Source organism: Sphingomonas sp., from assembly GCF_031361285.1.
GTDB lineage: Bacteria > Pseudomonadota > Alphaproteobacteria > Sphingomonadales > Sphingomonadaceae > Sphingomicrobium.
On record NZ_JANMCO010000015.1, the window covers coordinates 1 to 54812 of the forward strand.

General features: G+C 64.1%; 60 protein-coding genes and 1 pseudogene (1 of these 61 running past the window's edge). 35 read left to right on the plus strand and 26 right to left on the minus strand.

Annotation, left to right across the window (positions count from 1 at the left end; translation table 11 throughout):
* The 5 genes and pseudogenes from RMO25_RS01465 to RMO25_RS13825 all read left to right on the plus strand — a co-directional run.
* Positions 1-457, plus strand: a pseudogene (locus RMO25_RS01465) (elongation factor 4); the annotation flags it as partial.
* Between the two features lie 120 nt (positions 458-577).
* Complete coding sequence (locus tag RMO25_RS01470; protein WP_309660827.1) at positions 578-751, plus strand: hypothetical protein; 174 nt, start codon at positions 578-580, stop codon at positions 749-751.
* Entirely contained in the window at positions 748-987 is a 240-nt protein-coding gene (locus RMO25_RS01475; protein ID WP_309660828.1) for a hypothetical protein, read from the plus strand. Before RMO25_RS01470 ends, RMO25_RS01475 begins: the two co-directional genes overlap by 4 nt.
* Positions 988-1026: 39 nt before the next feature.
* Positions 1027-1338: a hypothetical protein gene (locus RMO25_RS01480; protein ID WP_309660829.1), complete on the plus strand. Its 312-nt coding sequence runs from the start codon at positions 1027-1029 to the stop codon at positions 1336-1338.
* 202 nt (positions 1339-1540) lie between these two features.
* A complete protein-coding gene (locus tag RMO25_RS13825) occupies positions 1541-1936 on the plus strand; it encodes an HTH domain-containing protein (RefSeq protein ID WP_405051821.1) in 396 nt (131 codons plus the stop codon).
* Positions 1937-2045: 109 nt separating this feature from the next.
* Here RMO25_RS13825 and RMO25_RS01485 read toward each other — a convergent pair whose 3' ends face one another.
* Positions 2046-2240: a hypothetical protein gene (locus RMO25_RS01485; RefSeq protein ID WP_309660830.1), complete on the minus strand. Its 195-nt coding sequence runs from the start codon at positions 2238-2240 to the stop codon at positions 2046-2048.
* A 97-nt stretch (positions 2241-2337) separates the two neighbouring features.
* Complete coding sequence (locus tag RMO25_RS01490) at positions 2338-3318, minus strand: hypothetical protein (protein ID WP_309660831.1); 981 nt, start codon at positions 3316-3318, stop codon at positions 2338-2340.
* Positions 3319-3459: 141 nt separating this feature from the next.
* On the opposite strand from RMO25_RS01490, the gene RMO25_RS01495 reads away from it, so the two are divergent.
* On the plus strand, positions 3460-5844 hold the full coding sequence (locus RMO25_RS01495; protein WP_309660832.1) for a PAS domain-containing protein: 2385 nt from the start codon (positions 3460-3462) through the stop codon (positions 5842-5844).
* A gap of 18 nt (positions 5845-5862) precedes the next feature.
* On the opposite strand, the gene RMO25_RS01500 is transcribed toward RMO25_RS01495, so the two are convergent.
* From RMO25_RS01500 to RMO25_RS01525, 6 genes are all read right to left on the minus strand, one after another.
* Positions 5863-7257: an ATP-binding protein gene (locus tag RMO25_RS01500; protein ID WP_309660833.1), complete on the minus strand. Its 1395-nt coding sequence runs from the start codon at positions 7255-7257 to the stop codon at positions 5863-5865.
* 6 nt (positions 7258-7263) lie between these two features.
* Positions 7264-7950 carry a response regulator transcription factor gene (locus RMO25_RS01505; RefSeq protein WP_309660834.1) on the minus strand — a complete coding sequence of 229 codons (687 nt, stop codon included), beginning with the start codon at positions 7948-7950 and terminating at the stop codon, positions 7264-7266.
* Between the two features lie 106 nt (positions 7951-8056).
* Positions 8057-8221, minus strand: coding sequence for a hypothetical protein (locus RMO25_RS01510; RefSeq protein ID WP_309660835.1), 165 nt, complete (start codon positions 8219-8221; stop codon positions 8057-8059).
* 110 nt (positions 8222-8331) lie between these two features.
* On the minus strand, positions 8332-10668 hold the full coding sequence (locus RMO25_RS01515; protein WP_309660836.1) for an EAL domain-containing protein: 2337 nt from the start codon (positions 10666-10668) through the stop codon (positions 8332-8334).
* A 79-nt stretch (positions 10669-10747) separates the two neighbouring features.
* Positions 10748-12673 carry a M1 family metallopeptidase gene (locus tag RMO25_RS01520; protein WP_309660837.1) on the minus strand — a complete coding sequence of 642 codons (1926 nt, stop codon included), beginning with the start codon at positions 12671-12673 and terminating at the stop codon, positions 10748-10750.
* 9 nt (positions 12674-12682) lie between these two features.
* A complete protein-coding gene (locus RMO25_RS01525; RefSeq protein ID WP_309660838.1) occupies positions 12683-13273 on the minus strand; it encodes an HD domain-containing protein in 591 nt (196 codons plus the stop codon).
* A 129-nt stretch (positions 13274-13402) separates the two neighbouring features.
* Between RMO25_RS01525 and RMO25_RS01530 the strand changes: the two genes are divergently transcribed.
* From RMO25_RS01530 to RMO25_RS01570, 9 genes are all read left to right on the plus strand, one after another.
* Entirely contained in the window at positions 13403-14584 is a 1182-nt protein-coding gene (locus RMO25_RS01530) for a histidine kinase (protein WP_309660839.1), read from the plus strand.
* The gene (locus RMO25_RS01535; RefSeq protein ID WP_309660840.1) at positions 14581-15387 is read left to right on the plus strand and encodes a LytTR family DNA-binding domain-containing protein; all 807 of its coding nucleotides are present in this window, start codon (positions 14581-14583) and stop codon (positions 15385-15387) included. Before RMO25_RS01530 ends, RMO25_RS01535 begins: the two co-directional genes overlap by 4 nt.
* Positions 15387-15761 carry a VOC family protein gene (locus RMO25_RS01540; RefSeq protein WP_309660841.1) on the plus strand — a complete coding sequence of 125 codons (375 nt, stop codon included), beginning with the start codon at positions 15387-15389 and terminating at the stop codon, positions 15759-15761. The genes RMO25_RS01535 and RMO25_RS01540 overlap by 1 nt, the downstream gene beginning before the upstream one ends.
* Positions 15762-15873: 112 nt before the next feature.
* Positions 15874-16203 (plus strand): PepSY domain-containing protein, encoded by a 330-nt coding sequence (locus RMO25_RS01545; RefSeq protein WP_309660842.1) that lies wholly within the window; start codon positions 15874-15876, stop codon positions 16201-16203.
* Positions 16204-16221: 18 nt separating this feature from the next.
* Complete coding sequence (locus RMO25_RS01550; RefSeq protein WP_309660843.1) at positions 16222-16905, plus strand: response regulator transcription factor; 684 nt, start codon at positions 16222-16224, stop codon at positions 16903-16905.
* Entirely contained in the window at positions 16892-18256 is a 1365-nt protein-coding gene (locus RMO25_RS01555) for a HAMP domain-containing sensor histidine kinase (RefSeq protein WP_309660844.1), read from the plus strand. The genes RMO25_RS01550 and RMO25_RS01555 overlap by 14 nt, the downstream gene beginning before the upstream one ends.
* Positions 18257-18333: 77 nt before the next feature.
* Positions 18334-19155, plus strand: a complete 822-nt coding sequence (locus RMO25_RS01560) for a hypothetical protein (protein WP_405051817.1) — start codon at positions 18334-18336, stop codon at positions 19153-19155.
* Complete coding sequence (locus RMO25_RS01565) at positions 19152-19883, plus strand: hypothetical protein (protein WP_309660845.1); 732 nt, start codon at positions 19152-19154, stop codon at positions 19881-19883. The genes RMO25_RS01560 and RMO25_RS01565 overlap by 4 nt, the downstream gene beginning before the upstream one ends.
* 76 nt (positions 19884-19959) lie before the next feature.
* Positions 19960-21624 (plus strand): dipeptidyl-peptidase 3 family protein, encoded by a 1665-nt coding sequence (locus tag RMO25_RS01570; protein WP_309660846.1) that lies wholly within the window; start codon positions 19960-19962, stop codon positions 21622-21624.
* Between the two features lie 3 nt (positions 21625-21627).
* Here the strand turns inward: RMO25_RS01570 and RMO25_RS01575 are convergent, their stop codons facing one another.
* Complete coding sequence (locus RMO25_RS01575) at positions 21628-23403, minus strand: M14 family metallopeptidase (RefSeq protein WP_309660847.1); 1776 nt, start codon at positions 23401-23403, stop codon at positions 21628-21630.
* An 82-nt stretch (positions 23404-23485) separates the two neighbouring features.
* Between RMO25_RS01575 and RMO25_RS01580 the strand changes: the two genes are divergently transcribed.
* Positions 23486-24235: an isocitrate lyase/phosphoenolpyruvate mutase family protein gene (locus RMO25_RS01580; RefSeq protein WP_309660848.1), complete on the plus strand. Its 750-nt coding sequence runs from the start codon at positions 23486-23488 to the stop codon at positions 24233-24235.
* On the opposite strand, the gene RMO25_RS01585 is transcribed toward RMO25_RS01580, so the two are convergent.
* Together RMO25_RS01585 and RMO25_RS01590 are read right to left on the minus strand one after the other, a co-directional pair.
* Complete coding sequence (locus RMO25_RS01585; RefSeq protein ID WP_309660849.1) at positions 24232-25440, minus strand: ABC transporter permease; 1209 nt, start codon at positions 25438-25440, stop codon at positions 24232-24234. The two genes, RMO25_RS01580 and RMO25_RS01585, sit on opposite strands and share 4 nt — an antisense overlap.
* Entirely contained in the window at positions 25437-26396 is a 960-nt protein-coding gene (locus RMO25_RS01590; protein WP_309660850.1) for an ATP-binding cassette domain-containing protein, read from the minus strand. The genes RMO25_RS01585 and RMO25_RS01590 overlap by 4 nt, the downstream gene beginning before the upstream one ends.
* A 66-nt stretch (positions 26397-26462) precedes the next feature.
* Here RMO25_RS01590 and queG point away from each other — a divergent pair, with 66 nt between their 5' ends.
* The gene (gene queG / locus RMO25_RS01595; protein WP_405051818.1) at positions 26463-27536 is read left to right on the plus strand and encodes a tRNA epoxyqueuosine(34) reductase QueG; all 1074 of its coding nucleotides are present in this window, start codon (positions 26463-26465) and stop codon (positions 27534-27536) included.
* On the opposite strand, the gene RMO25_RS01600 is transcribed toward queG, so the two are convergent.
* A complete protein-coding gene (locus tag RMO25_RS01600) occupies positions 27500-27850 on the minus strand; it encodes a hypothetical protein (protein ID WP_309660851.1) in 351 nt (116 codons plus the stop codon). The genes queG and RMO25_RS01600 overlap by 37 nt on opposite strands.
* A 111-nt stretch (positions 27851-27961) precedes the next feature.
* Between RMO25_RS01600 and RMO25_RS01605 the strand changes: the two genes are divergently transcribed.
* A complete protein-coding gene (locus RMO25_RS01605) occupies positions 27962-28957 on the plus strand; it encodes an adenosine kinase (RefSeq protein ID WP_309660852.1) in 996 nt (331 codons plus the stop codon).
* Positions 28958-29007: 50 nt separating this feature from the next.
* Here RMO25_RS01605 and RMO25_RS01610 read toward each other — a convergent pair whose 3' ends face one another.
* Together RMO25_RS01610 and RMO25_RS01615 are read right to left on the minus strand one after the other, a co-directional pair.
* Positions 29008-30600, minus strand: coding sequence for an amino acid permease (locus RMO25_RS01610; protein ID WP_309660853.1), 1593 nt, complete (start codon positions 30598-30600; stop codon positions 29008-29010).
* Positions 30601-30681: 81 nt separating this feature from the next.
* Complete coding sequence (locus tag RMO25_RS01615; protein WP_309660854.1) at positions 30682-31059, minus strand: histidine triad nucleotide-binding protein; 378 nt, start codon at positions 31057-31059, stop codon at positions 30682-30684.
* A gap of 118 nt (positions 31060-31177) precedes the next feature.
* Here RMO25_RS01615 and RMO25_RS01620 point away from each other — a divergent pair, with 118 nt between their 5' ends.
* From RMO25_RS01620 to RMO25_RS01635, 4 genes are read left to right on the plus strand one after another with little or no spacing between them, the layout of a single operon-like run.
* Entirely contained in the window at positions 31178-31708 is a 531-nt protein-coding gene (locus RMO25_RS01620) for a ClpXP protease specificity-enhancing factor SspB (RefSeq protein WP_309660855.1), read from the plus strand.
* Positions 31708-33099, plus strand: coding sequence for a class II fumarate hydratase (gene fumC, locus RMO25_RS01625; RefSeq protein ID WP_309660856.1), 1392 nt, complete (start codon positions 31708-31710; stop codon positions 33097-33099). Before RMO25_RS01620 ends, fumC begins: the two co-directional genes overlap by 1 nt.
* An 11-nt stretch (positions 33100-33110) precedes the next feature.
* The gene (locus tag RMO25_RS01630; RefSeq protein WP_309660857.1) at positions 33111-33644 is read left to right on the plus strand and encodes a DUF4142 domain-containing protein; all 534 of its coding nucleotides are present in this window, start codon (positions 33111-33113) and stop codon (positions 33642-33644) included.
* Complete coding sequence (locus RMO25_RS01635; RefSeq protein WP_309660858.1) at positions 33644-34045, plus strand: hypothetical protein; 402 nt, start codon at positions 33644-33646, stop codon at positions 34043-34045. The genes RMO25_RS01630 and RMO25_RS01635 overlap by 1 nt, the downstream gene beginning before the upstream one ends.
* Before the next feature lie 43 nt (positions 34046-34088).
* On the opposite strand, the gene RMO25_RS01640 is transcribed toward RMO25_RS01635, so the two are convergent.
* Positions 34089-34595, minus strand: coding sequence for an acyloxyacyl hydrolase (locus tag RMO25_RS01640; protein ID WP_309660859.1), 507 nt, complete (start codon positions 34593-34595; stop codon positions 34089-34091).
* Between the two features lie 77 nt (positions 34596-34672).
* Positions 34673-35233 (minus strand): DUF2585 family protein, encoded by a 561-nt coding sequence (locus RMO25_RS01645; protein ID WP_309660860.1) that lies wholly within the window; start codon positions 35231-35233, stop codon positions 34673-34675.
* A 63-nt stretch (positions 35234-35296) separates the two neighbouring features.
* On the opposite strand from RMO25_RS01645, the gene RMO25_RS01650 reads away from it, so the two are divergent.
* Positions 35297-36274 carry a magnesium transporter CorA family protein gene (locus RMO25_RS01650; RefSeq protein WP_309660861.1) on the plus strand — a complete coding sequence of 326 codons (978 nt, stop codon included), beginning with the start codon at positions 35297-35299 and terminating at the stop codon, positions 36272-36274.
* A 7-nt stretch (positions 36275-36281) separates the two neighbouring features.
* On the opposite strand, the gene RMO25_RS01655 is transcribed toward RMO25_RS01650, so the two are convergent.
* The gene (locus tag RMO25_RS01655; protein WP_309660862.1) at positions 36282-36533 is read right to left on the minus strand and encodes a hypothetical protein; all 252 of its coding nucleotides are present in this window, start codon (positions 36531-36533) and stop codon (positions 36282-36284) included.
* 85 nt (positions 36534-36618) lie between these two features.
* On the opposite strand from RMO25_RS01655, the gene RMO25_RS01660 reads away from it, so the two are divergent.
* The 5 genes from RMO25_RS01660 (at position 36619) to RMO25_RS01680 (ending at position 41122) form a co-directional block, all read left to right on the plus strand.
* On the plus strand, positions 36619-37089 hold the full coding sequence (locus RMO25_RS01660) for a low affinity iron permease family protein (protein WP_309660863.1): 471 nt from the start codon (positions 36619-36621) through the stop codon (positions 37087-37089).
* Positions 37090-37171: 82 nt separating this feature from the next.
* Positions 37172-39865, plus strand: coding sequence for an aconitate hydratase AcnA (gene acnA / locus RMO25_RS01665; protein WP_309660864.1), 2694 nt, complete (start codon positions 37172-37174; stop codon positions 39863-39865).
* Positions 39865-40221 (plus strand): GFA family protein, encoded by a 357-nt coding sequence (locus tag RMO25_RS01670; protein WP_309660865.1) that lies wholly within the window; start codon positions 39865-39867, stop codon positions 40219-40221. The genes acnA and RMO25_RS01670 overlap by 1 nt, the downstream gene beginning before the upstream one ends.
* Positions 40218-40490, plus strand: coding sequence for a hypothetical protein (locus RMO25_RS01675; protein ID WP_309660866.1), 273 nt, complete (start codon positions 40218-40220; stop codon positions 40488-40490). The genes RMO25_RS01670 and RMO25_RS01675 overlap by 4 nt, the downstream gene beginning before the upstream one ends.
* Positions 40445-41122 carry a cyclase family protein gene (locus RMO25_RS01680; RefSeq protein WP_309660867.1) on the plus strand — a complete coding sequence of 226 codons (678 nt, stop codon included), beginning with the start codon at positions 40445-40447 and terminating at the stop codon, positions 41120-41122. Before RMO25_RS01675 ends, RMO25_RS01680 begins: the two co-directional genes overlap by 46 nt.
* Here RMO25_RS01680 and RMO25_RS01685 read toward each other — a convergent pair.
* Entirely contained in the window at positions 41101-41793 is a 693-nt protein-coding gene (locus RMO25_RS01685; protein WP_309660868.1) for a folate-binding protein, read from the minus strand. The two genes, RMO25_RS01680 and RMO25_RS01685, sit on opposite strands and share 22 nt — an antisense overlap.
* Before the next feature lie 28 nt (positions 41794-41821).
* On the opposite strand from RMO25_RS01685, the gene pyrC reads away from it, so the two are divergent.
* Both pyrC and RMO25_RS01695 read left to right on the plus strand, forming a co-directional pair.
* Entirely contained in the window at positions 41822-42850 is a 1029-nt protein-coding gene (gene pyrC / locus RMO25_RS01690; protein WP_309660897.1) for a dihydroorotase, read from the plus strand.
* Between the two features lie 35 nt (positions 42851-42885).
* Positions 42886-43389 carry a type VI secretion system tube protein Hcp gene (locus tag RMO25_RS01695; RefSeq protein ID WP_309660869.1) on the plus strand — a complete coding sequence of 168 codons (504 nt, stop codon included), beginning with the start codon at positions 42886-42888 and terminating at the stop codon, positions 43387-43389.
* Here RMO25_RS01695 and RMO25_RS01700 read toward each other — a convergent pair whose 3' ends face one another.
* From RMO25_RS01700 to RMO25_RS01715, 4 genes are read right to left on the minus strand one after another with little or no spacing between them, the layout of a single operon-like run.
* Positions 43390-44163 (minus strand): Crp/Fnr family transcriptional regulator, encoded by a 774-nt coding sequence (locus tag RMO25_RS01700; protein WP_309660870.1) that lies wholly within the window; start codon positions 44161-44163, stop codon positions 43390-43392.
* Between the two features lie 56 nt (positions 44164-44219).
* Positions 44220-45149 carry a Gfo/Idh/MocA family oxidoreductase gene (locus RMO25_RS01705; RefSeq protein ID WP_309660871.1) on the minus strand — a complete coding sequence of 310 codons (930 nt, stop codon included), beginning with the start codon at positions 45147-45149 and terminating at the stop codon, positions 44220-44222.
* Positions 45149-45778: a 2-dehydro-3-deoxy-6-phosphogalactonate aldolase gene (locus RMO25_RS01710; protein WP_309660872.1), complete on the minus strand. Its 630-nt coding sequence runs from the start codon at positions 45776-45778 to the stop codon at positions 45149-45151. Before RMO25_RS01710 ends, RMO25_RS01705 begins: the two co-directional genes overlap by 1 nt.
* On the minus strand, positions 45775-46653 hold the full coding sequence (locus RMO25_RS01715) for a 2-dehydro-3-deoxygalactonokinase (RefSeq protein WP_309660873.1): 879 nt from the start codon (positions 46651-46653) through the stop codon (positions 45775-45777). Before RMO25_RS01715 ends, RMO25_RS01710 begins: the two co-directional genes overlap by 4 nt.
* An 86-nt stretch (positions 46654-46739) precedes the next feature.
* On the opposite strand from RMO25_RS01715, the gene RMO25_RS01720 reads away from it, so the two are divergent.
* The 3 genes from RMO25_RS01720 (at position 46740) to dgoD (ending at position 50088) form a co-directional block, all read left to right on the plus strand.
* A complete protein-coding gene (locus tag RMO25_RS01720; RefSeq protein ID WP_309660874.1) occupies positions 46740-47615 on the plus strand; it encodes an SMP-30/gluconolactonase/LRE family protein in 876 nt (291 codons plus the stop codon).
* A gap of 66 nt (positions 47616-47681) precedes the next feature.
* On the plus strand, positions 47682-48944 hold the full coding sequence (locus RMO25_RS01725) for a family 1 glycosylhydrolase (RefSeq protein WP_309660875.1): 1263 nt from the start codon (positions 47682-47684) through the stop codon (positions 48942-48944).
* Between the two features lies 1 nt (position 48945).
* On the plus strand, positions 48946-50088 hold the full coding sequence (gene dgoD / locus RMO25_RS01730) for a galactonate dehydratase (RefSeq protein WP_309660898.1): 1143 nt from the start codon (positions 48946-48948) through the stop codon (positions 50086-50088).
* 3 nt (positions 50089-50091) lie between these two features.
* Here dgoD and RMO25_RS01735 read toward each other — a convergent pair whose 3' ends face one another.
* From RMO25_RS01735 to hppD, 4 genes are all read right to left on the minus strand, one after another.
* Positions 50092-50793, minus strand: coding sequence for a glutathione S-transferase family protein (locus tag RMO25_RS01735; protein ID WP_309660876.1), 702 nt, complete (start codon positions 50791-50793; stop codon positions 50092-50094).
* Positions 50794-50909: 116 nt separating this feature from the next.
* Complete coding sequence (gene paaD, locus RMO25_RS01740; protein ID WP_309660877.1) at positions 50910-51347, minus strand: 1,2-phenylacetyl-CoA epoxidase subunit PaaD; 438 nt, start codon at positions 51345-51347, stop codon at positions 50910-50912.
* Positions 51344-52546: a 3-oxoadipyl-CoA thiolase gene (gene pcaF / locus RMO25_RS01745; RefSeq protein WP_309660878.1), complete on the minus strand. Its 1203-nt coding sequence runs from the start codon at positions 52544-52546 to the stop codon at positions 51344-51346. The genes paaD and pcaF overlap by 4 nt, the downstream gene beginning before the upstream one ends.
* Before the next feature lie 5 nt (positions 52547-52551).
* Positions 52552-53640: a 4-hydroxyphenylpyruvate dioxygenase gene (gene hppD / locus RMO25_RS01750; RefSeq protein ID WP_309660879.1), complete on the minus strand. Its 1089-nt coding sequence runs from the start codon at positions 53638-53640 to the stop codon at positions 52552-52554.
* An 83-nt stretch (positions 53641-53723) separates the two neighbouring features.
* Between hppD and RMO25_RS01755 the strand changes: the two genes are divergently transcribed.
* Both RMO25_RS01755 and RMO25_RS01760 read left to right on the plus strand, forming a co-directional pair.
* Positions 53724-53984, plus strand: coding sequence for a 4a-hydroxytetrahydrobiopterin dehydratase (locus RMO25_RS01755; protein WP_309660880.1), 261 nt, complete (start codon positions 53724-53726; stop codon positions 53982-53984).
* 138 nt (positions 53985-54122) lie between these two features.
* Positions 54123-54812, plus strand: the beginning of a protein-coding gene (locus RMO25_RS01760) for an MBOAT family protein (RefSeq protein WP_309660881.1). The gene runs 729 nt beyond the window's last position; the window shows 690 of its 1419 coding nt (coding positions 1-690); it begins with the start codon at positions 54123-54125; the stop codon falls past the right edge of the window.

Here is a 54812-nt window from a genome sequence, read left to right on the forward strand (position 1 = left end):
CAACGAAGTCGTGTTCGACTTCTACGACCGCCTGAAATCGATCAGCCGCGGCTACGCCAGCTTCGACTATCACATGATCGGCCACCGCCCCGGCGACCTCGTCAAGATGAGCATCCTGGTCAACGGCGAGCTGGTCGACGCCCTGAGCATGATCGTCCACCGCAACACCGCCGAAGCCCGCGGCCGCGGCATGTGCGAACGCTTGAAAGAACTGATCCCCCGGCACCTCTTCAAAATCCCCATCCAGGCCGCGATCGGCGGGAAAATCATCGCGCGGGAAACGATTGCGGCGCTGCGCAAGGATGTGACGGCGAAATGCTACGGCGGCGACGCGACGCGGAAGAGAAAACTCCTCGAAAAACAGAAAGAGGGTAAGAAGCGGATGCGCGAGTATGGAAGCGTGTCGATACCCCAAGAGGCCTTCATTGCGGCGCTTAGAATGGGTGATGAAAGCTAAAGCTTGCCATATGGATCCTGCGTGCCAATGTAGGTTTCGCTCGGATCAAGCATGTTCGTTTGGCGCTCGTAAGTTCCGAAGGGGGCAGGAACGATATGCACCGGCCAGGATTGGAGCCGCATGACCGCCACTGAATTGCTCGCCAAACGCCGCGCAGCGCTGCGGGCCTACGCAAAGAAGGCCAAGGCAAACCCCTCCGGCGCGCGCGAGCGCCTGATCGCGACCCGTATTTATACCAGCAAAGGCAAGTTGCGCCGTGAATTTGGCGGCGAACCCGTCAAAGCGAAGGCTTGAGCCGCCTCGCGGCGTCGTTCGTCCTGGGCTACCACGGCTGCGATGCCGAAGTTGCCCGCAAACTCGTCAATCGCAAAGATGAGATCCGGTCGAGCGGCAAGAAATATGACTGGCTAGGACCCGGTATCTATTTCTGGGAGTCCGATCCCCATCGCGCGATGGAGTGGGCGAAACAGGCCAAGATTCGCGGCAGCATCGACACACGGGCGGTAATCGGCGCGGTGATCGACCTCTGAAACTGTCTCGATTTGCTGAACCGCGAGAATATCCAACTTGTGCTTGATGCCTACGATCTGTTCGTCGAGGATCAGAAGCGGTCGGGCCTGACGATCCCGGAGAACCGTAGCCTCGCTGGCGAGCCCGACAAGATCCTCCGTTATCTCGATCGCGCGGTCATCCAGTTCCTCCACGACATCCTTCAGGACGTCGGCGAGGCCGCATTCGACAGCGTACGTGGGCTGTTTCCGGAAGGGAACCAGCTTTATCCCGGTGCGGGCTTTCGGGACCGCAACCACATCCAGATTGCCGTGTGCAATCGCAAGTTGATTCTCGGTCTATTCTACTCGCCCGATTATCCGCCGAAGTGAGGCGGTAGCCGGATTTGGCATTTGGTGCATTCCCGGCTGCTACCGCCGCAGGATGTGTCGCGGCGACGTCATAAATTTGCTTCTCTAGGACTCTTTGCTTTCACCGCTATTAGCGGCGAGTTTCATAAGTATGCTGAAGAGGCTACCGAGTGGTTGCCGAGGCGGGAGCGTAGTGACTGGAAATGTAGACTCGTATTTGGAGATGGCAGAAGCGGTGCTCCGTCGCGCTAGGACTCCGCTTACCACTCGTCAGATCATGGACATAGCGTTCCTGTCTGATCTTGTACCTGCACATCTACACGGCTTCACACAGTACAAGACCGTGGGCGCTCGACTCAGTGAGGATATTTTGCACCTCAAGCGAAAGAGTCGGTTTTTTCGGACGAAGCCCGGTCGTTTCTTCTTACGTGAATTTATCTCTGATAGAACACTACCACTTGAATACCGAACGCCAATTGTGGCGGCTCGGCGACGGCGGCAGTTACGCAGGAAGAATGTAGCTTCTTTAGATTTTGCAGCAATTGAAAGCCTAACTGTTGCAGCAACAGGCATAGATCAACTGATCAACAAGATTGGCCCTTTGTTGGCTGGAAGCTAAGCCCCGCCAACGGAGTGAATCCGTTGCCGTTGCGCGGCTTTGCCGCAGCCGGGCGCTCCGACCACGCTTCTCCTGCTGCCCCCGGCAGCAGTGCGAGGCTCGTTCTCGATTAAGCCAAAGTGTCGGCTGCGCCGTTATTTGTCTTACCCTCGGTGCTGCGCTCCACAATCACCTCCTGCTCCTCCGGCCTCGGGTCACGCGGCAGGGCACCATTGGGGATCCACGCGCGGTCGCGCGGGCGGCAGACCGCTTCGTAAAATTCGCGGCTGTTCAGCGAAAAGATCCGCATCGGGATTTTGGTCATGTCTCGGCCCTCCTCAAAACGGTTGCTGCGCGGGAGTGAATCCCGCTTCGCCGTTGCGCGGGCTTTGCCCGCAGCCGGGCGCTTCGCAACTCTTCAGCTAAGGCGAAGCGTCGGCTTCGCCGTCTTTCGTCTTACCCTCGGTGCTCTGCTTTGCCCGCCACTCCGCCGCTTCGGCGCGCGACGCCGTTTCCCACCGGATTTGTTCTTCCGCGTCCGCCCGAAATTGCGCGTCTAGCACCCGCTGTTGCTCGTCCATGTCCATCTCGGCCCACGCGTCCGCATCGACGCTCGGCGGCGGGTCGCTTGCCCGGCCCAAATGTGGGGGCTCGGCGGTGCGGTGGGTGCCGTGGTCGGTCAGATAGCGCTCCGGGGTGTTCTCGGGGCGGATCGGCTCGCCCATCTCGCGCCATTGCTCGCGCCGCGCGTCGTCGAGCAGGCGGCTCATGAACGTGTCGGCGATTTGCAGGATGCCGTGGCCGCCGCGGCGGACATTGTGGATCTCCCGCCACGCGTCCTTGCCGGCGCCCTCGACCATCAGGTCGAGCGAAACCTCCAGGCAGGTCACCTGGCGCAGATAGAAATCCGCCTCGACCACCTGGCCGGCCAGGCGGCATTCGCGTTCCTGCCCGACCTTGGCCATATATTTGCCGATCACCCCGACGATCATCGCGTGGATGCCGGTTTCGTCCACCTCTTCGGCGTCGTCGTCTTCAGCCCAATCGTTGGCCGGCGGCGGCGGGGCCTGCCCGCGCGATGGCCGCCGCTGGATTCCCGGCACCGGGCCGAGGTGGGGCGGGCCGCCATCGAGCCCCTGGCGCCGCCGGCCGATCGCCACCGCTTGGTCCCAGGCGGCGCGGAAACTGTCGGCCGCGGGGACTTTGTAGAGCGCCTCGATGCCGGTGACATTCTTGTCCATCGCGGTGCAGGCGGCCTGCGGCGAACCCGATTGCGCGAGCAGTTCGATGAATTGCCGCTGCAGCTCGGGCGTCCAGCCGTCGGGCCGCTTGACCTTGCGCACGACGGGCTCGAAATCGAGCAGATCGCCAAGCTCGGCCGGAGTCAGTGGAGAATCGTTCATCGACGAGCTTGAACCAGATAAGTTCGAAATAGGACAGCGATTTTTTGGGGGGCAGGCAAAGGCGCGAATCCGTGGCCGCCGCGCGCTGGAGAAAAACGCTCGCTTGCAAGTTATGCCGATTGACGCACAACCGGGGGCACGATGGCCAAGCGCTTGAAAGATGGGGTTGAGAAGGCCGGGCCCCGGCTGCCGGCCGACGCCGCCGTCGCCGCTTATCCCGCCGGGCTGTCGCCCGAAATGTTCACGCCGTTCGGGATGCTCGGGCTGGCCGACGAATTGCCGGTGATGGTCGCGTTCATCGATCGCGACGTGCGCTTTCGATTCCTCAACAAGGCGCTCGCCGACTGGTTCGAGCGGCCGCGCTCGGAGATTCTTGGGCGGACGTTGGGCGAGATGATCGGCGAGCAGGCTTTTCTCGAGCGCCAACCGGCGATCCTGGCCGCGCTGGCCGGCGAGCGGCAGTCGTACCGATCCAACCTCAAGCATCCGACGCGCGGGCAGCTGACGCTGCAGGTGGAACTGGTGCCGTGGCACGATTCGTCCGCCGAGGTGCATGGCTTTATCGGCTTGATGACCGACGTCACCGAGCAACGCATTGCCGAGCGGGCGTTGCGCGAAAGCGAAGCGCGCTTCCGCCGCATCGCCGATTCGGCGCCGGTGATGATGTGGGTCACCCGCCGCGACCGCAGCCGCGATTTCGTCAACGACGCTTATGGCGAATTCCTCGGGCTGAGCCGCGAAGGCGCGCGGACCTATGACTGGACGCGGGCGATCCACCCCGACGATCTCGATCGGCTGATCGGCGAAAGCGCGGCCGGGGAAGCGACCTTGCGGCCGTTCACGATGGAGGCCCGCTATCGCCGCTGCGACGGCGAGTATCGCTGGCTGCGGAGTGTCTCGTCGCCGCGGTTCAACGCCGACGGCAGTCTCGCCGGGTTCATCGGCGCGGCGTCCGACATCACCCTAGCCAAGGAGGCCGAGCTGGAGCTGAAGCGCGAGGTCGAGGAGCGGACCGCCTTGCTGACCCGGAGCGAGGCGCAGTTCCGCGCGATCTTCGAGACGGTGCTGGAGGTTTTGGTCCTGTTGAATCCGGATGGGACGATCATCGAATTGAACCGCAAGGAAGCGGAGTGGCGGGCGGGGGATCCGCGGCAAGCGATCGGGGTGAAGATCTGGGAATCGCCGACGCTCAGAGCCTATCCGCAGCACATCCCGCTCATCAAGGATGCGGTGAAGCGGGCCGCGCGGGGCGAGAGCTTCAACCAGGAAGTGGCGATGGAGCGCGACGGCGCCCCGACCGCCTACCTCGATATTTCCATCCAGCCGGTGCGCGACGAGGGCGGCAAGCTCATTTACCTACTATTCGAAGCGCGCGACATCACCGACTTGAAAGCCGCCCAGGCCCAGTTGCGCCAAAGCCAGAAGATGGAAGCGCTCGGCCAATTGACCGGCGGCATCGCCCACGATTTCAACAATCTGCTGACCGTGGTCGTCGGCGGGCTCGATATCGTCGCCAAGCGGGCCGAGGATGCCAAGCTCAAGCGCTACGCCGAGAATGCGCTGTCGGCGGCCGAGCGCGGCGCGCGGCTGACCGGGCAATTGCTGGCCTTCAGCCGCGTCCAGCGCCTGGAAGTGCGGCCGACGCCGGTCGTCCCAATCATCGTCAACATGCGGCCGCTGCTGCGCAACGTGCTCGGCCCCGGGATCGAAAAGCGCTTCGATCTCGACGAAGACGAGCAGTCGGTGATGGCCGACCCGACCCAGCTCGAAGTCGCCGTCCTCAACCTCGCGATCAACGCTCGCGACGCGATGCCCGATGGCGGCATTCTCACGTTTCGAACGCGATCGGTGAAGATCGAGAATGACCCCGAGCTCGACGACGGCGATTACATCGCGCTGTCGATTGCCGACACCGGCCCGGGGATGAACGAGGAGGTCGCGGCACGGGCGTTCGAACCCTTCTTCACGACCAAGGATGTCGGCAAGGGTACCGGCCTTGGCCTGTCGATGGTCTATGGCATGGCCAAGCAATCGGGCGGCATCGCCCGCATCGACAGCAAGCCCGGCGTCGGGACCGCGGTGACGATGTGGTTCCGGCTGGCAGAACAGAAAACGGCAGCGGCGGATGTCGACGATCCGGCCCCCGACCAGGCCGAGTTTAACCCCCAGGATGCGTCGGTCATGGTGATCGATGACGACCCCGACGTCCGCGGCTTCATCGTCGCCAGCCTCGAGGAGCAAGGCTATCGGGTGCGCGAGGCGAGCGACGGCCGCAAGGGCCTGAAGGCGATCGCCCAGGACAAGCCCGACCTGGTGATTATCGATTTCATCATGCCCGGCCTGTCCGGCGCCGAGGTCGCCAACCGCATCCTTGCCGAGCAACCGGACCAGTCGATCCTGTTCGTGTCCGGTTACAGCGAAACCGAAGCCGTGCGACAGGTCGCGCCTGACGCGCTGGTGCTGACCAAGCCGTTTCGCGCCGAGGCGCTCGATCAGGCGGTGCGGAGCGCGTTGGCAAAGGGCTGAACTGCGGGCGCGCCGGTCTTAGCTTTTGCCGGCGTCCGGCGAGTTCGGTGCAGGTGATTCGTTTCCGTTAGCGGTTGGTAGCTCAAGGTGAACGATGAGCCCGGGATGATTGTCGTCGAGGACAAGCTTGCCGTTGTGAAGATGGGTGATGGCTTCGACCAAAGCGAGGCCAAGGCCGGCGCCTTCCGCCGAGCGGCTCGAATCCAGGCGCCCGAAACGCCGCCGTGCTTCGGTCCTTTGCAGCGCTGGAATCCCGGGTCCCCGATCGCTGACCGAGAGTCGCGAGAACGTGTCTTCCTGGGTGACGACGATGCGGATTTCGCCGCCAGCCGCGGCATAGCGAATAGCATTTTCGACCAGGTTGCTGACCGCTTGGGCAAGCAGCTGGCGGTGCCCGAAAAGGGGCAGAATGACATTGCGACGTTCGATCGTCAGGGCGATATTGGCTTCGTCCGCCAGTGGCTCGTACATTTCGGCAAGCTCACTGGCGAGTTCACCCGGATCGAACCAGTCGAACTGATTGCGGCCGGTCAGCGCTTCCGACCGGCTGATTTCGAGCACCGTCGTCAGGATCCGCATCAGCGCGTCCGCCTGCCGGATGACGTTGGCGAGCAGCTGGTCGCGTTCCTCGGGCTGTTCGGCAGCCAGCGCGGCATCGGCGGCGGCCCGCAGCCGCCCGACCGGCGAGCGCAAATCGTGCGCGAGGCTGTCGGTCAGCATCCGCAACTCCGCCATCAGGCGGCCAATGCGGTCGAGCATGTGATTGAATTGCCGGGCGAGCCCTTCGAACGCGTCCCGCGCGCCGGACAGCGGCACGCGTTGCGTCAGATCGCCGCCGCTGATCCTGTCTGCCACAGTGACGATGCCACGCACGCGGCGCCCGACATAACCAGCCAAAATGAGGCCGCAGGCAAGCCCGAGCAAGATTGACAAGAGCGCGCAGATCAAGAGCGAACGCTCGAGCGTCTGGCGCAGCGACAGACCCTCGGCAACCGTGCGACCGCTGAGTAACCAAGCCCCGCCGGGTAGGCGGTGGAGGACAATTGCTGCCTCGCGCGGGGTCGTCTCCCCGTCCATTTGCAGCAGCGCGGTGTGATAGCCTTCGGTCAGCGACCCCTTGTGGCCGACCAGCGCCGCGAGATTGCCAACCCGCGGTCGCCCCCGGGCGTCGAGTACCGCCGCAGCCGCCTGTGGATCGGCAGGGTCGATCGTATCATCGACAGCGCTCTGCAACGCGGCAATGCCACCGGAACGATAGACATCCGCAAGCACGGCGGCCTGTTCCGCAACCTGTTGGCGCAGCACCGCCACGCCCTCGTCGTGGGTGCGCCATTGGATGAAGCTGATGATGGCGAGGTTGGAGACGAGCGCCAGCAAGCCCGCCAGGAGGGCGATGCGAAGCGTCGTCAGCATGGTTGATCAGGCCGCAGCGGAAAGCATGTAACCAGCGCCGCGCACGGTATGCAGCAGTGGCCGGTCGAAGCCATCCTCGAGCTTGCGGCGGAGGCGGCTGACATGGACGTCGATGACGTTGGTGTTCGGCTCGAAATGATAATGCCAAACCTTTTCAAGCAACATGGTCCGGGTAATCACGCGGCCTTCATTGCGGACAAAATATTCGAGCAGCGAATATTCGCGAGGTTTGAGGTCGATCTTGCGCCCGCCACGCCTGACGATACGCGCCAGCAGGTCGATCTCGAGGTCGCCGACGATCATCACTGGGTCGGCGGCGACGCGCGCTTCGCTTCGCCGGAGCAGCGCGTTGACCCGGGCGAGCAGCTCGGCAAAGGAGAAAGGCTTGACCAGATAATCGTCCGAGCCACTTTCCAGGCCCTCGATCCGGTCGCCGACCGACGCCAGGGCCGACAGGATCAGCGCCGGCGAGGCAATCTTGGCGGCGCGCAGCGCCTTGAGAACCGACAAACCGTCGAGTCCCGGCAGCATGCGATCAATAATCAGAAGGTCGAAGGTGCCGTCGCTGGCCATGAACAGGCCGTCCTGGCCATTGTCGGCGCGCTCGACCGTATGACCCTCTTGCGACAGGCCCCGCACGAGATAGCCGGCGGTTTCCTCATCATCTTCGATAATCAGGATTTTGCGGCCCATGCGATCTCCCTCACCGTCTTAGGATATGGCGGTCCTGCGGAGCAATGGTGGAACCGCCCGGCGGAGAATGCGAATCCGCCGGGCGGGGAGGGAGCTCAAAAGGACGTTAGTTGGTCTTGGTGGTCGCGTCGGCGGCCGGCTTCTTCTTGGCGTGCTTGGAGACCTTGACGACCTTGGCCTTGGCAACCGGCGCCTTGGCTGGCGTGGCGGCATAAACCGGCGCGGCCAACAGCCCAAGCGCGGCGAACGAAGCGATCAGATGCGTTTTCATGAATTTCCTCCTCGTTCCGGATGGTCCCGGATGAGAAGCATCTAAAGCGAGTCACCTATCGCCCCGGTGTCCGCCGCATTAAACTTTGTCCATCTCGGGCGGGGCTGGCGCTACCCCGCCATGCGCTTGGCGCGGAGGCCGACGACCATTTGGTTGGCGCGTTCGTAGGACAGCGGGCGGCCGAACAGATAGCCCTGGATGGTGTCGCAGCCCAAGTCGCGCATACGCTCGAAATCCTCGGCGGTCTCGACGCCTTCGGCGGTGACCGACATGCGGAAGCTTTTCGCCAGTTGGACGATCGACTGGATGATGGCGACATTTTCCGGCCGGGTGCCGGCTTCGCGCACGAAGCTGCCGTCGATCTTCAATTTGTGGAACACGGCCTTGTTCAAATAACCGATCGACGAGTAACCGGTGCCGAAATCGTCGAGGGCGATGCCGACGCCGAGCGCGCGCAGGCGTTTGAGGACATCGAGCGTCGTGCCATTGTCGCCGAGGAACACGCCCTCGGTCACTTCAAGCTCGATACGGTTGCCGGGCACTTTGTGGCGAGCCAGCGCCTCGCTGACGACATTGGGCAGCGCCGGCAGGATGATCTGCTTGGGGCTGATGTTGAGCGCGACGGTAATCGGTTCAGGCCAGGTGGCGACGGCGCGGATCGCTTCCTCGATCACCCATTCGCCGATCACCGGCATCAGCCCGGCCTCCTCGGCGACGGGGATGAAGACGTTGGGCGGCACCATTCCGCGCTGCGGATGATTCCAGCGAATGAGGGCTTCGAAGCCGACCAGCTTCTGGTCCTTGGCGTTGACCAGGGGCTGGAAGTTCAAATGGAACTGGTCTGACTTAATCGCCGCGCGAAGATCGTTTTCGAGGCGGACCCGGTCCTCCTGCTCCGACTGCAGCTCGGATGAGAAATAGCGGGCGATGCCGCGGCCGGCTCCCTTGGCTTCGTAAAGCGCGAGGTCGGCCTTGAGGATCAGATCGTCGACCGTGGCGCCGTCGATCGGGCCGAAGGCGCAGCCAATCGACACGCCGATGCGAATTTCGGTTTGGTCGATCATATAGGGTTCGGCGACCGCCTTGATGATCCGGTCGGCCATGCCTTCGACATTGCGGCGGCTCTGCGCGTCGATGACGACGATCGCAAACTCGTCGCCGCCCATGCGCCCGACGTGGCCGTCGCCGCCGACCTCGTCGACCAGGCGCTTGGCGACCGCGCGCAGCACGGCGTCGCCCTTGGGGTGGCCGAAGGTGTCATTGACCGGCTTGAAGCCGTCCAGATCGAGGAACAGGATGGCGCATGGCACATTGCCGACGGTCGCGCCCCTGAGCGCCTCGCCGAGCAACTGACGAACCCGGCCGCGGTTGGGCAGGCCGGACAGCACGTCGACATTGGCGAGATGGGTCAGCCGCTCCTGCGTCTGGCGGATTTCGGTGATGTCCGACCCGACCCCGCGGAAGCCTTCGAACCGGCCGGCGGTATCGATTATCGGGTCGCCGGCGATCGAGATCCAGCGCTGGCCACGCGCGGTCTTCAATTCCATTTCCAGCGAGTTGAACGGTTGCCGTTCGAGCAATAGCCGGCCGAGTTCGGCGCTTCCCCCGAGCAGCGACGGCATGGAGTGGCCGACGAGCGCGGCGGCCGGACGGCCGAGCAGCGCGGTCATGCGCGATGAAATGTAACTGACCCGATTTTCGGCATCGACTTGCCACAGCCAGCCGACGCCGCGCTGTTCATATTCCTGCAGGAGCAGGCTGGCGCTTTCGCTTTGCGAGCCGAAATCGGCGTTGGTCTTCAATTGGTGGAACGCCCAGCGGGCGACCGCGAGCACGCCGAAAATCGCCACGCCCAGCGTGAACAGGATCGAAATCATGTGCGGAAACGGAATGCTGTGGCGACCGATCAGCAAGGCGGCGCAGATGCCGCCGGTGAACGCCGACATCCAGGCGGTGACGCACGGCGGGACGACAACCAGGCCCAGGGCGCCGATGCCGAGGCCGGCCATGATCGAGGCGGCAATCACCTGGGTACCGGGGGTCAGCCACGGGAACATGTACAGCGGCAGGCTGATCCACAGGATGGCCCGCAAGGTGACATCGCCGATCATCCGCCATTGCGGCACCTGGTGGCCCGACCGGCCGACGTGGGTAACCGCCTGGGTTCGGGCGATCTGCATGGCGATAAGATTGACCACGCCGACCGCGCCTGCCCACGGCAGCAGCCATTGCGCGGCGACTTCACCCGACAGGATGGTCACCATCATCAAGGCGGCAACGATGTTGGCGGCGGCGAAGAAGGGCGCCAGCTGGGCGCGCGAGATCAATTGGACGTCGCGCAATGGCGAGCTTTCGCCGTCGCCTTCGCGACTGGTCAAGCCAAGCGATTCGCCGCCCGGAAGGCGCGCCGAAATCATCCGCTTGTAGCGATCAGGTGCTTCGTACATCCAGCCTGCCGTTTGACGTCCACCGATCCGGGTAACCGAAGAGCGTTTAAGGGCGGTTAAGGAGCGGGAGGCATTTTCTTCATCCGCCGAGCTTGAGAACGTCGAGATCGCGGGTGACCAGCGGATGGTAAAGCGGCCGCGCCTTGGCGTAGATTCGCACAGCGATCGGGCGGCCCCACTGCTGATCCTTGGCCAGCGCTTTCAGCAACGGCTTGACGAATTTGCCGCGGCCCTGGGCAATCAGGAAACGCTCGAGCAATGGCACCGCGGGGTCGTAGCGGTTGCCTATGGCGAGATCGAGCCAGGCGAACTGGATCTCCTTATTGTACTGGTTCTCATCCAAGCCGAGGCCCCGTGCGAGTTCGTCCAAATACCCTTTACCGAGCTTGCGGGGCAGGAGGTTGAGGAAGCGGAGCCGTTCGTCGGTGGTCCACCTGTCCCAGGCCTGCGGCCGGGCAGCGGACTTTACGAAGACTGCCGTCGCACCATCCACCTCGGCGAACGCCTGGGGATCGGGTTTGACCATGTTGGCCGGAATACCCGGCTGATAGACCCATTGGTCGAGCATCAGTTTCTGTTCGAGCGCCTGGTCACCTTTGACCAGATTCTGACGCAAATCGGCGAGGAAAATCGCCGACGTCACCGGCTGGAACATGTGACGTTTGAACCAGCCCTTCAGATAGGCGTCGAAGCGGTCGCGGCCGACGGTCGCCTCGATGGTGCGCAGGAAAGCCGCGCCTTTTTCATAGGCGATATCGCTCGACACATCTTCGGGGCTGCGGCCGGTCGCGTCGAGGTGAAGCCGGGTGTCGGGGCCGGTGGGGCCGCCGTTCTCCGCGACCGCTTTGTTGAGCGCATCGACCCCGAGCGAGACCTGCTGCGCGGCGACCTTGGGGCCGTAGAGCTTTTCGACGACGCGCCGTTCGGCATAGGTGGTCATACCTTCGTTGAGCCAGAAATCGTCCCAGGTCGCGTTGGTTGCGAGATTGCCCGACCAGCTGTGCGAGAGTTCGTGCGCAATCAGGCTGACGAGACTCTTGTCGCCGGCGATGAAGGTCGGCGTCAGGAAGGTCAGGGTCGGGTTTTCCATGCCGCCCAGCGGGAAGGACGGCGGCAGCACGAGCATGTCGTAGCGGCCCCACTGATAGGGTCCGTAAAGCTTCTCCGCCGCGGAGACCATTTTCTCGCTGTCCGACAGTTCGACGGCAGCGGCATCGAGCATCGCCGGTTCGGTCCATACGCCGGTGCGCGGGCCGAGCGGCTTGAACGCCAGATCGCCGGCGGCGATCGCGATCATGTACGGCGCGACGCTGTGGTCCATGCGGAAGGCAAAGGTCCGCGTGTTCCCGTTATCGACGGGCTCGACGGCGCGCGGCGCCGACATGACCACGGTCAACGGCTTGCCGACCCTGATCTTCGCTTCCCAGGTCTGACGCACGGCGGGTGAATCCTGAGTCGGGATCCAGCTGCGGTTCTCGATCGCCTCGCCCTGGCTGAACATATAGGGGTGCTGCTTGCCGGCGGTCTGTTCAGGGGTCAGCCAGAGCAGGGCGCCCGCTTCCGGCGCGCTCTTGTAGCGGATGGCGATTCGCTGCGTATCAGGGCGAAGCGCGATCGTCAGCGGTGCGCCGAGATTCTTGTCAGTGGCGCCAACTTTATAGTCGAGCGGCTGGCCCGATCCGTCGGCAACGCTTTCGATCTCGAGGCCCTTGTCGTCGAGGACAATTTCCTTGGCCTCCGGCTTGCGCTGGATGTCGAGCGTGGCGGTGCCGCTCATGCGTTCGGTGGCGAAATCTATCCCGAGGTCGAGCGCGACATGGTAGACCCGCGCCTCGAGCGGCCGAGCATAGCTGTGCACGTCCTTCGCGTCGGGGGTGGCAAGGATCGGAGCGATGGCGGCGGTTTCGGCCGCCTTGGGTTGCGCTTGATTACCCTGATCAGTCATTTGGCAGGCGGCCAACAGCACGGTTGCAGCCGCCATCGCCGCACGGGACGCAAACTTCATTGGAGATCCTTAAGCGGATACGGTGTTTTGAGCGTAGATGGAGCGTTTTGGTGCCGCGAAGAGGCGCCGCAACATCGGTTCGAAGAATTCGAGCGGGGCGCTGTGATAGTCCGGATCGAACGCGGTCTGGTCGTACAGCTCGCAGAACCGGGCGGCATCCTCGAAGTGCGGGTGGCCGCGGAGCGCTTCGCGCATGTCGCGGTCGAGGCCGATGTAATGGAAGAAATAATAGCCTTGGAAGACCCCGTGTTGCTCGGCGATCCAGTGCAATTTGTCGTCGACGAACGGTTTCAGGATCGCGGCCGCGATGTCCGGATGGTTATAGGAGCACAAGGTGTCGCCGATGTCGTGGAGCAGGGCCATGACGACATAGTCTTCGTCCTCACCGCCGCGATGCGCGCGGGTCGCGGTCTGCAGCGAATGCTGGAGCCGGTCGACCGGAAAGCCGCCATAATCGCCGTCGAGCAGCCGTAAATGAGCAAGCACGCGATCGGGCAAGGTGGCGCTGTAGCCGAAGAATTGCGGCCCGATGACCGCCCAATCCTCGGCCGTGCCCTGGTCCATGCTGCGAAATGTCGCGCGCGGGGCGGTTTCATTCATGGCCAACTCTCCCATCTCCCAATCTCTCTCGTCATTGCGAAGAGCGCAAGCGACGCGGTAACCCAGAACGGAAGCTGGGTTGCTTCGCTCCGCTCGCAATGACGGATTAAGACCTCTATATCCAGAACGATGGCGACCGATAGCGCGGCACTGGAACGGCAACAGCGACCGGCGCGGCGCGCGAACCGGTCCGCCGCGCCCAGGATTCAGTCGCCCGCGGCGCCGATCGCCGAGGGCATCGGCCTCGACCAGCCGTTTTTCGACGACAAGAACCGCGCCTTCTGGATCCTGCAGTCGGCCGGCTGGACGGGCTATTTCATCCTGCGGTCGCTGTCGGGCTTCGCCAACAGCATGGGCTGGATGTTCGTCATCCACACGCTGTTGCTGACCGCGACCGGTTATTCGCTGACCCTGTTGCTGGCGACCTTGTTCCGCCGGTTGATCGCGATGCGCGCATTGTTGACCGTCGCACTGTCGCTGGTTGCGGTGGTGCTGGCGGCGACCGCTTTCTCGGTGATCGAGACGTGGAGCTTCGCGACCTTCCTCAAACCCGACGCCCGGCCAGTGGGGGTCGAATATCTCGGCGCCATCCTGCTCAACTTCGCGCTGCTCGCGGCGTGGGCGGCGCTCTATTACGGGATCAACTATTTCCTGTTGCTCGAGGAGCAAATCGATCAGCGCGAACGGCTGGAAAGCCAGGCCTCGACCGCGCAACTGGCGATGCTGCGCTACCAATTGAACCCGCATTTCCTGTTCAATACGCTCAACTCGATCTCGACCCTGGTGCTGTTGAAGCAGACCGAGCGCGCCAATGCGATGCTTGCCAGGCTGTCGTCGTTCCTGCGCTATACACTGATCAACGAGCCGACCGCCAAGGTGACGCTGGCGCAGGAAGTCGAAACGCTGAAGCTCTACCTCGAGATCGAGAAGATGCGCTTCGAGGACCGGCTGCGGCCGCATTTCAAGATCGAGTCGGAGACCATCGGCGCGCGGTTGCCGTCGCTATTGCTCCAGCCGCTGATTGAAAATGCGATTAAATATGCCGTCACCGCGAGTGAAAGCGGGGCCGACATCTGGCTGACCGCGCACCGCGAGGGCGACGCGGTGCGGATCGAGGTCGCCGACAATGGCGATGGCGAAAACGCCGGCTTGACCGCCAGCCCGTCGACCGGCGTCGGCCTGGCCAACATTCGCGACCGGCTGGCGCAGGCCTATGGCGCGGCCCATAGCTTTACGACGAAAAAGAACGAACGCGGGGGGTTCAGCGTTATCGTTGAAATTCCATACGAGAGCGGAGACCAGGACATATGAGCATCCGGACCATTTTGGTCGATGACGAGCCGCTTGCCACCCAAGGGTTGCAACTCCGCTTGCAGGCCCACGACGATGTCGAAGTGGTCGCCACCGCGGCCAACGGGCGCGAGGCGATCCGCGCCATCAAGACCCACAAGCCGGACCTCGTCTTCCTCGACATCCAGATGCCCGGGTTCGACGGCTTTTCGGTGATCCAGGGGATGATGGATGTCGAGCCGCCGTTGTTCGTTTTCGTCACCGCTTACGGCGACCATGCCCTGCGCGCGTTCGAGGCGCAGGCGGTCGATTATCTGATGAAGCCGGTCGAGGAAGACCGCCTGGCGGCGACGCTTGATCGGGTGCGCCAGCGGCTGACCGAAAAACGCGGCGTGGAAGAGGTCGAGCGGTTGAAGGAAGTGCTGGTCGAGCACGCGCCCGAGGCGGCGGAATCGCTGGCCGAGGAAACCGCCGGTGACGCGCCCGCCGCGAACCGCTTCGAGAAGATGATCAACATCAAGGACCAGGGGCAGATTTTCCGCGTCGATGTTGACTCGATCGAGCGGATCGACGCCGCTGGCGACTATATGTGCATCCAGACCGGCGACAATACGCTGATCCTGCGTGAGACCATGAAGGACCTCGAGAAACGCCTAGACCCGCGGCGCTTCCAGCGCGTGCACCGGTCGACCATCGTCAACCTCGACCTCGTCCGGCAGGTCAAGCCGCACACCAACGGCGAATGCTTCCTGGTGCTGGACAGTGGCGCCCAGATCAAGGTCTCGCGGTCGTACCGCGACGTCGTCGCGCGGTTCGTGCATTGATGGCGAAAGTCACCGGCCTCGGCGGCATCTTCTACAAGGTCGCGGACCCGGCGAAGACCCGCAGCTGGTACCAGGATTCTCTCGGCGTCGGCGGCGAATGGGGCGCCATGTTCCCGTTCAAAAAGGACGATCCAAACGGCTTCTCCCTGCTGTCGCCATTCACGGCGGACAGCGACTATTTCGCGCCCAGCGAACAGCCGTTCATGATCAACCTGCGGGTTGACGACCTCGACGCAATAATCGTCGAGCTGGCGACCAAGGGTATCGCTATCCTCGGGCGGCAGGACGAGGATTACGGCCGGTTCGCCTGGATCCTCGATCCCGACGGGGTCAAGGTCGAGCTGTGGCAGCAACTCGGGCCTGCTCCTGAGTAATCGCACGACCGCCCCAACGGCGGGATTGGGAAATCGTAAGGAATTGGCCATCGGGAGCGAATGTGCGCGGGCCTAACTCGTCAGTCCTCCCCCAATCCCTTAGGAGAAACTGATGACCAAGACCCACCAAGCGGCCGCGCTGCTAATCGCCGGCCTTCTCGCGACCAGCGCCGCCCAGGCGAAGCCGGCCGCTCCGGCCAAGCCGGCCGCGACGGCGAAAATCACCACGCCCAAGCCCAAGATCAGCATGGCCCAGGCCCGCAAGACCGCGCTCCGCCTCGCCCCCGGCAAGATCACGAAAAGCGAGTATGAGAAGGAAGGCGGCGGCTGGCGCTATTCGTTCGACATTCAGCAGAAGGGCCACATCCAGGAAATCGGCCTTGACGCGATGACCGGCAAAGTTGTCGAGAACAAGTCCGAAGGGAAGGTTGATCACGACTGATCCCCGACAGGAGTACCAATGAAAATCCTCCTCGCCGAGGATGACATTGAAATGGCCGAGTTCGTCGCGCGAGGTCTCGACGAACTCGGCCATAATGTCGTCCGCGCGACCAGCGGCGTCGACGCGCTGCATCTCGCGACGACCGAGCCGTTCGACCTGGCGCTGGTCGACCGCATGTTGCCCGGCATGGACGGGATCGCGATCCTCCGCCGGTTGCGCGCCGCGCAAATCGAAACGCCCGTCCTGTTGCTGACCGCGCTCGGGCGGATCGAGGACCGGGTCGAGGGCCTCGATGCCGGCGCCGACGATTATCTTGTGAAGCCGTTCGCTTTCTCCGAGCTCGCCGCGCGGATCAATGCGATCGCTCGCCGTGGACCGATCAATTCACCGGCGACCCGGTACGAGTGCGGGGCCCTGTCGATGGACTTGCTGCGGCGCGAGGTGCGCCGCGACGGGGACGTGATACTTCTCCAGCCGCGCGAGTTCCGGCTGCTCGAGGAGCTGCTTCGCAACGGGGAGCGCCCCGTCACCCGGACCATGCTCCTGGAGCGCGTCTGGGGCTTCCATTTCGACCCCCAGACCAATATCGTCGACACCCACATCAGCCGCATGCGCGCGAAACTGAACGAAGGCGGGCGGCCCGACATGATCGAGACGATCCGCGGGGTCGGTTACCGGATGCGACCCTGTGACAAGGCTTAGGCATAGCGCCGCCTATCGGATCGCCTTCGCTTACTCGGCCGCGATCGCCATCGGTATCGCTTTGTTGGGGACGGTGATCTTCTGGGCCATGCATATTGCGTTCACCCGCCAGATCGACGCGCTGGTTACCGACGAAGCCCAAACCTTACTGTACGAATACCGACCCAATGAACCTGCCGAGCTTGCCGATGCGATCACCCAGCGAGAACGGCTCAGCGCCGGCGCGAAGCTCTATTATGCGGTGTTCGAACCAGACGGCCGCCGCGCCATGGGCTCGCTGAATGCAGCCATGCCCGAGCTGGGCATGCATGATATCCCGTTCGTCGACGGATCGGGAGGCACCGATTCAGCGCGAGGATTGGTTATCGAACTTCCCGACCACCGCCGGTTGGTGGTGGCGGCCGATCGCGAATGGATCGAGCGGATCGACCAGACTGTCCTTGGCACGTTCGCCATCGGATTCGTAATCCTGATTGGCTTTGGGCTTGGCGGCGCGTTGCTGCTCGGTGGCTATTTGCAGCGACGATTGCGGGCGATCGGCAACGCCGCAGATGGCATCATCGGAGGCGACATTCGGCGCCGCATGCCGATCAGCGACCGCGACGACGAATTCGACCAATTGGCCCGGGTGCTCAATACCATGCTTGAGGAGATCGAACGGTTGCTCGAGAATCTGCGTCAGATTTCCAGCGACGTTGCCCATGATCTGCGCAGCCCGCTGACCCATTTGCGCAACGCGCTCGAGGAGAGCGCGTTGGGTGGAGGCGACGCGCCAACGCGCGATCTAGTCATCGCCGATGCCATCGCCCGAGTGGACGACATCCTGTCGCTATTTGCCGCAATCCTGCGCATTTCCGAAGTCGAGAGCGGCAAGATCCGCCGCCTGTTCAAGCCGGTCGACCTGAGCGAACTCGTCACCGACCTGGCCGAAAGCTACGCCCCCGCGGTGCGCGAAGCAGGCCGATCCTTAAGCTGGTCGATCGCACCGGGGCTGGCCGTCAACGGCGATCGCGAGCTGATCGCCCAGGCGGTAACCAACCTCCTTGAGAATGCTCAGCGGCACACGCCTCCCGACACAGAGATACACGTCCGCCTGGCGGCGTCGGCCAAGTGGATATCGGTCGCGGTGGTGGATACGGGTCCGGGGGTCGCGCCTGCCGATCGGGAGCGCATTACCCGGCGCTTCATCCGGCTCGAGAGCAGCCGGACGAAGGTCGGCCACGGGCTCGGGCTGAATCTCGTCTCGGCGGTCGCTCGCCTGCACCGCGGTCAATTGCGCTTTGCCGACAATGGGCCCGGGCTGGTCGCCGAGATCGACCTCCCCGTTGATCCCGCATTGCGGCCGGATTGATTTTTCGTAACAGGGCAACCGCCTTCATCGCTGCTATGCGTTCAATCCTATCGCGCAGCTTAATCAGGAAATCATCCATGAACGACCGTTCCATGACCGACCGCGACATGATCCACGATGCGGTCAGCAAGGTCCCCGCGATCACGCTGGGGTTCTGGATCATCAAGATTCTCGCGACCACGCTTGGCGAGACCGGCGGCGACAGCGTCACCATGTCGTGGCTCGGCGAGACCACCGCCAACCCGATGCCCAACGGCTATCTGGTCGGCACCGGCATCTTCGGCCTGATCCTGGTGGCTTTGGTCTGGGCGCAGATCAAAGCCCGCGATTTCAATCCCTGGCTCTACTGGGCAACCATCGTCGCCTCGACCACGGCCGGCACGACGCTGGCCGATTTCGCCACGCGCAGCCTTGGCATCGGTTACTCCGGCGGCTCAATCCTGCTGCTGACGCTGGTCATGCTGTCACTGCTCGCCTGGCATCGGTCGCTCGGCAGCATCGACGTCAACACCGTCGCGACCGCCAAGGCCGAGACCTTTTACTGGATCACGATCACCTTCTCGCAGACGCTGGGAACCGCGCTTGGCGATTGGGTGGCCGACTCCGGCCCGGGATATTCGGGCGGGGCGGTGGTGTTCGGAGCAGCACTGGCGGTGCTCGCGATCCTCTACTTTGCCACCCGTATCAGCCGCGTCGGCCTGTTCTGGGCGGCGTTCATCCTTACTCGGCCATTGGGCGCAACAGTCGGCGATTGGCTCGACAAGCCGATTGCCAAGGGCGGGCTCGACTTCAGCCGCCCGCTTGCCTCGGCGGTCCTGGCGGTGGTCATCGTCGCGCTCATCCTGCTGCTACCGCAGCGCCCAGGCCGCCACCCCGGCCCGGTCGACGCGGAGGCGTGACGGCACGGCTGACCGGGCTGCTGGGCGCGAGCTTGTTCGCGACGCTGTGGCCAATCGCGCCGGCCGTCGCAGGCCCGCCGTACGAAACCGACGACCCTGTGCCCACCGATACCGGTCGTTGGGAAGTCTATACTTTTACTGGCCTTGAGGGCCGCGGGAGCAATGTCGAAGGGTCCGCGGGGCTCGATCTCAACTACGGTCCGATCAAGGATGTCCAGCTGACCGCCACGCTGCCCATGGATTATGCGCACAGTCGCGAAAGCGGATGGCGATCCGGCACGGGCGATCTTGAAATAGGCGTCAAATATCGCTTCGTCACCATCCCCTCGGCGGGAATTTCGGTGGCGATATTTCCCCGCGTCTTCCTGCCGAGTTCGAAGGCGAGCACCCGGACCCGGGTCCTGCTGCCGGTCTGGGCGCAAAAAGACATGGGCAAAACTTCTTTGTTTGGCGGCGGCGGTTTTGAGATCAACCCGGGTCCCGGCAACCGCGACTTCTGGTTGGCGCGCGCGGCGGTCACGAATGCCATCAGCGACACGGTGACGATCGGCGGCGAAGCCACCCACCATAGTGCGGACACCGTTGGCGGGGCGAGTTCGAACAGCCTTGGGCTTGGCGCCATCGCCAAGCTGCGCGATCCATTTTCGCTGCTCGTTGCGGCTGGACCGGCTTGGTCGGGCGGTCAGGCGAGCTACCATGTCTACGCGGCGCTCGGCCTAAACTTTTAGTCCGACAGTCAGCAAAACTGTGATGTTGGTCGATGGCCGCTTGGCGCGGCGAGGGTTGGCTTGCTATGCGCGGGCAATGACCAAAACCCGCTGGCTTGGAGCCGCCGCCGCTTTATCCGTCCTCTCGCTCGCCGCGTGCAACGTCGCGACCAAGCCTGACAATGCCGTGACTAGCGAAAGTTCGCAGCCGGCCGCGGTCGATAAATTGGCGCGGGTCGAGATGAACGCCGACACGTCTTATTTGACCGACGAAGAGAAGCAGGTGGTCAATTTGCTCAACCAGGCGGCGGACCTGCTCAATCCGATCTATTTGCGCCAGGTTTCGGCCGACAATCCGCAGCTGCGCGACGAGATCGCCGCCAAGCACGACCCGGCGCTGCTCGAGCGGTTCGATACCTTCATGGGGCCATGGGACGAAGTCGACGAGGACAAGCCCTTCTTTGGCAGCGCCAAGCGGCCGGTCGGCGGCGGCTTCTATCCAGCCGACCTGACCAAGGAGCAATTCGACGCGTATCTCGCCGCCCACCCGGCCGAAGCCGAGGCGCTCAAGAACCCTTACACAGTGGTCAAGCGGCAGGGCGATAGACTGGTCGCGGTGCCGTACAGCCAGGAATATAAGGAATGGCTGGAGCCCGCCGCGCAAGCGATGGAGAAAGCGGCGGCGATCACCACCAATGCGAGCCTCAAGAAATTCCTGACCCTGCGCGCCAAGGCGTTCCGCACCGACGATTATTTCGAGAGCGAGCTGGCGTGGATGGACTTGAAGGATACGCCGATCGAATTCGTCATCGGCCCGTACGAGACCTACACCGACGGGCTGTACGGCGCCAAGACCGCATTCGAAGCCTATGTGACGCTCCGCAATCCCAAGGAATCGGCGGCGCTCGATATCTACAAGAGCCATTTGCGCGCAATGGAGGCCAACCTTCCGGTCGAGGAGAAGTATAAGAACTTCCAGCGCGGGTTTGAATCGCCGATCGCCGTCGTCGACCAGATTCACGCCGGCGGCGACAGCAATCATGGCATTCCGAGCATCGCCTTCAACCTGCCCAACGACGAGAAAGTGCGCGAGGCCAAGGGCGCCAAGAAGGTCATTTTGCAGAACCTCCTCGGCGCGAAATACGACCGCATCCTGCAGCCGATGGCGGGCCTGGTGTTGGTCCCCGACCAGGCCAGCCAGGTCAACAAGCGCTACATGTACATGGAGACGCTGTTCCACGAGCTGTCGCACAGCCTCGGGCCGGGATCGATTATGGTCGGCGGACGCAAGACCAGCGTCGATGCCGAATTGAAGGATGTTGGCAGCGGCTTTGAGGAAGCCAAGGCCGACGTGATGGGCGCCTACAACGTGCTGTTCATGATGGACAGGGGCGTGCTGCCAGCCGCCGACAAGCCGCAGATCCGCGCCGCTTACGTCGTCGGCCTGTTCCGCGCGATGCGCTTTGGCGACACCGACGCGCATGGCCGCGGCGCGGCGATGCAGTACCGCTATTTGCGGGCCAAGGGCGGCATCCTCTGGGACGCGCAGGCCAAGCGCTTCCACATCGACCCGGCCAAGCTCGATGCCGGCATCCGTGACCTGGTCGGCGATATCGTCCGGCTCCAGGGCAACGGTGATTATGCCGGAACCAAGGCGTTCCTAACGAAATGGTCGGTGATGGACGCCGAAGCCAAACAGGTGACCGCCACAATGGGCCACATTCCGGTCGATATCCGGCCGGTCTATCCAAGCCGGGTGTGACGCCTAACGCTTGAGCTCGCGCCCGACCGGATAGAGCAGGAAGCGCTCGTCGTAATAGGGCGTACGCTCATAGAACCAGCCCAACCGCGCATCCGGGTCGGCAGCGAACTTGGGGTCGGACGCGAGCTTGGCCTCGAACTCGCGCTTCAGGGCGGGATTCGCGGCCAACATGCGCTCGGCCAGCGGGGCGATCGCATAGCCCTCGATATATTCGGTGCGCATGAGAATCTCGGGGAAGAAATTCCACGCCAGCAGCGAGTCCTGGCTTTCGGGCTCGAGCATAGCGGCGGCGAGCAAGCCGAGCGGTTGGCCCGACGGCACCCGCAACGAGCCGACCGGGAAAGTTTCCCGCCGCACCGCGTGGACATAGCCGTCGGCCGCCAGCGGAATGTGGCCCTCGTCCGCGGCCTTGATCTTGGGACCGGCCACGCGAACCATGTCGAGGTTCATGGTTCGCGGCGCCGTGATTGTTTCGAACACGATGCCGTGAAGCCGCAGCAGCGCGATGACCTCGGGCTTGGTTACCGGCACCCACCACGCCGCGGGCAAAGTGGCCACGACATCCGCAACCTGGCCGAACACCGGCATGCGCTGAGTGATTTTGCGGCCAAGCCAGCGAACCTCGTTGCCGCCCGACGCGAGCGATTTGTAGCGTTCGTGGGCGACGCCCTTGAAGTCGGGAATGATATAGAGTGGCTGGGCCGCGGTCTTCCAGCTCAGCGTTTCCGTTTGCGGGCGGCTGGCGCTATCGGCGGCGATCGCGGCTTCGATTTGCGCGCCCTCGGCACCGACCAGCCGAAGCGATTCTTCGACCAGCACATAGGTGCCGAGAACGCGTTGGCGATAGGGCTTCAGCGAATGGGCTTCGACCAGCACCGACGGAATGCGCGCGAGGTCGGCATAGCCGGTCGAGTACCGCGGCTGGTCGGCGTTGAGGCGGATGCCCTTGTCCGGATCACGGCCGTCGACTGTGTCGACATAGGTGCCGGGGATATGACCCGCGGAAGCCAGCGCCGCGGTCACTGCCGGGCGGTAGCGGCGGTCGAGCCAGCGGCCGATCTGTGGTGAATGCGCGTAATAGCCGCCCCAGCCGGGGAACATGAAGGTGATGTCGTATTGATAGTCGGTGCCGTCGGTAACGTGGAGGTCGAGGTACAGCGCCGGCTTATACTTATGGAGCAGCCCGAGCATCGCCTTCATCTCGGGCGTGTCGGCTTTTAGATAGTCGCGATTGAGGTTGAGGTTTTGTGCGGTCGTACGCCACCCCTGGTTGACCGGCCCGCGCTGATTGGGGCGGTTGAACGGCGACGACCGTTCGTGCCCGTCGGCGTTGAAGACCGGCACAAAAATGAAATCGGCATGGTCGAGCAGCTGGTTCTTGCCGCGCAGCGCGATGTCGCGCAGCAGCATCAATCCGGCGTCCTTGCCGTCGATTTCCCCCGAATGAATGCCGGCCTGGGCGAGCATCACCGGCTTGGGCGAGGGGCCCGGCTTGGCGGCGCGGATTGCGTACAGTTCGCGCCCTTGCGCCGTGTGGCCGAACACCTCGAGATGCAGCAGAGGCGAAGCGGCGACCAGCCGATCGAGCCAGGCGCGGGTTTCGGCAAAAGACGGGGTGGCATCGAAATTATGCGCTTCAGCCGGAGTAATCCACGGATCAGACGGCGCGGCGACCAGCCGCTCGCTGGCGCCGTGCCACGGGATGATGGGCGGCAGCGGCGCGGTGAGATCGGCGGCGGCGGGGGCGATCGCGGCAAGCGCGGCAAGCAAATGGAGCATTGGCCGAGCCTATTCGGCGCCGCCAGCGGTGGCAATCGCGCGTAGGCTGTTATACCGGACAACACCGCCTCAGGAGATCGCCATGCCGAGCCGCTTTGAGACATTCGCCGCGCTGCACGTGCCCGGCGATCCGGTGGTCCTGTACAACATTTGGGATGTCGGGAGCGCCCAGGCGGTCGCCCGGGCAGGCGCCAAGGCGATTGCCACCGGCAGCCATCCGGTGGCTTCGGCCAACGGCTTTCCCGATGGTGAGACGGTGCCGATCGCGTTTGCATTGGCCAATGCGTCGCGGATCATCGCCGCGGTCGAGCTGCCGGTGACGGTCGATTTCGAGGGCGGCTATGCGGTCGACCCCGGCGCGCTCGAGCATAATTTCTCGCTGCTCGCCGCGACCGGCGCCATCGGCTGCAATTTCGAGGACCAGGTGATCGGCGGTGAGGGTCTTCACCCGTTGCCGCTGCAGAGCCAGCGGATCGCCGCCGCGCGGCGCGGCACCGGCGCCAATTTCTTCATCAACGCCCGCACCGATCTGTTCCTCAAGAACAAGCCGGAGACGCACGACGCGGCGATGGTCGACGAAGCAATCGCGCGCGTGCTGGCCTTTGCCGACGCCGGGGCTAGCGGCTTCTTCGTGCCGCGTCTGGGCGATTTGAAACTGGTCGAGAAACTCTGCCGCGCCTCGCCGATCCCGGTCAATGCGATCGCTTACCCGGGCGCGCCGACCAAGGCGCAGTGGGCGACCGCCGGGATCGCGCGGATTAGCCACGGCCCGTTCCCGCTCAACGCACTGATGAAAACGTTCGAGGAGATGGCGCGGGCAGCGATCAACTAGGCCTTCACGGCCTTTGATCGCCGCCACCAGCGGCGCGTCGGGCCGGACTGCAGCACGCTGCGGCGGAACAGGCGAGAGCCGAGGCGCAGGATTAGCACCACCCAGATGAGTTGCCAGCCGATGGCGAGCAGGTGCGGCCATAGGCCGGGTAGCTGGGCGGCGCGGGCGATCATCACCAGCGGCGACGATAATGGGAAAACCGCCGCCGCCAGGCCTGCGGGCGAGTCGGGGGCGCCGATGGCCAGCGTGGCGACAGCGAAAATCACCACCTGCCCCATCGTCACCGGCATCGACAGTGTCTGCACTTCGCGGACCGTCGACGCCTGCGCGCCGATGCTCAGGAAGACCGAGCCGAGCAGCAGGTAGTTCATCGCGAAATAGAGTACGGCAAGGGTGAGGAAGGCGGGCCAGCCGACCGCCGGCGGCGGCAAAGTAGCGAGCCCGCCTTCGGACAAGATGGCGACTGCGGCCAGGCCAGCCGAACTCCACACGGCGATGCCAACGATCGACGTCGCCAGCATGGCGAACAATTTACCGAGGAAGATGGCGTCGATCGGGACGGCGGCGGCGAGTACCTCGATGACCTTGTTTGATTTTTCCTCGATCAATTGCGACAGCAGCATGCCGGCCAAAAGGATGGTGAGGAAGAACAAGAGGAACTGCCCGGCGCGCGCGGTCAACATGCGTTCCTGGACCAGGCTTCCCGACGAGCGGCCGAGACTGGTGACGGCGATGTTCGGCCCGGGCTCGACCTGCGGCGCACGGGCGCCGGCGATGATCAGCTTGAGCTGCCGGGCGGTCGAACCGTCGGCCTGGACCGCGCCGGCCAGCTTCGGGGTCGAGAAGCTGTCGGTCAGCACCGCAATCACCGCCGGTGATTTGGATTCGAGGAGGTGTTTCTGCTGCGCGGCGGCGTCGGCATCGCCGTCGAACCGCACCAGCTTGATGATCGGCGAATTCTCCAGCGCGTCGGCGAGATGATCCCGCGCAGCTTCGATCCGCGCGAAATCGTCGGGCGAAGCGATGACCGCGACGACGGGCTGTTCGGCTTCGCTGGCGACTTGCGCGCCGATGCCGCCGAATACCGCGCCGAGCATGACCGGGAACAACGGCCCCAACAGAAAGAACAGGAAGGCCTTGGAAAAGACCGTCGCGACGAAATCGCGGCGGCCGATGACGAAGGCTGAGCCGATCAGATGCTTCATTGGCCGGCCCCCAATTCACCCATCGCTGCCGCCGCGGCATCGCCGGCGATGGCAACAAACGCATCGTGCAGGCCGGGCCGCTCAATGGCCAAAGTCTCGATACCGGCGTCGCCGTCGATCAGCGCCTTCAACAACGGTTCGGGCCCGCCGACCGGCAGCTCGAATTCCCATTGGCGACCGTCGAAGCGGGCGCTGGCCGGAAGCGCGGCCCGCCACGGCCCATCGGGCGCGCGCGTCCGCAAGCGGACAATCGGCCGCAGGCGATCGCGGGCTTCATCGACTCCGCCCTCGAACGCCAATTTGCCGCCGGCGATGATGGCGATCCGCTCGCACAGCCGCTCGGCATGAGAGATGACGTGGGTCGAAAAGAGGATCGTCACGCCGTTCTTGGCTTCGGCGCGGATCAGCCCCTCGAGCTTGGCCTGGTTGATGGCATCAAGGCCGGAGAAGGGTTCGTCGAGGACCAGCAGGCGCGGGCGATGGATGATCGTGCCGAGCAATTGCACGGTCTGCGCCATGCCCTTCGACAGTGTGCGGATCGGCTTTCGCGCCCAGTCGCTCAAGCCGTGGTTGGCAAGCAGTGCGTCGGCCCGGGTGCGGCCTTCGCGCAATGGCAAGCCGCGCAGCGCGCCCATGAACGCGATCGCTTCGCGCGCCTGCATCGCCGGATAAAGGCCACGCTCCTCGGGGAGATAACCGACCTGCCGCGCCGCATCGAGCGGACGGTCGTGGCCGAGCAAACAGCGGCTTCCCGACGACGGGTCGATGATCCCCAACAGCAGGCGCAGGGTGGTCGTCTTGCCGGCGCCATTGGGGCCGAGCATGCCGTAGATGGTGCCGGCGGGGACCGCGAGGCTGATGCCGTCGACCGCGCGGGTGGTACCGAAATCCTTGACCAAATCGGTCGCGCGGACAGCGATCCCGTCGTCCTGATGATTAGGAGGCTGTCGAAGCACTGATGTTCCTCTGAAACTCAAGGGCAACCCTTCGACAAGCTTAGGGTGAGCGGGTTATTGGGGGGCGTGACCAATAGCGCAAGCCTGAAGGAAGCAATCCGCGACGAAGCGGCACGACTGGGTTTCGTCAGCTGCGGTTTTGCGCGCGCCGATGCTGCGCCGGACGCGGGGGCCGAGCTCAAGCGCTGGCTCGCCGCCGGACATCACGGGACCATGGGCTGGATGGCGGAGCGGGCCGACCAGCGGGTTTCGCCGACCGCTCTGTGGCCCGAGGCCCGTTCGGTGATCGCGCTCGCCATGAGCTACGCCCCGGCCAGCAATCCGCTGGCACTCGCCGAGGAACCTGGACTGGGGCGCGTCTCGGTCTACGCTCAGGGCGGCGATTATCACAAGACGGTGAAGAAGGGCCTGAAGGCGTTGGCGCGGTTCATCGTCGACCGGGCACCCTCCGAGCTCAAGGTGTTCGTCGACACGGCGCCGGTGATGGAGAAGCCGCTGAGCGCCGCCGCCGGTATCGGCTGGCAGGGCAAACACACCAACCTCGTCAGCCGGACACATGGCAGCTGGCTGTTCCTCGGGCTCATCCTGACCAGTCTCGAGCTTGAGCCGGACTCGCCGGAGACCGATCATTGCGGGAGCTGCACGCGCTGCCTCGACGTCTGCCCGACGCAAGCGTTCGACGGCGCCCGCCGGATCGATGCGCGGCGTTGCATTTCCTATCTGACCATTGAGCACGACGGGCCAATCCCGACCGAATATCGTAAGGCGATCGGCAACCGCATCTACGGCTGCGACGATTGTCTGGCGGTGTGCCCGTGGAATCGTTTTGCCGGGCAGGCAGCGGCCAATCAGGCGTTCCTGCCACGCGCCGAACTGGCCGCGCCACGGTTGGGCGATTTATTGGCGCTCGACGATGCGGGCTTTCGGGCAATGTTCGCGGGCTCGGCGATCAAGCGCATCGGCGTCAAGCGCATGGTCCGCAATTGCCTGATCGCCGCGGGCAATAGCGGCGACCCCGGATTGGTGGATAAGGTTCGTCCGCATCTCGCCGATCCCGATCCAATTGTCGCCGAAGCCGCGCAGTGGGCGATGGAGCAATTGGCTCAGGCGCCCTCAAGCGCGGCAACACAGCGCCTCTGATCGGTATTCGCGCCTGAGCGGAGCCGAGCGTCGACGTGCGTCACCCGGTCGGCGCCCTGGCCACTGACCGGGGGGTATAAATAGGCGTCGAGAATGCAGCTCGTGGCGCGGAACTGGAGCTTGAGACCCTGTCCCTCGCGAATCTGAAGCGCCGGAGTGCCGAGGCGTTGCACCAGCTCGCTGACGCTCAGCCCGAGAAGGTTGCTGCGGATGTGCGGCGACACCGTAACCGGCGTTGGCTGCGTCTGCGGCTGATCGGGGACGGTTTCGCAACCGGCGACCAACAAGCTGGACAAGAGGAGAATGCGGCGCATGTCTCTCCTTAGTCATTGCGAGCGCAGCGAAGCAATCCAGCCATCGCATTCTGGATTGCTTCGTCGCTCTGCTCCTCGCAATGACGACACTCTTTAAGCAGCGGAGTATCTATGCCTTCACACCGCCTCGACGTGCTGGCGATCGGCAATGCCATCGTCGACGTGATTGCCGACGCCGACGATGCGTTCCTTGCCGCCGAGGGGCTGACCAAGGGGTCGATGCGGCTGATCGACGCCGAGGAAGCCGAACGGCTGTACGCGCACATGGCCCCGGCCCGCGAAGTCAGCGGCGGGTCGGCGGGGAACACCGCCGCCGGAGTGGCTGCCTTTGGCGGCCGGGCCGGCTTCATCGGCCAGGTGGCGCCCGACCAGCTCGGCGAGTTTTACATCCACGACTTGCGGGCCGCAGGGGTCGAGTTCACCACGCCGCCGGCCGATTTTGGCGTGCCGACCGCGCGCTCGATGGTGCTGGTGACGCCCGACGGGCACCGGACCATGAATACGTTCCTCGGCGCCGCGCAGCATTTGCCGGCGACCGCGCTCGACGAGGCGCAGATCGTCGACGCCGCCCTCCTCTATCTCGAAGGCTATTTGTGGGACCCGGAAACGCCGCGCTATGCGATGATCCGGGCGATCGAAGTCGCCCGCAACGCCAGCCGCAAAATCGCTTTCACTTTGTCCGACACTTTCTGCATCGCCCGCCACCGCGACGGTTTCAACGTGCTGATCGACGACGGCCGGATCGACATCTTGTTCGCCAATGAGGCCGAAATCCTGGCGCTCGCCGGCGTTCCGCACCTCGATGCCGCCCTGGCCGCCGTTGCTCCCAAGGTTGCGACCCTGGTCGTCACTCGCAGCGAGCATGGGGCGCTGGCAATGCACGGCGGCGAGCGGGTCGAGGTTGCGGCGGCGCCGATCGAGCGGCTGGTCGACACCACCGGCGCCGGCGACCTGTTCGCCGCCGGGTTCCTGGTCGGCGAAGCGCGCGGGCTGGGGCTCGAGACGTCGTTAAAGCTGGGCGCAATCGCCGCCGCCGAGGTCATCCAGCATTATGGCGCGCGGCCGGAACGCGACCTCAAGGCTCTTGCAGGCGATCTGCTCGCATAGAAAAAGGGCGGCCCATCGCTGGACCGCCCTCAATCTCGATTAGCGCCAGACTAAGGCCGGACGACCGGCTTGCCGTCCGCATCCAGCTCCGCATCCTCCGGGAACAAAGGCGGCTCGCCATCGGATACCACGTGATGGCCCTTGGCGAGCTCCGAATTGTGCATGCCGTAGACGAAGTAGAGCACGATCGCGGCGACAATGTACCAGGCGAAGAAGATCAGCACTTTATTCTCGACCGTGAAGATCAAGGCAAAGCAACTGACGATCCCGAGTGCCGGGAGTACCGGATAGAAAGGCACGCGGTAGCCGCGCGGGATATCCGGATGGGTACGACGCAGCCAGATCACGGTAAAGCAGACGATGCCAAAGGCTGCGAGCGTGCCGACCGAGGTCGCGTCACCGAGGAAGTTGATGTCGAAGAAGCCGGCGGCCGACGCAACGGCGAGTCCGACGACCAAAGTGTTAATCCATGGCGTCCGGAATTTGGGGTGCACCTTGGCGAAGAATTTCGGCAACAGGCCGTCGCGGGCCATGGTGTAAAAAATCCGCGTCTGGCCATACATCAGAACCAGAATGACCGAAGTCAGGCCGATGATCGCACCCGCCTTGATGGTCTTGGCGAACCACGCCCATTGCGGGCCGAAGGCATCGACCGCGACTGCGACTGGATCGGGCACGTTCAACGACTGGTAGGGAACGATCAGCGTCATTACGATCGACACCAGGATGTAAATCACGGTGCAGGCGACGAGGCTGCCGATGATCCCGAATGGCATATCCTTGGCTGGGTTCTTCGCTTCCTGCCCGGCGGTCGAGACCGCTTCGAACCCGATATAGGCGAAGAATACGATCGATGCGGCGCGGAGGATTCCGCTCCAGCCGAACTCGCCCTTGACGCCGGTCGGGGGCGGGATGAACGGATCCCAATTTGGCGTGTAGGTCGGCAAATTCTTGAGGATGATGAAGCCGCCAACGAGGATGAAGGCAACCAGCACGGTAACCTTGACGGCGACGATCGCATTGTTGAACTTGGCCGATTCCGAAACGCCGATGACGAGCAGGATGGCAAGCGCGGAGCAGACCAGGAACGCCGGCAGATTGAACAGATAGGTAATCGGCGCGCCGTTGACGAGCACATCGACGCCGTCCTTCTGCAAATGGTGGCCGGTTGGCCCGGTCAAATAGGATGGAATTTGCATGCCGAAATCGCCGAGCAGGCTGACCACATAGCCGGACCATCCGACCGCGACGACCGATGCGGCAAGGCCATATTCGAGCAATAGCAGAGCGCCCATTACCCAGGCGGCGAACTCGCCGATCGTCGCGTAGCTATAGGTGTAGGCGGACCCGGAAACCGGCAGGGTCGACGCCAGCTCGGCGTAGCACAGGCCGGCAAAGGCGCAGATGATCCCCGCGATGGCGTAAGAGATCAGCACGGCCGGGCCGGCATGGAGCGCCGCGGCGTTGCCGGTGCGGACAAAGATGCCGGCGCCGATGATGCAGCCGATGCCGAGGAAGACCAAATTCCACGGGCCCAAAGTGCGCTTCAATTCGCTGGTCCGGGTTTCTTCCTGGATCTGGGCGACGCTCTTGCGCAGCCCTATCCGAGCCAGAAAACTCCGCTTCGGTGCTGCGGTGGCCATAGTCAAAGTCCCCTTGAGCCTTGGTGATTTTGGCCGAGCCTAGCGCCTCAAACGGGGAGGGCAATCCCCTACCGGTCCGAACTAGCGCGCCAGCATCGGTCCCAATGGCTGACCGCCAAAGATATGGACGTGGAGGTGGGGCACTTCCTGGCCGCCGCGCTTGCCGACGTTGGACAGCAGGCGATAGCCCTGGACGACCATTTCGGCATCGCGCGCGACATGGCCGACGGCGCGGACGAAGCCGGCGATCTCGGCGTCTGACGCCCGCGCCGCAAAATCGTCCCACGAGACGTACGGCCCCTTGGGAATCACCAGAATATGGACCGGTGCCAGCGGGTTGATGTCGTGGAAGGCGAGCGCGTGCTCGTCTTCATAGACTTTGGTGCACGGCAGCTCGCCGCGCAGGATTTTCGCGAAGATGTTGCCATCGTCATAAGGCAGGCTGGCGTCGATCGGCATGCCGTTGAGTGTCGCGCCGGGGCGCGGTGCGTCAAGAACAATTGTGCGGGGTGCGCTGCGACTGATAGGCGCGCAACGCGCTTGACCCTCAACGCCGCCTCGTTACCACCTTCAAGCGATGAGCGAGGAACCGCCAGAAAGTCTGATACCGTACGACGAAATCGTCCAGGAGGCGTTGCGCGATGTCGTCGGGCGCGTGCTTGGCGAGGTCGAGTTGACCGGCGTGCTGCCCGGCGGCCACCATTTCTACATCACCTTCAAGACTCGCCTGCCCGGCGTTTCCATCCCCAAACATCTGATCGAACGCTTTCCCGAAGAAATGACGATCGTCATCCAACACCGCTTCTGGGACCTCAAAGTCGAGGACCAGGGGTTTAGCGTCGGCCTGTCGTTCGGCGGCGTCCCGTCGACGCTCCGGGTGCCGTTCGCGGCGGTCACCCAGTTTCACGATCCCGCGGTCGAATTCTCGCTGACCTTCCAGGCCAATGCCGCAGACGATTTGGTCGAGGAACCCGAAGCGCCCGAAAACGACAGCCCCCAGGGCGAGACTGGCAAAAAGACGGGCAAAGCCAGCAAGAAAGTCGCCGCTGGCGAGGTTGCCGATGACGGTTCGAACGTCGTGTCCGTCGACTTCACGCGCAAGAAGTGATGGCCGACCCCCGCACCGAGACCGACAGCTTCGGGCCGATCGAGGTGCCGGCGGACAGCTATTGGGGGGCGCAGACCGAGCGCTCGATCGAGAATTTCCCGTTCGGTTCGAACGAGCAAATGCCGCTGGAGGTCGTCCACGCTTTGGGCTTCGTCAAACAGGCCGCGGCGCGGGTCAACGCCAGGCTCGGGCTGCTCGAGCCGCAAATCGCCGAAGCTATCCAGCAAGCGGCCGAGGAAGTCGCGCGCGGCGATCTCGACGACCAGTTCCCCTTGGTCATCTGGCAGACCGGGTCCGGCACCCAGTCGAACATGAACGCCAACGAGGTCATCGCCGGGCGCGCCAACGAAATGCTGACCGGCAAGCGCGGCGGCAAGGCGCCGGTCCACCCCAACGACCATGTCAACAAAAGCCAGTCGTCGAACGACAGCTTCCCGACGGCGATGCACGTTGCGGCCGCCCGCGCGATTCACATGAAGCTGTTGCCGGCGATCAGGGCCATGCACGCCAAACTGGCCGAGCTGGCGACGCGCTGGAACGGCATCGTCAAGATCGGCCGCACCCATTTGCAGGATGCGACGCCGCTGACGCTGGGGCAGGAATTCTCCGGCTACGCGGCCCAGATGGGCGACAATATCGAACGCATCGACGGGGTCTTGCCGCGGCTGTATCGGTTGGCCCAGGGGGGCACGGCGGTCGGTACCGGGCTCAACGCGCCGAAGGGCTTTGGCGCCGACTTTGCCAAGGAAATCGCCAACCTGACCAGGCTGCCGTTCGTCACCGCGCCGAACAAATTCGCGGAGATGGCGGCGCATGACCAGATGGTAGAATTATCTGGTGTTCTCAATACGTTAGCTGTTTCGCTGACCAAGATTGCCAACGACATAAGATTGCTCGGTTCGGGCCCGCGATCCGGGCTTGGCGAATTGCGGCTGCCGGAGAACGAGCCGGGCAGCTCGATCATGCCCGGCAAGGTCAACCCGACCCAGGCCGAAATGATGACCATGGTCGCCGCCCAGGTGATGGGCAATCATGTCGCCGTGACGATTGGCGGGCTGCAGGGGCATCTGGAACTCAACGTGTTCAAGCCGCTGATCGGGGCCAACATCATCCGCTCGATCAACCTGCTGGCCATTGCCATGGACAGCTTCACCTTGCGGGCGCTGGACGGGCTCGAGGCCGACGAAGCGCGCATTGCCGAGCTGATGAGCCGGTCGCTGATGCTGGTCACGGCGCTGGCGACCGAAATCGGCTATGACAATGCCGCCGCCATCGCCAAGCATGCGCACAAGACCGGGCAGACGCTCAAGGAGGCGGGGCTCGAGCTGGGCCTGGTTGACGAAGCGACCTTCGATCGGGTGGTCCGGCCCGAAAAAATGGTCGGCAAGTGAAGGAAAACGCCATGCGCCTTGCACCAATCGCGCTCACTGGACTGGGCTTTCTGGCACTTGCCGGCTGCGCTTCGAGCGAGGCGCCGCGCGAACGGGCAAGCGGAAATTATGGGCGGCCGCCAATTGTCATCCGGCCGCTATTCCCCGCCGATTACATGGCCGCCGCTTCGTCGATCGACCTGTTTGTCATTCGGTCGTCCGAACTGGCTCAGACGCGCGCGGCATCGCCCGGTACCCGCGATCTCGCCCGGGCCATGATCGCCGACCACAATGGGACGTCGGCGCAATTGTCGTTTGCCGGGCGGCGGCTCAACCTGCTGCCCGCGGCGGCGCTGCTGCCCGCGCACCAGGCGATGTTCGACGAACTGTCGGCCAGCGGCGATTTCGATGCGACGTACCGCCGCCAGCAGACTGCCGTTCACCAGGCGGCCCTGAAGCTGCACGGCGATTTTGCGGCCCGCGGCGAGAGTCCGACCTTGCGCACCGTCGCCAGAAACGCCGCGCCGATCGAACGCCGGCATCTCGACGTGTTGAGGCGGATGTAATGCGCCGGTGGCTCGCTTTGATCGCCGCTGCCGCCGGGCTTTCGGCCTGTGCTTCGCTGGCCCTGACGCCAACCAATGCCAGCGGCCAATGGGGCGGGCCGCACATCGGCCTGGTACTGGAAGGCGGGCTGGGTACGGTCGAGTATGATTGCGCTTCGGGGACCATCGACACGCCAGTCATCCCGGCCCCCGACGGCAGCTTTGCCGCCGCCGGAACCCACCGGCCCGGACAGGGCGGACCGATCCGTGTCGGGCAGATTTTCACCAGCGTCCGGGCGAATTACGCCGGCAAGATCGACAAGGGCCACATCACGCTTGGCGTGGTACTTGAAGACGGCACGGCGATGGGTCCATTCAGTCTCGATCGCGGCGCCCCTGCCCAGCTGACCCGCTGCCTTTAGTCGCGGCGCCCTGCCCTTTAGCGTCGGCGCGCTGGACCACCGATCATAATTTGAAGTTCAGCCGCATGCCGACATTGTCGATGCCGGGGTTCTGGCGGCCGAACAATTGGGCGTGGCTCATGTGGACCCAGCTCGCTTCGATGCTGACCCGGTTGCTGACCTCGGCGCCGATGCCGAGTTCGGGCTCGAACAATATGCGGCTGCCGAAATCGATCTTGTCGTTGCTTGGATCCTGAAAGTTCTCGGTCGAGCCATTGTGGATGGCGATGCCGACCCCGGGGCGGACGTAGAATCGCTTGCCGAATTTTGCCGCGATGCCGACCGCTGCATAACTCGTCGCTCCCGCCGTATTGAGCGCTCCGAAAACATAAGGCTGGAGCGGGGTCGAGCCGATCTGGTCACCGCGCCAACCCAGCTGGACGTCAGCGCCATCTTCGATGTTGCTCCTCGACAGCGGCGACTTGATGTCGTGGATGTAAACCCCGCCGAACAGTTCGCCGGCCTGCGCCGGAGCAGTCATCGCGGCGAGGCACAGGCCGCCAAAGATCATTATACTACGCGTCACAAGGCATTCTCCGGATCGTTCGGGGCTATAATGTTTGGCATGCCCATTGGTGCCGCTTGCTGTCAGCCGCCGGACTGCCAAACGCGGATCGCGTCGTTCGGAGCAAGCAACATCCACACGTTCAAGGTCAGATTGTCGCGGATGACAAACAACGGCACCAGTTCGAGGACCAGCACAATCGCGATCGCCACCCATAGCGGCAGGCGGCGGGCGGCGAGAAAGCCCAACCCCATCATCATAATGTCGGACAGCGAGTTGATGACGCTGTCGCCGGTGTAGCCAACGGCCGTCGTCGCTTCGCGATAACGGTCGATGATCAGCGGCGTGTTCTCGGTGATTTCCCACGCCGTCTCGACAAACAGCGCAATAAGGAACCGGCGTTCGACCGGCCACTGGCGCGCGACCCACCAAAGAAACGCGTAGAACAGGAAGCCGTGGACGAGATGGCTTGGACTGTACCAGTCGGCGAGCATCTGGCTGGTCCTGGGGCTGAGCGCGCTCGGTTCCCACAGCGCGATCGTCCCGCAGGTGCAAATCGGCGGCCGGCCCATGGCCAACAATATCAGGGCGGTCGCGACGATGATGACGAATGTTGCAAGGGTAGCGCGCGAACGGACGGTCATGGCTACTGGCTTAGCAGAGCCACGCGGCTTGCAAAGCGCTGCGGATCGACCGACACAGCAGCGATGTTGCGCACCTTCGGACCCGATTGCGACGGGAGCATTCTCGACCCGAGCCTTGGCGGTATTCCGCCGGGCGCGACGTGGATCGACCTTGAAGAACCGACTCGCGAAGAAGAGAAGGTCGTCGAGCAAGCGATCGGTCAAAATGTCCCGACCGAGGCGGAAATGGCCGAAATCGAGCCTTCGAGCCGGCTGTTCGAGCGCAACGGCGCGCTGTTCATGACGCTAAGTGCGCTGCGCGGGGTGGTTGAAGGCCGGCCTACGACGACGCCAATCGGCTTCGTGCTGACCGGCGAGCGACTGGTCACGGTCCGCTACGCGACGCCCAAGCCGCTCCTCGCCTTTGCCGACCATGTCCGCCGCGAGCCCGAGCTGGCGCGCGATGCCACCACCGTGCTGGTGCGGCTGCTCGACGCGATCATCGATCGCCTGGCGGACGAGCTCGAGGCTCTGGGCAGCGAGATCGAATTGATCTCCAACCAGATCTTCCACAAGGAGGCGGATTCGCGGCGGATTCCGGCGGCCAGGCTAACCGCTCTGCTGACGCGGATTGGCCGCGCTCAGACGTTGCTGGCGAAGATCCGCTATTCGGCGGTCAGCACCAACCGGCTGTTGAGCTTTTTGTCAGGATCAAGCCGGTTGCATGACGAGGCAAATGCCGCGTCGCGCAACCATCTCTCCAGCATGAGCACCGATGTCAGCTCGCTGATCGACCATTCGAGCTTCCTCGGCGACAATTTGACATTCCTGCTCGACGCGTCGCTTGGCCTGATCAGTGTCGAGCAGAATGCGGCGATGAAGCTGTTTTCCTGGGCGGCGCTGGTGTTCCTGCCGCCGACGCTCGTGGCTGGCATTTACGGCATGAATTTCGACTACATGCCCGAATTGAAATGGCTGCACGGCTACACCTGGGCGCTGGCGTTGATGCTGGGGAGCGCAGTGCTTCCCTTATTGTATTTCCGTCGGCGAGGCTGGATCTAGCTGGCGGCTATTCCTGAAGCATCAACGGGACGGCATCAGCTGGGGAAACCGCGATGGCATCGACCGCATCGGCTGCATCGACCTTGGGCGGCAAGCCGCGACGACGGGCCAGCGCCGCATACGCAAGCGCGAGATGGCCGGCGACTTCAACACCTTCGTCATCGGTGCGGCAAGGGGCGGAACGCACCTCGGCAGCGCGGCGGCGGAAATATTCGCGGTCGTGGGCCATGGCGGATTTAGTAGCGCGAAATGATGCCATTTAGGAGTCGCCATCAGTCGTCCGGGCGCAACGCTTGTTCCATTGGGCGCAACCGGAATGGCCTACGGGCCGTTCAGCGCTGACAATGACTGACACTCGATCAAAAATTAAGGAAAAAAGCGCCTTTGAGCGGCTCGGTTGCCAGATATCGACGGTGGTGTCGGACATTGCCGCCAACCCGCTCGCCCAGGTCGGGGTCATCGCCGTCTGCGGGCTGTGGTTCGCGCTCGGCTTCAACACCAACGTCCTGACCGCGGTGCTGTCGATCCTCGCCATCACTTTGACCCAGATGGTGCTCAACCGGCAGAATGAGCGTGAAGCCGACGACCGTCGGCGCGACGTTGCGATGCATGCAAAGATCGACGAGCTGGTGATTGCCATGAAAGGCGCGCGCAACGAGATGGTCGGGATCGAGGAGCTCGACGAAGAGGAAATCGAGCAGCTGAAGGAAGACGCCAAGCAAGCAATTGACGATGCCGGACCCGAAGGTGGCGATGCCGAAGACCGCGACGCCGCCAAGCGCGCGATCGATGAAGTCGGTGAACAGCCGACCTAGCTTGGCCATGGCGATGCGCGCGGGGGCTTGCTAAAGGCGCTGGCAGACGGGCTGCCGCCCACCCCAGCATCAAGGACGCCGAATGATCCCGACCGGCCAGGATAGTCTCAACACCCGTTCCACGCTGACCGTCGGATCGAAGGATTACGCGTATTATTCGCTGCCCAAAGCGGCCGCGGCGCTGGGCGATATTGCCCGCCTGCCCTTTTCGATGAAGGTCCTGCTCGAAAACCTCCTGCGCTTCGAGGACGGCATCACCGTCACCCGCGACGATCTCCAGGCGATGGTCGACTGGCAGCAAGAGCGGCGGATCGCCCGCGAGATCCAGTACCGGCCGGCGCGAGTGCTGATGCAGGATTTCACCGGCGTCCCGGCGGTGGTCGACCTCGCCGCGATGCGCGACGCGATGAAAAGCCTTGGCGGCGACGCGCAGAAGATCAACCCGCTGGTGCCGGTGCATCTGGTTATCGACCATAGCGTCATGGTCGACGAATTCGGCACCCCGCAATCGTTCGGCCGCAACGTCGAGCTCGAATATGCCCGCAACGGCGAGCGCTATGAATTCTTGAAGTGGGGCGCGACCGCGTTCGACAATTTCCAGGTCGTCCCGCCGGGCACCGGCATCTGCCACCAGGTCAATCTGGAATATGTCGCGCAATGCGTGTGGACGTCCGACGACCAGTCGGGCGCGACGCTGGCTTATCCCGACACGTTGGTCGGCACCGACAGCCACACGACCATGGTCAATGGCCTCGGCGTGCTCGGCTGGGGCGTCGGCGGGATCGAGGCCGAAGCGGCGATGCTCGGCCAGCCGGTCAGCATGTTGATCCCCGAAGTGGTCGGCTTTCGTTTGGCGGGAGAACTCAAGGAAGGGATCACCGCCACCGATCTGGTGCTGACGGTCACGCAAATGCTGCGCGCCAAGGGCGTCGTCGGACGGTTCGTGGAATTTTATGGCCCAGGTCTCGGCTCATTGAGCCTCGCCGATCGCGCAACCATCGCCAACATGGCCCCGGAATATGGCGCGACTTGCGGCTTCTTCCCGATCGACGAGCGGACGCTCGAATATCTCGAGCTGACCGGGCGCGACGCGGAGCGGATCGCGCTGGTGCGCGCTTATTGCCAGGCGCAGGGCCTGTGGCGCGACGAGGCGTCGCTCGAGCCGGTGTTCACCGACACGCTCGACCTCGACATGACCAGCATCGAGCCATCGCTGGCGGGGCCGCGGCGGCCGCAGGACCGGGTGCTGCTGGGCGACGTCGACGACCAGTTCAACGCCGAACTCGAAAGTACATACAAGAAGCACAATGATCACCGCGTCGCGGTCGAGGGCGAAGCTTATGATCTGGGCAACGGCGACGTCGTCATCGCCGCCATCACCAGCTGTACCAACACATCGAACCCGTCGGTGCTGGTCGCCGCCGGCTTGGTCGCGCGCAAGGCTCGGGCCAAGGGGCTGACCAGCAAACCGTGGGTCAAGACCAGCCTCGCGCCGGGCAGCAAGGTGGTCAGCGATTATCTCGATGCGAGCGGGCTGAGCGAGGATTTGAACGCCTTGGGATTCGACCTCGTCGGTTATGGCTGCACCACCTGCATCGGCAATTCGGGACCGCTTGCCGAGCCGATTTCGAAGGCCATCGCCGACCATGATTTGGTCGCCGTCAGCGTGCTGTCGGGCAACCGCAATTTCGAGGGCCGGGTGTCGCCCGACTGCCGCGCCAATTATCTCGCCTCGCCGCCGCTGGTGGTCGCTTATGCGTTGAAGGGCACGGTGCGGTCCGACCTCGCCGGCGAGCCGATCGGCATCGCCACCAATGGCGAGCCGGTGTTCCTGAAAGACATCTGGCCGACCAACGCCGAAGTGCGCAGCCTCATCGACCAGCACCTCCATTCGAGCATGTTCAAGTCGCGCTATGGCGACGTCTATACCGGCGACGATCGCTGGCGCGGAATCGAGGTCAGCGGCGGCGAAACCTATGGCTGGCCGGCGCAATCGACCTACATCCAGAACCCACCTTACTTCACCGGCATGACCATGACGGCGGTGCCGCCGGGCGATATCGCCAACGCCCGCGCCCTCGCTGTGTTCGGCGATTCGATCACCACCGACCACATTTCGCCGGCCGGAGCGATCAAGCTCGACAGCCCGGCGGGCAAATATCTCATCGAGCAAGGCGTCCCGCGGGCCGAGTTCAACAGCTATGGCGCGCGGCGCGGCAACCATCAGGTGATGATGCGCGGCACCTTCGCCAACATCCGCATCAAGAATCGCATGCTCGACAATGTTGAAGGCGGCTTCACCCGCTACGTCGGGGCGGGTGGGGACAAAAGCGCCGAGACGCTCCCAATCTACGACGCGGCGATGCGCTACATCGCCGACGGCACCCCGCTCGTCGTCATCGCCGGCAAGGAATATGGCACCGGCAGCTCGCGCGACTGGGCGGCCAAGGGGACATTGCTGCTGGGCGTGCGGGCGGTGATCACCGAGAGCTTCGAGCGCATCCACCGCTCGAACCTGGTCGGCATGGGCGTGCTGCCGCTGCAATTCCACGACGGCGAGACGGCTGCCAGCCTCGGCCTCGACGGCAGCGAGACGTTCAGCATCACCGGCGTCGGCGCGATCGAGCCACGCCAGGACGTCGAAGTGATGGTCACCGAGGCCGACGGGTCCACCCGCAGCTTCACCGCGCGGTGCCGCATCGACACCTATAATGAGCTCGAATATTTTCACGCCGGCGGCATCCTGCAATATGTGCTGCGACGGCTGGCCGCCTGATGGCCGAGCTGGTCGCGGCCTGTCACTGCGGGCGGGCAACGATCCGGCTGCCGCGCGCGCCCGATTACGTCAATCACTGCAATTGCAGCCTGTGCACCGCGAGTGGTTTCCAGGGCGTCTACTTCGCCTCCGACGAGCTCGCGATCGATGGTGAGTTCGACAGCTATGTGCGGAGCGACCTCAAGCAAACCTATTTGCAAATCCTGCGGTGCAAGACCTGTGGCACGCCGACCCATTGGGAGCCGCTGACGCCCCCGCCCCATGAGCGCATGGGCATCAATGCGCGGCTGATCGATCCGGCGCTGCTCGACGGGATTGAGGTGCGCGAGGTCGACGGCGCGAGCTGGGACGAATGAGCCTCGTCGAGCTCGCGGTTGAAACCGCTGGCTGGGTCGGTGCAACCCTGATCTTGCTTGCTTATCTGTTGCTGTCGATGGGCCGGGTGACTGGCCAATCGCCGCTCTATCAGGGGATGAATATCGTCGGGGCGGCGGGGTTCATCGTCAACGGCTGGTGGCACGGTGCGCTGCCGTCGGCGGTATTGAATGTGATCTGGATGTTGATCGGGGGAGTGGCATTATGGCGCATATGGGCAAGGAAAGGCTCGTCGACCTCAGCCATGTGATCGAAGAGGGCATGACGACCTACAAGGGCCTGCCCGGCCCGCATATTTGCGATTTCTGGGAGCGTGAGGCGTCGGCCGCCAATTACGACGACGGGTCGAGCTTCCAGATCGGCCGGATCGACATGGTCGCCAACACCGGCACCTATCTCGACAGCCCGTTCCACCGTTACGCCGAGGGCCAGGATTTGAGCGAACTGGCGCTCGAATCGCTTGCCAATTTGGCCGGAATTGTCGTCCGCCAGCCGTTTGAAGCCAGCCTGGCCGTCGATGCCGAGGCGTTCGCCGGGCTCGAGGTTCGCGGCAAGGCGGTGCTGGTCGCGACCGGCTGGGACCGCCACTGGCGCACCGACGCCTATCTGGCCAATAGCCCGTTCCTGACGGCGGCGGCGGCTGAGTGGCTGGTCGCGAACGGCGCTGCTTTGGTTGGCATCGACAGCCACAATATCGACGATACCAATGTTCGCGCCCGACCGGTCCACACCATCCTGCTTGGCGCGGGAATTCCGATTTGCGAGCATATGACCCAATTGGGGGCGCTGCCCGACAGCGGCTTTCGCTTCGCCGCGGTGCCGCCCAAGGTCAAGGGAATGGGCACCTTTCCGGTGCGGGCCTATGCGGTGATTGACGCCTGAAGCCAGGCCGGGATGATCGCGCCATCGAGGTCGTCGGCGCGGCGATGTTCGACGGCGAGGCCGAGCTCAGGATAAGCGATGCGGGTGCGCGGGCCGGTTTGCGTGGTCTCGACCACGAGCAGGCGGCGGTTGACCTTGGCGCGCCAGTTCATCCTCGCGGTGTTCTCCTGGCCGACGAAGCAGCCCTTGGCGAAACTGACGCCATTCAATTCGGCCGCATTGCATTCGAGCCACAGGATGTCGCCAAGCTCGGCGCGGCCTTCGCAAACGCCGAGGCGGAGGCGATACTCGCGCCAACCCGCGGCAGGCTCCGACGGCGGACCGAGCCAGCGCTTGCCGAGCGCGGGAAGCCGCGGGTCGTCGGCGCCGTCGGGCGACCAATGGACCGCGAGCGAGGGATCGCGCTCAATCGTGATCGCGCGGCGCAGGCGGTAGATTGCCAGGCGTTTGATGAGATCGTCGGCGGCGTCGGCTTCGCAATCGAGGAGCAGGTCCTCGCCATCCGCCCAGACGAGGAAGTCGAACAGGCATTTGCCCTGCGGCGTCAGCAGGCCGGCCCAGACCGGGAGGTCACCCGCGACATCGCTGGTAACCAGCCCCTGGAGGAATTCGCGGACGCCTTCGCCAGACAGGCGGAGGACGGCGCGGTCGGCAAGGGTGGTCGGGCGCATGGCCTTCAGTTAGGGAGCCGGCGTGGCAATGCAAACGCTGACCATCCGCCGGCCCGACGATTGGCACGTGCATTTGCGCGATGGCGCGATGCTGAAGGTGGTGGCGCCTTATACGGCGCGGCAATTCGCGCGGGCGATCGTGATGCCCAATCTCGACCCGCCAGTGACCAGCGTCAAAACGGCGCAGGCGTATCGAGAGCGGATCGTCGCGGCGACGGGCGACGGCTTCACGCCGCTGATGACCTGCTATCTGACCGATGCCGCTAACCCGGACGAGATTGCGCGGGGGTTCGAGCAGAACGTGTGGATCGCGGCCAAGCTCTACCCAGCGGGCGCGACCACTAACAGCGCCAGCGGCGTGACCGACATTCGCCTCATCCACCCTACTCTCGCGCGCATGGAGCGGATCGGGATGGTGCTGTCCGTCCACGGCGAAGTGACGGACCCAGAGGTGGACGTGTTCGACCGCGAGGCGGTGTTCATCGACCGCGTGCTGGCGCCGCTGACCCGCGAGTTCCCCGCGCTGAAGATCGTCTTCGAGCATATCACGACCCAAGACGCGGCCGACTTCGTGCGCGACAGCGGGCCGAATGTGGCGGCGACGATCACGCCGCAGCATCTCCACCTCAACCGCAACGCCTTGTTCGCCGGCGGCTTGCGACCGCACGCTTATTGCCTGCCGGTGGCCAAGCGCGAGCAGCACCGTATCGCCGTGCGCCAGGTGGCAACCTCGGGTTCGGCCAAATTCTTCCTCGGCACCGACAGCGCCCCGCACAGCCGCGAAGCCAAGGAGTCGAGCTGCGGTTGCGCCGGCATTTTCAACGCCCCGTTCGCGCTCGAAAGCTATGCCACGGTGTTCGAGGAGGAGGGCGCGCTCGAGCATTTCGAAGCGTTCGCGTCGGAGCATGGCGCACGCTTCTATGGGCTGCCGCTAAACGAGGGAACGGTCACGCTGGCGCGCGCGGCGTCACAAGTACCGACGGAGATCGACGGCATCGTCCCGTTCCACGCCGGCGAGACCCTGGGCTGGCGGATGGTTGCGGACGAAGGCGTTTGAGCGCATTCTCTACCTCTCTATCGGGGAGACGGGCGATGCGGAAAATATCGATGATCGCGAGCGGCTTGTTGGTCTTGGCGAGCACAACGATGGCGGCCAGCGCTGATTATTACATGACATTCAAGGCGGTCGGCCTCGACCCCGGCGGGCCGATGTACATCAAGGCGCGCAGCAGCGGCGATCTGGACGGTGATGGCCTGGCCGACGACGTCGTAATCCGCATGGAATGCACCGCCGGGGTGATGCACACCGCGCAATATCAACTTACCGGCCCGCGCGACATCGCCACCGGCCAGGCGAGCGGCAGGCGGATGCACAAGCCGTTCACGATTGTGAAGGAATGGGGCGCGGCGACACCGCAATTGATGGCGATGAAGGCCAGCTACGACATCAAGAAAATGGAAGGCACGGGCGCCCGCGCCAAGACCATGGCGGAGGACAGCTGGCACCCCATCGCTCTGGCCAATTCGGAGGAATTATGCGCTGCTGCCGCGGCTGCCAAGGCGACCAAGACCCGGTCGAATATCCAGAATAATTAATCAGTCGCAGTCGGCATTGCAGTCTGCTGCGCCGCTGCCGCTGGTGCCGATAATGCCGCTGAAATGGCTTTCGATCGCGGCGTAACATTCGCACGCCCGCCGTTCGAGACCGCCGCGGTCGACCACCTGGATCATGCCCCGGCGGCTGGCGATCAGGCCTTCATCCTGCAGCGTCCGGGCCACCGCATTGACGGTGGTCCGCTGCGCCCCGAGCAATCCCGCCAGCGCTTCCTGCGTCAGCTCGATGCGGCTGCCGGCGCGATCCTGGGCGGTCAGCAGCCAGCGCGCCGCCCGCGCCTCGATCGAGTGAAAGGCATTGCAGGCGACCGATTGCATGACTTGCGACAGCAGATAATCCGAAAAGCGGCAGAACAGGTTGCGGATATGGCCGGAGCCCGCCTTCACTTGCTCGAGCATCGGCATCGGAATGCGCAGTGCCGGGCCCGGCACCATGACTTCGGCCTGGGCGAAGGCGGGGGCGTGGCCGCAGCTGACGATGCCGCCAACCGCGCCTTCGTGGCCGATCGACGCGACTTCGATGGTCCGGCCATCGCTGAGTTCGATCCGGAGCGATACCATCGTCGGTCCGAACGGAAAATAGCTGTTGATGACGCTGTCGCCGCTGCCGTGGACGACCGAGCCGAGCTCAAAATCGACGACGGACGAAAAGGGCTCGAGCAAGGCGCGGGTTTCGGGTGAAAAGGTCGCCAATAACCGATTGCGCGCAAACGCCTCGTCGGTCCGCTCCAAATCGTCCGTTGCTGTCAGGGTCATGCGGCACAAAAGTCTCGCATCAGTGATTGTTCCCGATCCGTAACAGGATGGGGGAGTTACGCCGGTGCCGCCGCGACCGTATGTCGGGTGCCGACCAGCAGGCAATCGGCGACGAGGCGCAGCGGCGCGACATCGACGTGGCTGCGGCCCGCGTCGATCAGCTCGACAAATTCGCGGTAGATGTCGGGATATTCTCCCGGACCTGGCGCCGCTTGTTCCTGCCCGTCGATGAGCAAGCGCGAGCCGCCGTTTTCGAGCCGGACCTCAAGCCCGTCGGCGGTGCGAACCGCGATGGTCCATTCCTCACCGTCGCCGCGGCGCCAGTCGAGGCTGCAGTGCAACGGCCCGTCGGCGGCAGGGCTGGCGAAATCAACCTCGGCGGCGATGGGCGTCTGCGCGCCCTCGGGGAAAGAGAGATTGGCCTTGCCGACCAGCAAGGCGCCGGGGAAAATCCGGGTGGCGATCGAGAAAGCGTTGATGCCGGGGTCGAACACGCCGAACCCGCCGGCCTCCCAGATCCAGCGCTGACCCGGGTGCCATTTGCGCACATCCTCGTGCCAGACGATGTCCATCGCGGCGATGCGCTTGCCGGCGAGCGCGGCGGCGGCGGCGGTGACCGCGGGGTTGTGCTGCGCGTGCCACGAGGTGAACAGCGTCACTTTGCGGGCGGCGGCGAGGGCCGCGAGGTCCTCAATCTCGCCGAGCGTGCCGGTCGGTGGCTTCTCCAGCAGGCAGTGCATTCCAGCCTCGATGCAAGCGTGGGCGATGGCGTAGCGCGGGCCGGGCGGCGTGGTGATGGCGACGGCCTCCAGCCTCTGCGTCTGGTTGAGCAGATCCTGCCAGTTGGTGAAGGCCGGTGACGGACCCGCGCCCGACCGGCTCGACGTCGCGACCAGCTCGAAGCGCTCATTGGCCGCGATCGCCGGCAAATGCTGATCCGCGGCGATCTTGCCGAAACCGATGATGGCGATCTTGAGCGGGGGCATCAGCAACCGAGCCCGGCGACGAAGGCGCGGGCTTTTTCGGCCGTAACCGCCGGCGATTGGCCGGGACTGTACAGGCCGGAGCCAAGCCCGCAGCCGTCCGCTCCGGCCTCCAGCCAAGGCAGCATATTGTCGGCCCGAATGCCGCCGACGACGACCAGCGGGATGTGTCGCGGCAGGACGGCCCGCTGCGCCTTGATGACGGCGGGTGTGGCGGCTTCCGCCGGGAACAGCTTGAGCGTGTGAGCACCGGCGTGAATCGCGGTGAAGGCCTCGGACGGCGTGAAAAAGCCGGGGCTGGAAATCAGGCCCGCCGCGACGCTGGCGTGGATGATGGTCGCATCGGTGTTGGGCGAAACGATCAGGCGCCCGCCGGCCGCTTTCACTTCGGCGACCTGGCCGACCTCCAGCACGGTGCCGGCGCCGACCAGCGCCCGATCGCCAAGACTGTCGGCCAGCCGCTGGATGCTTTTGAACGGATCGGGCGAATTCAACGGCACTTCGATGATGCGGATGCCGGCGTCGAAGATCGCGGCGCCAATCGCCTCGGCCTCATCAGGGGTGACACCGCGCAGGATGCCGATCAGCGGGCAGGCGTCGAGATATTGGCGGAAATCTTCGGTCGGGGTCATGCGATGCGCTCCGCGATGTGTTGGATACCGGCGAGGAAGCATTGCTCGCCGTCGAGCTCGACCGGGTCATGGCCGGCAACTGTCAGGGCGGCAGCGTAGAGGCGGGTCAGTTCGGGCCGGCCCAAGACAAACACCCGCGCGGCCAGCGTCGATGGCAGACCGATGCGAACGTCGCCGCCGATCAGCAGGCCGCTGGTGTAGGAGGCAGCATCCTCGCGCCGGGCCTGGCCGAGCAGCACCCGGGCGCGGACCGAGAACAGGTTGGCCTGAAGATCGTCGCAGGCGAGCCCGTGGCGAACGCCAGCGTCGAAGGCGTCGCCAGGCGCGACCGGCGAGCCGAGCAAATCCGACAATATACTATGGTCCTTGAGCAGGCTGAACAGCTCGCCGGTCATCACGGTGCGGAAAGACACGATGCGCCCGCCCGCGATGTCGACCCACTTGTTGTGCGTTCCGGGATGGCAGACCCGGCCATCCGCCGGGATCGTGCCCGCCGACGCCGCACCGAGTACTTGCACCTCTTCGCCGCGCATGACGTCGGCGCGCTGATCGTCGCGAACGCCGGGGATAATCCCCGTCCGGTCGTCAGCCCAGGCGAGGCCCTGGGCGAGTTCGTCGAGGCCAGCCGGGCAGGCGACATAAGGCACTTCGATCCAGCCGCGGTTGGAGCCGATCATCCCGGCCAGCAGCATCGGCCCGTCGCCAAGGCGAGCGCGAATCTCGGCCACGGCGGCGGGAAAGGCGCCGGCCGGGACCGACAATACGCCGCGCGCATCTTCGAACTCGTCGACGCAGCGGCCCTGACCATCGAGCCGATAGGCGCGGCGGTTGGTCGTGCCCCAATCGACGGCAATGAAACCTTCTGGCCAGCGCATGCGTCGGTTCATTGGACCTAAATTCCCGTCAGCGCGACTTGGGTCCCAAGCTTTTCTTTTGTGGCGGCAAGGCTATCGCAACGACAATGCAGGCAAGTACGAACGTCCAGTGCGTCGCCGACGTCCACGCTTTGCTTGGCGAAGGGCCGGTGTGGGTCGCCAGGGAAGCCGCGCTCTACTGGGTCGACATCAAGGGCCGGAAGATCTTCCGTCGGGATGAGCGTGGCCAGGTCGAGCAATGGGAGACGCCGTTTCGCGTTGGATCGCTGGTCCCGCGCGCCGGCGGCGGCTTCATCGCCGGCACCGACCACGGGATTGGCATCGTCGACCTGGCCTCGGGGCGGTTCGAGATCGTCGACAATCCCGAGACCGCTCTGCCCGACAATCGGTTCAACGACGGCAAGGTCGACCGCCACGGCCGCTTCTGGGCGGGTAGCATGGACGACACCGAAAAGGTCGCCGCCGGGTCCCTGTATCGGGTCGATCCCGACCTCAGCATCGCCCGCATCGACGAGGGCTACCGGGTCACCAACGGCCCCGCCTTCAGCCCGGTTGGCGATGTCATGTACCACAATGATTCCGCCCGGAAGGTCACCTACGCCTTTGATCTCGGCGGCGACGGCGCGGCGACCAATCGTCGAGTCTTTGCCACTTATGGCGCCGACGAGGGTTATCCCGATGGAATGACCGTCGATGCCGAAGCCTGCCTGTGGATTGCCTTTTGGGACGGCGGTTGCGTGCGGCGCTATTCACCGGCGGGGGAGTGCCTCGCCACCATCCAGGTTCCGGTGACGCGTCCGACCAGCTGCGCCTTTGGCGGACCCGACCTCGACCGGCTGTACATCACGTCGGCTAGGATCGGTCTCGACGCAACGGCGCGCGCGGTGCAACCACTGGCCGGATGTTTGTTTATGACTTTGCCGGGGGTTGCGGGCTTGCCCGAATTGCCCTTTGCCGGCTGACGCGGCTGCCGGGCAACGGGTCAAGGCTGGGCAGCGGCGCGAGGAGATTGAACCATCGCCAATTTCATGTTCGCGACCGGGATCGAGAACAGCATCCCGACAATCAACAACGGCAAGACGCGGATCGACCAGATGGAGTCGGCCGGCCACTACGAGCGGTGGCGTGAAGACTTCGATTGCGTGCAGGAGGTTGGGATCAATTTCTTGCGCTATGGCCCGCCGCTGCATCGCACCTATTTGGGCCCCAACACATATGACTGGGCGTTCGCCGACGCCACCTTCGCCGATTTAAGACGGCGGGAGATCACGCCGATCGTCGACTTGTGCCACTTCGGCGTGCCCGACTGGATCGGCAATTTCCAGAACCCCGATTTTCCGCAACTGTTTGCGACTTACTGCGGCGCGTTCGCCGAGCGCTTCCCATGGGTGCAGCTCTACACGCCGATCAACGAGATGTTCATCTGCGCGGTGTTCTCGGCCAAATACGGCTGGTGGAACGAGCAGAAGCAGGACGATCGCTCATTCGTCACCGCGATCAAGCACATCGTCAAAGCCAATGTCTTGGCCATGATCGAGATTTTGAAGCATCGCCACGACGCGATCTTCATCCAGAGTGAATCGTCCGAATATTATCACGCCGACAGCCCGGGCGCGATCGGCCGCGCCGAAGTTTTGAACCAGATGCGGTTCCTGTCACTGGACCTCAATTACGGCCGCCGGCTCGACAGCGGGATGTACGAATTCCTGACCGACAACGGCATGACCCGCGAGGAATATCACTGGTTCCTCGAACATCGGCTCAAACAGCACTGCATTCTCGGCACGGATTATTACATGCTCAACGAGCATCGCGTGTTCGCCGATGGCCACACGGTCGCGGCTGGTGAAGTGTTCGGTTATTGCGAGATCACGCGCCAATATTATAATCGCTATCGCCTGCCGGTGATGCACACCGAAACCAATGTGTGGGAAGGTCCGCACGGCGACGAGGCGGTTAAGTGGTTGTGGAAAGAATGGGCCAATGTGCTGCGGCTGCGCAACGTTGGCATCCCGACCGTCGGCTTCACCTGGTACAGCCTGATCGACCAGATTGACTGGGACACCGCGCTGCGCGAGCAGAACGGCAATATTAATCCGCTCGGGCTGTTCGACACCAACCGCAAGATCCGCAATGTCGGCAAGGCTTACAAGCAATTGATCGCCGACTGGCGCAACGTACTGCCGGCGCAGAGCGTGTGCCTGATCGTGCCGATCAAGAAATTGAGCGAGCACGACGAGCACGACGCCGCCGGCCGCGATATCGACCAAACCACGATGACCGGTGATTGACATGAAAATCGGCCGCATCGAGACCTTCACCGTCCCGCCCCGCTGGCTGTTCGTGCGCGTCGAGAGCGATGACGGCGCGGTCGGCTGGGGCGAGGCCAGCCTCGAGGGCCATGCTGAGGCGGTCGACGGCGCCTTTGAGGCCTTGCGCGACCGCTTCATCGGCCATGATCCGCGGCGGATCGAGGACATTTGGCAAGTTGCCTATCGCGGCGGCTTCTATCGCGGCGGACCGGTGCTGATGTCGGCGCTCGCCGGGTTGGAACAGGCGCTGTGGGATTTGAAGGGCAAGGCGCTGGGGCTGCCGGCGTGGGAGATGCTCGGCGGCCGCGTCCGCGACACCATCCGCGCTTATGCGTGGATCGGCGGCGACCGGCCGCACGAGATCGCCGAAGCGGCCAAGGGTCGGCGCGACCAGGGCTTCTCGGCGGTGAAGATGAACGCCACCGCCGAACTCGACTGGATCGGCACGCCGAAGCTGTTCGACGAGGTCGTCAAGCGGGTCGAGGCGGCACAAGACGCCGGGATGGACGTCGGGCTCGACTTCCACGGCCGGGTGCACCGGCCGATGGCCAAGCAATTGGCCAAGGTGCTCGAGCCGCTGGGCCTGTTGTTCATCGAGGAGCCTTTGCTGTCCGACAATCCCGAAGGGCTGCGGCAGATTGCCGACCTGGTCAGCACGCCGATCGCGCTCGGCGAGCGCCTGTATTCGCGCTGGGACTTCAAGCCGTTCTTCGAGGCGGGCGTGGTCGACATTATCCAGCCCGATTTGAGCCACGCCGGCGGCATCCTCGAATGCCGCAAGATCGCGGCAATGGCCGAAGCCTATGACGTCGCGGTGGCGCCGCATTGCCCGCTGGGGCCGCTGGCGCTGGCGTCGTGCCTGCAACTTGCCGCCTGCACGCCCAATGTCGCGATCCAGGAGATCAGCCTGGGCATCCACTACAACACTGGCGGGCACGATCTTTTGAACTTCGTCGTCGACAAGGATGTGCTGACCCCGGTCGACGGCTATCTGCCAATCCCCGAGAAGCCGGGACTCGGCATCACCATCGACGAGGCCGCGGTGCGCGCGGCGGACAAGGACCGCCACCGCTGGCGCAACCCGGTGTGGCGGCTGCCCGACGGCAGCTTCGCCGAATGGTAAGGGTTAGCCCCTCATTCCCATCGGCCGTTCTTTCCAAATGCTCCGCTCCGCAGCAGGGCGCTGCCCGACGCGGTCATACCAGGCCTTGAGATTGCCGCAGCCGTCGGGGATTGGCTGCCCCGCCACGCAGAGCTGATCAATGTAGCAATAAAGGCAGATATCGGCGACCGTGAACCTGTCGCCGGCGAGCCACTCGCCATCGATGAGCCCATCAATCCAGCACATCGCGTCGCGTGCTCGATCCTTCAGGCCCTCGGCCGCGTCGGGAAGGCAGCGCGTCCTCGTTCGGAATAGCTCCAGCCCTTCGGCGAAGTAGAAGCCCTGGACCATCGGCAGGCAGATGTTGAGCTCAGCTCGTCGCCACCACATTCGTGTGACCGCTCGCTCTTCGGGGGTGCGCCCGATCAAAGCCGGCTCCGGCTTCAACTCCTCGAAATATTCACAGATCGCCGGGACCTCCGCGACGATCGTTCCGTCGCTCAGCTCCATGGCGGGCGTCTGGCCGGCCGGGTTCAGGTCCAGGAATGGCGGCTCACGGTTCTCAGCAGCAAGTATGTCAAGTTCCCGCCGCTCGACATCGATTCCCTTCTCGAGCAGAAAGAAACGCAGCGTCCGCGGGTTCATTCCAAAGCTATCGAAAACCCGGACAAGTTCGGGAGCGGCGTTTTCAGTGCGCGTCGGACCCGGCTCAATCGTCGTCGCCATCGGATTGTCTCCTCTACATCCAGCGCCCGCACGGAAGACTAACCGGTCACGCCGAAGAGATCGCGGTCGTCCAACCGCCTGCGAGTCGCCGTCGCGAGATTACCACTGACGGCGGTTCAATGGCACTTAAAGCGGTCGAACGGTTCCAGGCAGGCCTTGCAGCGCCATTGCGCCTTGCACGGAGTTGAACCGAAGCGGCTGATCTCTTCTGTATCGGACGAACCGCATTGCGGGCAGGTCGCGGTTTTGGTCAGTTCCGGCGGCGCGATGCCATAGGTCTGCAAGGCCGCCTTGCCCCGGTCGGTGATCCAGTCGGTGGTCCACGGCGGCGCCAGCGCGGTTTCGATTTTCACGTTCCGGAAGCCGGCCGCGTCGAGCGCTTCGCGGATCGTGCGTTCGATCACCTCGGTCGCCGGGCAGCCGGAGTACGTCGGGGTGATGCAAACGCGGTCGTCGGTAATGTCGCGAATAATGCCGAGATCGACCACCGAAACGACCGGAATCTCCGGGTCCATGACGGTTTCCAGCACCGCCAGGATGGTGGGGATGTTCACACCCGCTCCAGCGCCAGCGCGATCCCCTGCCCGACACCGATGCACATGGTGGCGAGCGCATAGCGGCCGCGGCTCCGTTGCAGTTCCTCGGTCGCGGTCAGCGCGAGGCGGGCGCCGGACATGCCCAAGGGATGGCCGAGCGCGATTGCACCACCGTTGGGATTGACGTTCTCAGTGTCGTCGGGGAGCCCGAGTTTGCGCAACACGGCCAGCGCCTGGGCGGCGAACGCCTCGTTCAATTCGATCACATCGAGGTCGCCGATCGCCAGTCCGAGCCGCTTGAGCAGTTTCTCCGATGCGGGCGCCGGGCCGATGCCCATGATCCGCGGCGGCACGCCGGCAACCGCGGCGCCGAGGATACGCGCGCGGGGAGTCAGGCCGTGGCGTTTCGCCGCTTCCTCGCTGGCGATGATCAGCGCGGCGGCGCCGTCGTTGATGCCCGATGAACTACCGGCGGTGACAGTGCCGTCCTGGCGCACGATCGGTTTCAACTTGGCCAGCGCTTCGAGGGTTGTGGCGCGCGGATGCTCGTCGCGGTCGACGATGATTGGGTCGCCCTTGCGCTGCGGGATTTCGACGGCGACGATCTCGGCGGCGAGGCGGCCGCTGTCCTGCGCCGCGGCGGTGCGTTGCTGGCTGCGCAGCGCGAGCGCGTCCTGGTCATCGCGACTGATCTTATACTCGTCAGCGACATTCTCGGCGGTCGAGGGCATGGTGTCGTCGCCGTAGGCTTCGCGCATCTTGGGATTGACGAAGCGCCAGCCCATGGTGGTGTCGTAGATTTCGGCGTGGCGGTCGAAGGCATGGCTCGCCTTGGGCAGAACGAACGGCGCGCGGCTCATGCTTTCCGAACCGCCGGCGATGACCAGATCGGCGTCGCCGCCACGGATGGCGCGCGCCGCCATCGCCACCGCGTCCAGGCCCGAGCCGCACAGGCGGTTCAAGGTCACGCCGCCCGAACTGTCCGGCAGCCCGGCGAGCAGGCCCGCCATGCGCGCCAAATTGCGATTGTCCTCGCCGGCCTGGTTGGCGCAACCGAGGATGACGTCGTCGAGCTGGCCCCAATCGACATTGGGATTGCGGTCGATCAGCGCCCGGATCGGGATTGCGGCAAGGTCGTCGGCGCGGATGTGCGCCAGCGCCCCGCCGTAGCGACCGATCGGCGTTCGGATGGCGTCGCAAATATAGGCTTCGGTCATCCCGGTTAGATGACCCCTCGCCGCATTTGATCAAGCTCGATGCTCTCAAACAGCGCCTTGAAATTGCCTTCGCCGAAGCCTTCGTTGCCCTTGCGCTGGATGATTTCGAAGAAGATCGGGCCGATGACGTTCTGGGTGAAGATCTGCAGCAAGAGGCCCTGCCCTTCGGTCGGGGCGCCGTCCATCAAGATACCGCGCGACTTGAGCTCGGGGATCGACTCTTCATGGCCGTGGATGCGTTCGGGCAGCATCTCATAATAGGTTTCGGGCGTGTCCTGGAACGGAATGCCGCGTTCCCGCAGAGTGTCGACGGCGGCGTAAATGTCGTCGCTGCCGAGCGCGATGTGCTGGATGCCCTCGCCCTTATATTCGCGCAGGAACTCCTCGATCTGGCTCTTGTCGTCCTGGCTCTCGTTCAAGGGAATGCGAATCTTGCCGCACGGGCTGGTCATCGCTTTGGAAAACAGGCCGGTGACTTTCCCCTCGATGTCGAAATAGCGGATTTCGCGAAAGCCAAAGAGCTTTTCGTAAAATTCGGCCCAGTGCGACATCCGTCCGCGATTCACATTGTGGGTGAGGTGGTCGATGTAGGTCAAATGCGAGGCGTGGCTGGCCTCGCGCTCGCGCCAGTCGGGGAAGAATTCGAAGTCGACGTCGTAGATGCTGCCGTTGTCGCCGTAGCGGTCGACTAGATAGAGCAATGACCCGCCGATGCCTTCGATCGCCGGAATTTCCAGCTCGCCGTCGGCGACATCATTTTGAATGTCGACGGCGCCGAGGGTCATGGCGCGGTCGTGCGCGGCCTTGGCATCCTTGACCCGGAACGCCATGGCGCAGGCGCACGGGCCGTGAATGGCGGCGAAATCCTCGGCGAAGCTGCCCGGTTCGGCATTAATGATGAAATTGCAGTCGCCCTGTCGGTGGAGGGTGACGTTCTTGCGCCGGTGATGAGCGACCGCGGGGAAGCCCATTTTGGTGAACAGGTCGCGCAGCAGCTCCGGGTCAGGGGCGGCATATTCGACGAACTCGAACCCGTCGGTGCCCATCGGGTTCTCAAGGCCCAGGGGGCTTTTTTCGGCGACCGCGGTGGCCATGGCCAATTCTCCTCTTTTCGGGCTTTTCCCTGCGCTTGGGAGCCGCGCTTTGCAAGATTGGGCGAGCGGTCCATAGCGGCACGATGACCGAACCGACCCCTACCGGCTGGACATTGGACGCGAGCGGCAAGGCGCTGGTCCGCAGCGTCAAGTTCAAGGATTTCAGCGAGGCATTCGCGTTCCTGACCCGGGTCGCGCTGCACGCCGAGACAGTCGATCACCACCCCGAATTCACCAGCGTCTGGAACCGCGTCGATTTCCGGCTCACCAGCCACGACGCGGGCGGGATCACCGAGCGCGACGTGAAACTAGCCGAGGCGATCAACCAACTCGCCAAGCAGTGAAGGTCAGACGCGCGCTTGCGTCTGGTCGAAGCGCCTGTATGGATTTGTGCGCCGGGCGCTGAGTAGTTCCGGTCAGTTGGCGTACCGCTTGGGGGAGCAGTGCATGGGTGAGGCGTGGCGCGCGGGGAAGCCCGCCAGATGATCTTCAATTCCCTGACCTTCCTGGTTTTTTTCGCGATTGTGCTGGCGTTGCACAACGCGCCATTTTCGTGGCGCCAAAAGAAGATCAACCTGCTGCTCGCCAGCTATATCTTCTACGCCGCGTGGAACCCGCCGTTCGTCATCCTGCTGTGGATTTCAACCGTGGTCGACTGGTGGGCGGCACAGTCGATGGTCCGCGCCAAATCGGAGCGAACGCGCCGGGCGTGGATGATCACGTCGGTAGTCGTTAATCTCGGCATGCTCGGCTATTTCAAATACGGCGGATTTTTGCTTCAAAACTTCGTCGAACTCGTCGGCTCGCTGGGCATTATCTACCAGCCGCCGAAGTGGGATATCGTCCTGCCGGTCGGGATCAGTTTCTACACTTTCGCCACCCTGTCCTACACGCTCGACGTCTATCTGCGGCGGTCGAAACCGGCCGGCAGCTTCCTCAACTACGCTTTGTTCGTGACCTTCTTTCCGCACCTGGTGGCGGGGCCGATCATGCGCCCGACCGAACTCGTCCCGCAATTCGAGCAGCCGCGTCGCGCGACCGCCCACCAGATCTATTTCGGGCTCGCGTTGGTCACGCTCGGGCTGTTCCAGAAAGTGGTGCTGGCCGACGGCTTCCTCGGGCCGGTGGTGGAAAAGGTCTACGACGCGCACAAGGGCGTGCCGTTGGCGCTC

Bases quoted from the DNA above. Each gene is read 5' to 3' on its own strand.
- RMO25_RS01630 (WP_309660857.1), top strand. From the start codon at position 33,111: ATGCGCCTTGCACCAATCGCGCTCACTGGACTGGGCTTTCTGGCACTT.
- pcaF (WP_309660878.1), bottom strand. From the start codon at position 52,546: ATGACCGAAGCCTATATTTGCGACGCCATCCGAACGCCGATCGGTCGC.
- RMO25_RS01500 (WP_309660833.1), bottom strand. From the start codon at position 7,257: ATGCTGACGACGCTTCGCATCGCCCTCCTGGCGGGCTTGCTGGCGCTC.
- RMO25_RS01510 (WP_309660835.1), bottom strand. From the start codon at position 8,221: ATGAAAACGCATCTGATCGCTTCGTTCGCCGCGCTTGGGCTGTTGGCC.
- RMO25_RS01655 (WP_309660862.1), bottom strand. From the start codon at position 36,533: ATGGCATCATTTCGCGCTACTAAATCCGCCATGGCCCACGACCGCGAA.
- RMO25_RS01470 (WP_309660827.1), top strand. From the start codon at position 578: ATGACCGCCACTGAATTGCTCGCCAAACGCCGCGCAGCGCTGCGGGCC.
- RMO25_RS01710 (WP_309660872.1), bottom strand. From the start codon at position 45,778: ATGACCCCGACCGAAGATTTCCGCCAATATCTCGACGCCTGCCCGCTG.
- RMO25_RS01485 (WP_309660830.1), bottom strand. From the start codon at position 2,240: ATGACCAAAATCCCGATGCGGATCTTTTCGCTGAACAGCCGCGAATTT.
- hppD (WP_309660879.1), bottom strand. From the start codon at position 53,640: ATGGCCACCGCGGTCGCCGAAAAAAGCCCCCTGGGCCTTGAGAACCCG.
- RMO25_RS01525 (WP_309660838.1), bottom strand. From the start codon at position 13,273: ATGAATGAAACCGCCCCGCGCGCGACATTTCGCAGCATGGACCAGGGC.
- RMO25_RS01640 (WP_309660859.1), bottom strand. From the start codon at position 34,595: ATGATCTTTGGCGGCCTGTGCCTCGCCGCGATGACTGCTCCGGCGCAG.
- RMO25_RS01670 (WP_309660865.1), top strand. From the start codon at position 39,865: ATGGCCGAGCTGGTCGCGGCCTGTCACTGCGGGCGGGCAACGATCCGG.
- RMO25_RS01680 (WP_309660867.1), top strand. From the start codon at position 40,445: ATGGCGCATATGGGCAAGGAAAGGCTCGTCGACCTCAGCCATGTGATC.
- RMO25_RS01735 (WP_309660876.1), bottom strand. From the start codon at position 50,793: ATGGCGACGACGATTGAGCCGGGTCCGACGCGCACTGAAAACGCCGCT.
- RMO25_RS01705 (WP_309660871.1), bottom strand. From the start codon at position 45,149: ATGCCCCCGCTCAAGATCGCCATCATCGGTTTCGGCAAGATCGCCGCG.
- RMO25_RS01520 (WP_309660837.1), bottom strand. From the start codon at position 12,673: ATGAAGTTTGCGTCCCGTGCGGCGATGGCGGCTGCAACCGTGCTGTTG.
- RMO25_RS01605 (WP_309660852.1), top strand. From the start codon at position 27,962: ATGCCTTCACACCGCCTCGACGTGCTGGCGATCGGCAATGCCATCGTC.
- RMO25_RS01540 (WP_309660841.1), top strand. From the start codon at position 15,387: ATGGCGAAAGTCACCGGCCTCGGCGGCATCTTCTACAAGGTCGCGGAC.
- RMO25_RS01675 (WP_309660866.1), top strand. From the start codon at position 40,218: ATGAGCCTCGTCGAGCTCGCGGTTGAAACCGCTGGCTGGGTCGGTGCA.
- RMO25_RS01660 (WP_309660863.1), top strand. From the start codon at position 36,619: ATGACTGACACTCGATCAAAAATTAAGGAAAAAAGCGCCTTTGAGCGG.
- RMO25_RS01695 (WP_309660869.1), top strand. From the start codon at position 42,886: ATGCGGAAAATATCGATGATCGCGAGCGGCTTGTTGGTCTTGGCGAGC.
- RMO25_RS01580 (WP_309660848.1), top strand. From the start codon at position 23,486: ATGCCGAGCCGCTTTGAGACATTCGCCGCGCTGCACGTGCCCGGCGAT.
- RMO25_RS01530 (WP_309660839.1), top strand. From the start codon at position 13,403: ATGGCGACCGATAGCGCGGCACTGGAACGGCAACAGCGACCGGCGCGG.
- RMO25_RS01490 (WP_309660831.1), bottom strand. From the start codon at position 3,318: ATGAACGATTCTCCACTGACTCCGGCCGAGCTTGGCGATCTGCTCGAT.
- dgoD (WP_309660898.1), top strand. From the start codon at position 48,946: ATGAAAATCGGCCGCATCGAGACCTTCACCGTCCCGCCCCGCTGGCTG.
- RMO25_RS01585 (WP_309660849.1), bottom strand. From the start codon at position 25,440: ATGAAGCATCTGATCGGCTCAGCCTTCGTCATCGGCCGCCGCGATTTC.
- RMO25_RS01545 (WP_309660842.1), top strand. From the start codon at position 15,874: ATGACCAAGACCCACCAAGCGGCCGCGCTGCTAATCGCCGGCCTTCTC.
- RMO25_RS01645 (WP_309660860.1), bottom strand. From the start codon at position 35,233: ATGACCGTCCGTTCGCGCGCTACCCTTGCAACATTCGTCATCATCGTC.
- RMO25_RS01620 (WP_309660855.1), top strand. From the start codon at position 31,178: ATGAGCGAGGAACCGCCAGAAAGTCTGATACCGTACGACGAAATCGTC.
- RMO25_RS01685 (WP_309660868.1), bottom strand. From the start codon at position 41,793: ATGCGCCCGACCACCCTTGCCGACCGCGCCGTCCTCCGCCTGTCTGGC.
- RMO25_RS01650 (WP_309660861.1), top strand. From the start codon at position 35,297: ATGTTGCGCACCTTCGGACCCGATTGCGACGGGAGCATTCTCGACCCG.
- RMO25_RS13825 (WP_405051821.1), top strand. From the start codon at position 1,541: ATGGCAGAAGCGGTGCTCCGTCGCGCTAGGACTCCGCTTACCACTCGT.
- RMO25_RS01505 (WP_309660834.1), bottom strand. From the start codon at position 7,950: ATGGGCCGCAAAATCCTGATTATCGAAGATGATGAGGAAACCGCCGGC.
- RMO25_RS01600 (WP_309660851.1), bottom strand. From the start codon at position 27,850: ATGCGCCGCATTCTCCTCTTGTCCAGCTTGTTGGTCGCCGGTTGCGAA.
- RMO25_RS01610 (WP_309660853.1), bottom strand. From the start codon at position 30,600: ATGGCCACCGCAGCACCGAAGCGGAGTTTTCTGGCTCGGATAGGGCTG.
- acnA (WP_309660864.1), top strand. From the start codon at position 37,172: ATGATCCCGACCGGCCAGGATAGTCTCAACACCCGTTCCACGCTGACC.
- RMO25_RS01535 (WP_309660840.1), top strand. From the start codon at position 14,581: ATGAGCATCCGGACCATTTTGGTCGATGACGAGCCGCTTGCCACCCAA.
- RMO25_RS01495 (WP_309660832.1), top strand. From the start codon at position 3,460: ATGGCCAAGCGCTTGAAAGATGGGGTTGAGAAGGCCGGGCCCCGGCTG.
- RMO25_RS01715 (WP_309660873.1), bottom strand. From the start codon at position 46,653: ATGCGCTGGCCAGAAGGTTTCATTGCCGTCGATTGGGGCACGACCAAC.
- RMO25_RS01570 (WP_309660846.1), top strand. From the start codon at position 19,960: ATGACCAAAACCCGCTGGCTTGGAGCCGCCGCCGCTTTATCCGTCCTC.
- RMO25_RS01575 (WP_309660847.1), bottom strand. From the start codon at position 23,403: ATGCTCCATTTGCTTGCCGCGCTTGCCGCGATCGCCCCCGCCGCCGCC.
- RMO25_RS01635 (WP_309660858.1), top strand. From the start codon at position 33,644: ATGCGCCGGTGGCTCGCTTTGATCGCCGCTGCCGCCGGGCTTTCGGCC.
- RMO25_RS01615 (WP_309660854.1), bottom strand. From the start codon at position 31,059: ATGCCGATCGACGCCAGCCTGCCTTATGACGATGGCAACATCTTCGCG.
- RMO25_RS01720 (WP_309660874.1), top strand. From the start codon at position 46,740: ATGCAGGCAAGTACGAACGTCCAGTGCGTCGCCGACGTCCACGCTTTG.
- RMO25_RS01550 (WP_309660843.1), top strand. From the start codon at position 16,222: ATGAAAATCCTCCTCGCCGAGGATGACATTGAAATGGCCGAGTTCGTC.
- RMO25_RS01725 (WP_309660875.1), top strand. From the start codon at position 47,682: ATGTTCGCGACCGGGATCGAGAACAGCATCCCGACAATCAACAACGGC.
- RMO25_RS01515 (WP_309660836.1), bottom strand. From the start codon at position 10,668: ATGTACGAAGCACCTGATCGCTACAAGCGGATGATTTCGGCGCGCCTT.
- RMO25_RS01755 (WP_309660880.1), top strand. From the start codon at position 53,724: ATGACCGAACCGACCCCTACCGGCTGGACATTGGACGCGAGCGGCAAG.
- fumC (WP_309660856.1), top strand. From the start codon at position 31,708: ATGGCCGACCCCCGCACCGAGACCGACAGCTTCGGGCCGATCGAGGTG.
- RMO25_RS01560 (WP_405051817.1), top strand. From the start codon at position 18,334: ATGAACGACCGTTCCATGACCGACCGCGACATGATCCACGATGCGGTC.
- pyrC (WP_309660897.1), top strand. From the start codon at position 41,822: ATGCAAACGCTGACCATCCGCCGGCCCGACGATTGGCACGTGCATTTG.
- RMO25_RS01700 (WP_309660870.1), bottom strand. From the start codon at position 44,163: ATGACCCTGACAGCAACGGACGATTTGGAGCGGACCGACGAGGCGTTT.